A 53,564-nucleotide genomic window follows, 5' to 3' on the forward strand; every position below is an offset into this window, starting at 1 on the left:
CTCGTCCACCAAGACCTTCTGGAAGCGGCGCTCCAGTGCGGCGTCCTTCTCCACATACTTGCGGTATTCGTCCAGCGTGGTCGCGCCAATACAGTGCAGCTCGCCGCGGGCCAGTGCCGGCTTGAGCATATTGCCGGCGTCGATGGCGCCCTCGGCCTTGCCGGCACCGACCATCGTGTGCAGCTCATCGATGAAGAGGATGATGCGGCCCTCATCGGCGGCCACCTCCTTCAGCACCGACTTCAGCCTCTCCTCGAAATCGCCGCGGTACTTGGCACCGGCCAAGAGGCCGGCCATGTCCAGCACCAGAACACGCTTGTTCTTCAGCGATTCCGGCACCTCGCCGTTGACGATGCGCTGAGCCAGGCCTTCGACGATGGCCGTCTTGCCCACGCCCGGCTCGCCGATCAGCACCGGGTTGTTCTTCGAGCGGCGCTGCAGCACCTGGATGGCACGGCGGATCTCGTCATCGCGGCCGATCACCGGATCGAGCTTGCCGGCACGGGCGCGTTCGGTCAGATCCAGCGTGTACTTCTTCAGCGCCTCGCGATTGCCCTCGGCCTCCTGGCTGTCGACCTTCTGGCCGCCACGCACCGCCTCAATGGCCGCCTCCAGCGCCTTGCGGGTCAGACCATGGCCGCGGACGATACCGGCCAGATCGGTCTTGGCGTCGGCCAGCGCGAGCAGGAACATCTCGCTGGCGATGAAATGGTCGCCGCGCTTGGCGGCTTCCTTCTCGGCGTTCTGCAAGAGGCTGATCAGGTCGCGGCTGGGCTGCACCTGCTGGCCCTCGCCCTGCACCTGGGGCAGGCCGTTCAGCGTGGTGTCCAGCGCCGTCTTCAGCGCGGCGATCTTGACGCCGGCCCGCTCCAGCAGCGCCCGCGGGCCGTCCTCCTGGCCCAGCATGGCCGTGAGCAGATGAGCCGGCTCGATATAAGGGTGGTCGCTGGTCACGGCCTGGCTTTGGGCCTCGGCCAGGGCTTCCTGGAAACGGGTGGTGAGTTTGTCGACACGCATGGCTGAAATCCTCCGATGCCGCTGCAGATGGGCCGCTCGGCGTCGATTTCAAGAGCCGGCGCGCAACTCGTCAAGGCCGCCGCTTGATCTGGCGCAAGCGCCGACAATGCGGCGATGAACACCGCTTCCCTCTGGGCCACCACCGTGCCCGTCTTTCAGCGTTATCTGGGCCAGCTGCGTGGCTGGCTGGATCTGGCCGAGGCGCGCCTCGACGGCCCGGCCCTTGCATCACTGCTGCAGTCCCGCCTGGCGCCCGATATGCATCCGCTGGCCAGCCAGATCGAGATCGCCTGCAATTTCGTGCCGCGTGCGCTGGCGCCCTTGCTCGGCCAGGCGCAGCTGCAGTACGGCGACTTCAAGCGCGATCTGCCCGGCTTGCGCGCCCGGCTGCAAGCCCGGCTGGCACTGCTGCAAACGCTGCGTGCTGATGAGCTCGACGCCCGCCCGCTGCCGTCCCTCGTGCACTTCGATGCCGGCCAGGCGCTTGGCCAGTTAGCGCCGGCCGACTACATCCACCAGTTCGCCCTGCCCAACTTCTTCTTTCACCTGAGCCTGGCCTATGCGCTGCTGCGCCAGGCCGGCCTGCCGCTGGGCAAGGCCGATTTCGACGGCCTTCATCGCTACGGGCCGGCAGACCTCAGTCCAGCCACCACTGCATCAGCCTGAGCCCGGCGGCAGCGGCGGCCAGCGAGCCCAGCACGTGGACGCTGGTGTGCGTCAGCGCCATCGCGAACTGACCGCGCTGCAGCAGCGTCAGCGATTCGCCGGAGAAGGATGAGAAGGTCGTCAGCCCGCCGAGGAAACCGGTCACGATCAGCAGGCGCAGCAGCTCGTCCGGCGTGCGGCCGAACCACTCCAGCGCCATCCCTGCCATCAGCCCGCCGGCCACATTCACCAGCAGCGTGCCCAGCGGAAAGCCCGGCCAGCTGGCATTGAACCAGAGGCCTGCGGCCCAGCGCGCCAGCGCGCCGATGCTGGCGCCGGCGGCAATCGCCAGCATCTTCAACGACAGCGCGTTCATGCCTTGGCGGCCACAGCCGCGTTGTTCGCCTGAATGCCCCAGCGCGCCAGCGCCTCGTCGTCGAGGCTGCGCGCATCGACCCAGTGCGCGCCATCGGGCCGGTGCTCCTTCTTCCAGAACGGCGCTTGCGTCTTCAGATAGTCCATCAGGAATTCGCAGGCCTGGAAGGCCTGGCCGCGATGGGCCGAGGCGACCAGCACCAGCACGATCTGTTCGCGCGCGGCCAAGGGCCCGACGCGATGGATCACCCGCGCCGCGCGGATGTCAAAGCGGGCAAACGCCGCGTCAATCATGGCCTCGATCGCCGCCTCGGTCATGCCCGGGTAATGCTCGAGTTCCATCAGGCTGACCGCCCGCCCCTCGCTGGCCTCGCGCACGGTGCCCACGAAGGCGACCACCGCGCCGATGCCACCATCGGCCTCGCGCAGCCGCGCCGTCTCAGTGCTGAGATCGAAGTCCTCGGTCTGGATCGAAACGCTTTTCATGGATCGGATTGTGCACCGTGCATAATCACTCGATGCCTGCCGCTGCCACGCCCAACGCCCTCCCCTCGCCCGCCGTGATGCTGGCGCGTGTCGGTGCGCTTGCCGTGGCCGCTGCTCGCAAATCCAAAAAACCGCAGCCGCTTATCTGACCGGCGCTGCAGCCGTGCTCAGGTAGGCCGCCGAGGCAGCTGAGCACCGCCGTCCGGCCCCTTCCCCACACGGTTCCTCCAGGTCTTTGTCGTACTGATGGAGTGAATGTGATCGTGCAAGACTTCTCCGGCCTCTGGATTCCCCTGGTGACCCCGTTCCACCACGGCGAGATCGACCATACCGCGCTGCAGAAGCTGGTCAAACGGCTGAAGGCCGATGGCGTCAAGGGCTTTGTCGCCTGCGGCAGCACCGGCGAGGCCGCGCTGATGGACGAGCACGAGCAGGACGCGGTGCTGGACACCATCTGTGCCACCGCCGGCGACGCGCCGGTGCTGATGGGAGTGTCCGGGCCGCGGCCGGCCATGGTCGCGGCGCGCATGCAGGACCTGGCCAAGCGCTACCCGCTGGCCGGCTATCTGCTGCCGGCGCCGTCCTATATCCGGCCTTCGCAGCAGGGCCTGCTCGGCTATTTCCAGGCGGTGGCCGACGCCAGCCCCCTGCCCCTGGTCGTCTACGACATCCCCTACCGCACCGGCGTCAAGATCGAGCTGGCCACCCTGCTGCAGCTGGCCGGGCACCCCAACATCCAGGCGCTGAAGGACTGCGGCGGCCAAATGCAGGCCACCCAGGCGCTGATCGAGGATGGTCGGCTGGCCGTGCTGGCCGGTGAGGACCACAACATCTTCAGCACGCTGGCCCTGGGCGGCGCCGGCGCCATTGCCGCCAGCGCCCATCTGGAGACGCGCCGTTTCCTGCAGCTGTTCGCGGCGCTGCAGGCGCAGGACCTGCCGGCTGCTCGGCAACTCTGGCAACAGCTCGGGCGCATCATCGGCCTGAGCTTTGCCGAGCCCAATCCGGCCCCGCTGAAGGCGGTGATGGCGCGGCTGGGCTGGATGCATGACGAGCTGCGCGCGCCCCTGCACAGCGCCTCGCCGGCGCTGGCCGAGCATTTTCTCGAGGCGCTCAAGCAGCTGCAGGACTGAGGCTCAGCCCGGCCGCGCAAGCAGTTCCAGGGCGGCGAGATCGAGCAGCTCGATCTCGCCATAATGCAGCGCCAGCAGTCGCTGCGCCTCCAAGGCCTTCAGGGCCTTGTTGACGGTCTGGCGGCTGACGCCCAGCATCAGCGCCAGCTGCTCCTGCGGCAGCCGCAGCCGGGTCGGCATCAGCTGCTCGGCGCGCTGCGCATAGCCGCTGGCCACCAGCAAGAGGCGCTTGGCCAGGCGCTGCTCCAGGTTCAGATGGGCCATGTCTTCCAGCGCCTCGAAGCTGTTGCGCAGCTTGATGCAGGCCAGCTGGGCGATCGCGCGCCAATGCTGCGGATGGGCGTTCAGCCAGTCTTGCAGCTCGGCGTGCGAGATCAGCCAGACAGAGGTCGGCCCCTCGGCGACCACATCATGGGTGCGTGGCAGCCCATCGATCAGCGAGATCTCGCCAAACCACTGGCCCGGCTCCAGCCAGGCCAGCAGCGCGACGCTGCCGTCAGCATGCAAGGCGCCCACCCGCAGCGCGCCGCTGAGCACACAGCACAGGTCGTGCGCCACGCCGCCGCGCTCGAACAGGGTCTGGCCGCTGCCCAGGAGGCAGCGCCGCCCATGCGCCAGCAGGTAGTCGCGCAGCGCCGGCGCACAGCCGGCCAGCCAGCGGTTGTGCTGCAGCAGGGTCAGTTCTTGCGTTTCCAGCAGATGGGCGGGCAGCATGGCGCTTTCGGACGGACTCAGGGTAAACGGCCAGCACGACTGTCCGGCATTTGACAGTCGCGATCTTCGCGCCGCTCTAAGCTGATCTCCATCAAGACAAGCCCTTGGCCGGCCCGCATCGCGCCGGCCCCGAGCGCCACCTCCAGGAGACCCTCATGGCCGCATCGCCGTTTCGCCCCGCCATTGACCTGATGGCCCAGTACGCCGCCTACCACCGCGACCGGCGCAATATCGCCACCCACTTCGTCGGCATCCCGCTGATCGTTTTCGCCATTGAGGTGCTGCTGGCCCGCGCGCAGTTCGAGCTGGGCGGCATGGCGCTCAGCGCCGCCACCCTGCTCTGGGCGGCCAGCACGCTGTGGTACCTGACCCGTGGCAATCTGGTGCTGGGCCTGGCCGTCTCTGTGGTCAACGGCGCGCTGCTGGCCGCAGCGATGCCGCTGGCGCTGGGCAGCACCAGTAGCTGGCTGGCCTGGGGGGTCGGCGGCTTTGTGATCGGCTGGATCATCCAGTTCATCGGCCATTACTACGAGGGGCGCAAGCCGGCCTTTGTTGACGATCTGGTCGGCCTGCTGGTCGGGCCGATGTTCGTCGTCGGCGAGGCCTTGTTCGCCCTGGGCTGGGGGCGCGAGATGCTGGCCGAGATCGAGCGCCGGGTCGGCCCCACCCATCTGCGTGACCTGGCCCACCCTGCCGCATGAGCGAAGCCGCCGTCGCCGGCTCGGCGCCGGTGCTGGTGATGGGCGCCGGCGCCATCGGCTGCTATCTCGGTGGCTTGCTGCAGGCGGCTGGGTTGGCGGTGGTTTTCGTCGGCCGGCCTCGCGTGCTCGACGCGCTGGCCGCTCACGGCCTCAATCTCAGCGACCGTGATGGCGGCCAACGCCGGCTGCGCCGCGAGGCCCTGCGCCTGGAAACCAGCATTCCCGCCGGCCTGCAACCGGCGCTGACCCTGCTGTGCGTGAAGAGCGGCGCCACGGCCCAGGCCGCCCAGGCCTTGCAAGCCCAGCTACCGGCGGGCAGCCTGGTGCTGTCGATGCAAAACGGCATCGGCAACGCCCAGCGCGCGGCGGCCGTCGCGCCGGATCTGCGTTTTCTGGCCGGCATGGTGCCCTTCAATGTGGCCGAGCTGGGGCCGGGTCATTACCACCGCGGCACCGATGGCGATTTGGTCGCCCAGGCCAACGCGGCGCTGCTGCCCTATGTCGAGCATTTCGGCCGCGCCGGCCTGCGGCTGCGCCTGGTCGAAGACATGCTGGCGGTGCAGTGGGGCAAGCTGCTCTTGAACCTGAACAACCCGGTCAATGCGCTGTCCGGACTGCCCTTGCGCGAGCAACTGCTGCAGCGCGGCTACCGACGCTGCCTGGCCGCTCTGCAGGACGAGGCCCTGGCACTGCTGCACCAGGCCGGCATCAAGCCGGCGCAGCTCACCGCGCTAGCGCCCGAGCGCCTGCCCACCTTGCTGCGCCTGCCCAATCCGCTGTTCCGCCTGCTGGCGGCGCGGATGCTGAAGATCGATGCGGCGGCCCGCTCCAGCATGGCCGACGATCTGGCCTTGCAGCGCGTCACCGAGATCGACATGCTCTGCGGCGAGGTGCAACGGCTGGCCCAGAAGCTGGGCCGCCAGGCGCCCGTCAATGCCCGCATCCAGGCGCTGGTGCAAGCCTGGCCGCAGCGGCCGCAGCCCTACAGCGCCGAGGAGTTGCTGCGCGCGATTGGCTAACTCCTTGAGTTAGCGCCCCCACTCTTGCAATGCCAGCGCCTCGGGCTTGCGTGTCGCACGTGGCGTGCTCTTCGCAGACGATATCTTGGGCGTCCCCAGGGCGATCCAGCCCAGCAGCGTCTCGCCGGGCGCGCAGAAGGCAGCCTGGATGCTTGCATCGCGAACCTTGGCGCCGGACAGCATCTTGCCGCCAAAGCCCAGCAGATGGGCGGCAGTCAGGAAGTTGCTGAGCGCGCCACCGACGGCCGCCCATTGCTCATGGGCCGGCACCAGCGGATGGCCCATATCGATGCGGGCCAGCACGGCGACCGTCAGCGGCGGCCGCAGCGCACGTTCGGCGTCCAGGGCCGCGCCGGCTTCGTCCTTGCCGGCCGCTCGCGCCGCGGCGGCGAACAGCTCCGCCATTCGCTGCCTGGCTGCGCCACGCACCAGCTTCAGGCGCAAGGGCATCAGCTCGGCATGATCGGGCGCACGCAGCGCCGCCTGCACCATCAGCGCCAGCTGCTCATCATTGGGCCCAGGCTCGACCAGATGCTTGGGCCCGACCGAGTAGCGGCCCAGCAAAGCCTGCAAGGCTTGAAGAGCCGGCGCGGAGGCAGCGTCCATTCAGCTGGTCTTGGAGATGGAGATGGTCGGGAACTTGGCCGAATAATCCTTGGCCTGCGCGGCAATTTTGGCCGCCACTTTGCGCGCCAGCTGCTTGTAGATGGCGGCGATCTCGCCTTCGGGCTCGGCGATCACGCTGGGGCGGCCAGCATCGGCCTGCTCGCGGATGGAGAGCGCCAGCGGCAGGCCGGCCAGGTAGTCGAGCCCGAACTGGGCGGCCATCTTCTTGCCGCCGTCGGCGCCAAAGATGTGCTCGGCGTGGCCGCAGTTCGTGCAGACGTGAACCGCCATGTTCTCGACCAGGCCGAGGATGGGCACGCCCACCTTCTCGAACATCTTCAGGCCCTTCTTGGCGTCGATCAGCGCGATGTCCTGCGGCGTGGTGACGATGATGGCGCCGGTCACCGGCACGCGCTGCGACAGCGTCAGCTGGATGTCGCCGGTGCCAGGCGGCATGTCGACGACCAGATAGTCCAGATCCTGCCAGCGGGTCTGGCGCAGCAGTTGCTCCAGCGCCTGGGTGGCCATGGGGCCGCGCCAGATCATCGCCTGGTCTTCATCGACCAGGAAACCGATCGAGTTCAGCTGTACGCCGTGGCTCTGCATCGGCTCCATGGTCTTGCCGTCCAGGCTGTCCGGCCGGCCGGCAATGCCCATCATCATCGGCTGGCTGGGGCCGTAGATATCGGCATCGAGAATGCCAACGCGGGCACCCTCGGAGGCCAGGGCCAGGGCCAGGTTGGCGGCGGTGGTGCTCTTGCCCACACCGCCCTTGCCCGAGGCGACAGCGATGATGTTCTTGACGCCTGGCAGCAACTGCACGCCACGCTGCACCGCATGGGCGACGATCTTGCTGCTGATCGCCACCTCGACCGACTCGACGCCGGCCACCGTCAGCGCCGCCTGGCGCAGCGCCTCGGCAAAGGCCTGGTGCTGGGTGGCCGCCGGATAGCCCAGTTCGAGCTCCAGGCTCAGCTGGCCGCCCTTGATGCGCAACGGCTTCAATTGCTTGCCGGCGGTCAGGGCCTCGCCGGTATGGGGATCGATGACGCTGGACAGCGCCTGCAGCACGCTGGCTTCTTGGATGGCGGACATGGGGGAATGCTTCGCAAAAACGGGATTGGCGCGCAGTCTAGCCCAGCGCCCATGGCCCGCCCCGACGTGGGGGCTCAGGCTCAGTGCGCGGGCAAGTGCTGCGCGAGCTCGTCCAGCTGGTGCTGGCTGAAGACCTCGATGCCATGCTGGCGCAACAAGGCGGTGGTCAGCCCTTCGCCCTCGATCAGCCGGCGGCTGAAGCTGCCGTCGCAGATGTGCGTGGAACCGCAGGACGGGCTGCGCTCGGTCAGCACGGCATAGCGACAGCCATGCCGCTGCGCCAGTGCCAATGCAGCCTGAGCGCCGGCGATGAAGGCCTCGGTCGGATCCGGCCCTTGCTGCACGCGCAAACGAATCTGCCCGCGCAGCACCGCCGCGCCACCGCCTGGGCCGTGGATCTCGGCCGCTGGGCGCGGCACCGGCAGGCCGCCAGCCATCTCGGGGCAGAGGGGCTGCAGCCAGCCGCGTTGCTGCCACCGCAGCAGCAGTTCACTGCCTTCACCGGCGCGGCCGTCGTAGCGCACCGGCTGACCCAGCAAACAGGCGCTGACGAGGATGGGAGGCATCAGCTCAGCGCGGGCAGGCGTTCGGGTTCGCGGGCTCGACGATGGCCCATTCGACAATCAGGCGGGGCCCGCTTTCATGGCGGGTCCAGGGAATGTCGACCATGCCGCTGCGCTTGGCGGCCAGCAGCAAGTCATTGACGCGCGGGTCCAGCGGATCGGCCTGGTTGCGCCGGTCAATCACCAGCAAGGCGCCGCAATCGCGCATCATCTCGGGCCGTATCCACGGCGCCTTGGCCGGATCGGCATCAATGAAAACCATGGGCTGATGGCGCGAGCGCACCGACACATTGCCGGCCAGCCAGGTCTCGCCGACGATGACGCGCAGCGGCTGCTGCATCTGCTCGGCCCAGATCCGGTCCAGCTCCTTGGCCAGCCGTACCGAGGGGAAGTTGGAACGCGCCGGGCGGTTGGTCATATCGACCAGCCAGCCGCTGCCAATGGCCATGCCCGAGGCCAGCACCAGCTCCATCACCAGGCCGACGATCAATACCGCCTTGACCAGCTGCGCCGGCACCACCGCGGGAATCCAGCGCATCGCCATCACACCCAGCATGATGAAAAAGGTCGCCGCCCAGGCCGAACCGAGCTTCACGCCGGCCACGCCGAGCAAGGAAGTCAGCAGCACCGGGCCCAGCGTCATGATGGCGACAAAGCGCCATTCGGGTCGCTGCGGCTCGCCTGTAGCGAGCTGGCGCGGCGCGCGGCGCAGCATCAAGCGCAACAAGCCGACACCAAGCAACAGCGGCAAGGCACGGGCAAGCTGGATCACGAGGAAGTTGCCGAGCCGGCCCCAGTGCCCCATCGTCGAGGCATCGTGCTCGCCGTTGACGGCCTGATTGACGTAGCTCAGGCTGGGCGCGCCCTCGCGAACCAGCCATTCGATATGCGGGCCGACCAAGACGGCGCAGACCAGCAAGGCCATCAGTGGGCCCGCCCACGCCCGCAGAGAGCGCATGCGCTGGTCTTGCAGCAGCCAGGCGCCGATGATGGCCAGCCAGATCAGTGCGCTGTACTTGGTCAGCAGGCACAACGCAGCGGCAGCGCCGACCAAGGCCCAGCGCCACCAGCCACCATCACGCACCGCGTGCAGACTGAGCCACAGCAACAAGGCCACCGGCATCAGCTGCAAGGTGTTGTGATTGGCCATGATGCCGTGCAGGCCGTGGTAGATCAGCAGGCTGCTCAGCACGGTGGCGGCGAAAGCACGGACAGGATCGGTCACGTGCAGGGCAATACGCCACACCAGCACCAGCATCAGCACGACATTCAACTGCGCCGCAAAAAAGGTGACCCAGATTTCGCGGCCAAAGATGCTGGTCCAGAAATGAACCCACCAGGTCGGGAACGGCGGGTGCTTGTAATAGCCCCACTCCAGCGACTGCATCCACACCAGCTGCTCGATATTGTCCCAGGGCGGTGCGCGATGACTGATCGTTGCCAGCACGACCCAGAGCAAGAGGTGGAAGGCAAGAAATGCAATCGTCAAGCGGCCCATCTGGCGCGCATCAGCGAGATCGATTGTCCAGGCGCCCAGGCGCAGGCGATTGCCCACCGGGGCGGCGTTGCTCGCGGCTGGTTCAAAAGGCAGGGACGGATCGATCGCGGGTTTCATCGCTTGGCTCGTGGGCATCGAAGCGCCGCATGAGTCAGATGACAGCGCAAAAAAGCGCCAGAAGCAGTCCAACAGCCGGCGCAGGCGCACCTTTTCCGCCAATGGCGCAGAGTGCGGGCGCAATGGTAGCGAAACAATTCTTTACCGCGAACCCCGTTTGAGGGGATAAGCCCTTGCGTTGGCGGCATTTCGCACAGTAGGCGCGATACAGACGCGCCAAAGGCACGCACTGCGGAATGAGCGTCGCGTCCCTGCCGTCCATTCACGGGCCACAACGAAAAAAGGACTTGCTGTTCAGCAAGTCCTTTTGACGATTCGGGATTTTGGTGGGCCCTGAAGGATTCGAACCTTCGACCAACGGATTAAGAGTCCGCTGCTCTACCAACTGAGCTAAGGACCCGAATTCGGGGTCATGGAGTTTCGTGGTGGGCCCTGAAGGATTCGAACCTTCGACCAACGGATTAAGAGTCCGCTGCTCTACCAACTGAGCTAAGGACCCACGAAACCACTGACTGGTGGGTTGTGCAGGATTCGAACCTGCGACCAACGGATTAAAAGTCCGCTGCTCTACCGACTGAGCTAACAACCCGAGTGAAAAACCCGGACCCTCTTGAATCAAGCACGATCTGTCTTTTAAACCGACCTTCTTGCTTCCGAGGTATTGTCCGCGCCCTTCAGCAGAGCCTCACATTATAGGAGCGGTTTTTATTGCTTTGCAATAGTCGCCGCCGATTTTTTTAAGAATTCTTTCACCAGCTCGGCGGCGGCCGTCATGCCGAAGCCAGCCGTCACCGCCACGCTGGAACCATAGCCGTGGCAGTTCAGGCTGCCATCGACATCACACGACTCCGGCGGCCGCGTCAGCGCTTCGCGCGAGAACACGCAGGCCACGCCCATCTTGCCCTGCCGGGCTCCGCCATGGAATTTGCGCAAGCGCTGGCGCAGGCTGGCCAGCAAGGGGTCGTGGGTGGTGAGGGCCAGGTCTTGCACCTCGACCGCCTGTGGCTGCCGCTTGCCGCCGGCCGCGCCAACGGTGACGAAGGCGCAAGCAGCCTGCTGCGCCCAGGCCGCCTGCACCGCCTTGGCGCGCACCTGATCGCAGGCATCAACCAGGCCATCGATGGCACGGCCTTGCAGCAGTGCCGGCCAGTTCTGTTCGTCGACAAATTCCTCGACCAGGTGCAGACGGCAGGTCGGATGGATGTCCAGGATGCGTCGCCGCAGCGCCTCGACCTTGGCCATACCGACGGTGCTGCCCAGTGCCTGAACCTGGCGATTGATATTCGACTCAGCCACCTGATCCAGATCGATCAGCGTCAGCTCGGCCACGCCCATGCGCGCCAGCGCCTCGGCCACCCAGGAGCCCACGCCCCCCAAGCCAACGATGGCAAAGCGCGCCGAACGCAGCCGGCAGTAATCGGCCTCGCCATAGAGCCGGCGCAGCCCGCCGAAACGGCGCTCGCTGTCGGGATCGGCATTGGCATCAAAGGCCGCGTCGGTGCTTGTTGAGGCTGTAGTCATGGATATTGGTCTGGCCCGCTGACGCTGCGGCGATTCTAGGAGCCGACTCGCTCCGGATGGGCGCCGCAAAGAAAAAGGCCCCGCGCGGCTGCACGGGGCCAGGTCTTGCCTAGGTTTGGGTCTGGTTTACTTCAAAGCCGCCAGGCGTTCCTTGCCGGCCTGCGCCGCCTCGGTGCCGGGATAGGCCTTGATCAGGTCATCCAGGCTGCGTCGGGCCGCCTTGACGTCCTTCAGCTCAATCTGGCAATTGGCCAGCGCCAGCAGTGCCTCGGCCGCCCGCGGATGCTCGGGGTTGGCAACGATCAGGCCCTTGAAGGTCGCAATCGCGTCCTTGTAGTCGCGCTTGCCATACTGCGCGTTGCCCAGCCAGAAGCGCGCCGAATCGGCGTAACCACCGCTGCCATAGCGCTTCAGGAAAGCGTTCAGCGAATTGGCAGCTTCGCCAAACTCACCGCGCCGCACGGCGCCGATGGCGGCTTCGTACTGACGGCGCTCTTCCGGCTCGACCAGGAACTCACGCCCATCCAGCGACACCTTCTGCGGCTCCAGCGTACGCAGCCGGGCTTCCAGGCCCTGGCTCTGATCGCTCAGCTTGCGCTGAGTTTCAGACAGGTCGCGGGCCAGCTGTTCGTTCTGACCGCGCAGCTTGGCGATCTCGGCACGCAGCGATTCGATCTGGCTGTTCAGATCCAACAGGCTGCGGCGCAAGGGGCCGAGCTGCTCCTGCAGCTGGGCCTGCGCCTGTTCGGCGCGGCCGCGCTGGGCCTCGTCGGCCTGCTGCAGCTTGGCGCGCAGATCAAGAATCGCCTTGCGGGCTTCTTCATCCTCGAACAGCGCCGCCCGTGCCGGCAGGCAGGCCAGGCCGGCGGCCAGCGCCAGCAGGCCCAGCGGCTTGCGAAAGCCCAGACCGCTCATCTCACTTGTCCTTCAGTTCGACGCGGCGGTTCTTGGCCCAGGCGGCTTCGTCATGGCCTTGCACGGCCGGACGCTCCTTGCCGAAGCTGACCGGCTCGACCTGGCCGGCTTGCGCGCCCAGCAGGGTCAGCGATTGCACCACGGCTTCGGCACGCTTCTGGCCCAGGGCCAGGTTGTACTCACGGCCACCGCGTTCGTCGGCATGGCCTTCCAGGCTCAGGGCCACCTTGCGATCATTGCCCAGGCGCTTGGCGTGGGCTTCGATCAGACCGCGGTACTCGTCCTTGACGACGAAGCTGTCGAAATCAAAGTAAACGGTGCGGCCCTTTTCGTTGGCGGCCTTGAGCAACTCGGCGCCGAAGTCTACGGTCTGCACCTTGGACTCAGCCGGCTTCACCGGCGGCGGCGTGACAACCTTGGGCTGTTCAGCCGGGCGGGTTTCGACCGGCGCGGGCTCGGTCAACGGGGTCGAGCTGCAGCCGGCCAGCACGGCGGCGGCCAGCAGGGCCAGGGCGAATTGAGTGTGCTTTTGCATTGTTTCTCTCCAAGCGATTATTCGGGTTCGGGCGGGATTCAGAAAAAGAGCCCGGGGCCGGTCCCCAGGCCGGCGCGGCTCGTATTGTCCGTCAAATGTCAGCCGCTTCTGGCTGTGCGACTCAGCGGCCGAAAGGCCCCCAGGTCGGCTCTCGCACATCGGCCAGCGTCGACACCAGCTTGGCCTTGATGCGGCCGTCCAGCGTCGTCGTCACCAAGACATCACGGCCACCGCTGCGGGTGGCATAGACGATCAGCCGGCCATTGGGCGCAAAGCTGGGGCTTTCGTCGTCCGTCGTGTCGCTGATCTTCTGCACCACGCCGCTGGCCAGATCCATCACGCACAGGCGGAAGGTCGAGCCCCCCTCGCGGGTGATGAAGGCCAGCGTACGGCCGTCGGGGCTGATCGTTGGGCTGATGTTGTAGCTGCCGTTGAAAGTCACGCGCTCGGCCTCACCGCCATCGGCAGGCATCCGGTAGATCTGCGGACTGCCACCGCGGTCGCTGACGAAGTAGATTTTCTGACCATCGGGCGTGAACACCGGCTCGGTATCGATCGCACGGGTCTGCGTGAGGCGCTTGACGTTGTCGCCATTGCGGCCCATCACGAAGAGCTGCGAGCCGCCATCACGCGACAAGGTCATCGCCAGCCGCTGACCGTCGGGCGAGAAGGCCGGTGCGCTATTGCTACCGCGGAAATTCGCGACCATGCGCCGCCGGCCGGTAGCCAGTTCCTGCACCCAGACGACGGCCTTGCGGGTTTCGAAGGACACATAGGCCAGTTCCTTGCCATCGGGCGACCAGGCTGGCGAGATGATGGGCTCGGGGCTGGCCAGTGCGATCTGGCCGCCCTCACCGTCGGCATCGGTGATGCGCAGGCTGTAGCGTCCGCCGGCCTTTGTGACATAGGCCATGCGGGTGGCGAAGACACCGCGCTCACCGGTCAGCTTTTGGTAAATGCTGTCGGCGATGCGGTGCGCGGCCAGGCGCACATCGTCGGCCGCGACGGCCTGGCTTTCGCCGCCCTGGTCCTGGCCCTTGACGACGTCCCAAAGCTTGTAGCGCAGATCGTAGCGGCCATCAGCCAGGCGGGTCGCCGAGCCGGCAACCAAGGCATCGACCGCCTTGGCCCGCCATTCGTTGAAAGCCGGCAGACTGGTCTCGCTCATCGGCGCCGTATTGGGCGTAACACGGAACTGCCCGCTGCGCTCAAGATCGGCACGGATGATGGCGGCCACCGGCTGACCGGTCTGGGCTTCATCGCGGAAATCGTTGATCGCAATCGGCGTCTGTGTGCCGCCGACCCCAGAGATCTCGACACGGAACTGTGCCAGCGCCGGGAGGCTCAAACCCAGCCCGGCAGCCGTCAGCAGTTCGCGACGGCGCAGCAGATTCGGCAACGGATTGGGCAGGGAATTGTTCAGCTCAGACATCACTCATTCAGCATTGACGGGCCAGCCGCCCGAGGCCTCGCATTCTGCCTCAGGCCAAAGCCGCCCACCGTTCGCCATGCCGGCAGCGATCGAGGCGACGAGGCCTCAGCGCGCGGCAGGCGCGCTGGGCAGCGGCACGCCCGGCAGCCAGCGCTGGTGGATGGCGGCAAAGCTGCCATCGCGCTTCATCTCGTCCAGGGTCTGCTGCCAGCGCTGCACCACCTCCGCCGGCGTGCCCTTGGAAAAGGCGATGTAGAGCAGCGCCTCGGAGATCTTGACAATGGGCTCGGGCGGGTCGGACACCAGCCCCGCCAGGCGCATGGTCTCGGCGACCGTGCTCTCGTCCATCGCAATCACGACGCTGCGGTTGGCCAGCAGCATGCGCATCGCGTCGGCCGGCGTCGACACCGGCTCCAGATTGGTAAAGCCGCGGCTGCGCAGATCCTGGTGGATGTACCACTCGCGCGGCACCATGATCTGCGGCACCTTGCGGGCGTCGTCCAGGCTGCGGATGCCGGTCTGCTCGCCGCGGCGCGCATACAGGTGGGCACGTGTGGCGCTGATCGGCCCGACCCACTGGAACAGCGGCTCACGTTCGGCCGTGCGTGCGGTGACGAACAGACCCACCCATGGCTCGGTCGACGCCGAGCGGTAGCCGCGCGCCCAGGGCACCACCTCGATGGGAATGTCCAGCCGCATGCGCCGCTGCAGCTCCATCACGATTTCAACGGACAGCCCCGAAGGCTTGCCCTTGATCGTGTAGTTGTAGGGCGCGTATTCCTCGGTGTAGAGCCGCAACGCCGGCTCAGCGGCGCGACTTGAGGTGCCTGCACCCAGCAGTGCCACGGCCATCGCAAACAAGGCCCGGCGGCGCGCCAGAGCCGGGCGGAACAAGGGGCGAAAACCTGTACGGTTCATAAAGCCTCCTAGCTTCGCGCCACCCAGCCCGCGGCGGCGCGCTACAAGAGCACGATATCGTAGTGCTCAGTCTGGTTGGTCGGCTCGGCACTCAGCGAGATCGGCTTGCCGATGAAGTCAGACAGGCCGGCCAGATGCTGGCTTTCCTCATCGAGCAGCATCTCCACCACATTGGCCGCCGCCACGACGCGGAATTCCTTGGGATTGAACTGCCGCGCCTCGCGCAGGATCTCGCGCATGATGTCGTAGCAGACGCTGCGTGTGGTCTTGACCTGGCCGCGGCCCTGACAGGTCGGGCAAGGCTCACACAGCATCCGGGACAGCGATTCGCGGGTGCGCTTGCGTGTCATCTCGACCAGGCCCAGCTGCGTGAAACCACCGACGGTAACCTTGGTGCGGTCCTTGGCCAGCTGCTTCTTGAACTCCGAGAGCACGGCGCTGCGGTGTTCATCGCGCGTCATGTCGATGAAGTCGACAATGATGATGCCGCCCAGATTGCGCAGCCGCAGCTGGCGGGCAATCGCGCCGGCGGCCTCGAGATTGGTCTTGAAAATCGTGTCGTCGAAATTGCGCGCACCGACGAAGCCACCGGTGTTGACGTCGATGGTCGTCATCGCTTCGGTCTGGTCGATGATCAGATAGCCGCCCGATTTCAAATCAACCCGACGGGCCAGCGCGCGGTCCAGCTCGGCATCGATATTGTGCAGATCGAAGATCGGCCGCTCGCCGCGGTAATGCTCGAGCTTGGCGGTGGCCGCCGGCATGAAGTTCTCGCCAAAGGCGCGCAGCACATCGAACTGCATCCGCGAGTCGATGCGGATCGAGCCGGTGCGCTCGCTGACCAGATCGCGCAGCACCCGTTCCACCAGGCTCAGGTCCTGATGCAGCAAGGTGCCCGGCGGCGAACGGAAGCTGCGCTCCTTGATCGTCGCCCAGGTCTTGCGCAGATAGGCGATATCGGCCGCCAGTTCCTCATCGCTGGCATCCTCGGCATTGGTGCGCAGGATGAAGCCGCCACCGCCGCCCTCCTCCGCCTTGCCGACCAGCGCCTGCATCCGCGCGCGCAGCTGCTCGCGCGCCTCGGGCGAGCCGATCTTCTGCGAGATGCCGATGTGCTCGTCCTGCGGCAGATAGACCAGCATGCGGCCGGCAATCGATATCTGCGAGGACAGCCGCGCGCCCTTGGTGCCAATCGGGTCCTTGATCACCTGCACAGTCAAGGCCTGACCCTCAAAGACCAGGCGCTCGATCGGCGTGGGCGGCGCCGACTCGCCGTGATGCGCGCGCGGCGTGCTGCCGTTGACGTGCAGATCGGCCACATGCAGAAACGCGGCGCGTTCCAGGCCGATGTCGATGAAGGCCGACTGCATGCCCGGCAGCACGCGGGCGACGCGGCCGGAATAGACGTTGCCGACCAGGCCGCGCTCCAGCGTGCGCTCCATGTGCAGTTCTTGCACCGCGCCGTTTTCAACGACGGCCACGCGGGTCTCCTGGGGAGACCAATTGATCAAGATATCTTCCATAGCCTTTGGGCTCCATACCGCGCTTGTGGCGGTCAAGCACTGTCGCAAGCGCTGTGGCTGGCCATGGCCCACTCAGCGTTTGCGACAAGGCTGTTGTCGCTACCCGATCTAAAGTTCCCAGCCGGCCTGGCGCAAGAGCTGCGCTGTCTCGAACAGGGGCAGCCCCATGATGCCCGAATATGAGCCCTCGATGTGGGCAATCCAGGCGGCAATCTGACTCTGGATCGCGTAGGACCCGGCCTTGCCCATCGGCTCGCCGCTGGCGACATAGCGGCGAAGCACCGCCTCGGGCACTTCGGCAAAGCGCACGCTGGAGACGCTGAGCGCCTGCGCCCGCTGCCAGAGGCCGCTCTCAGCGCTGATCCAGGCCAGGCTCACGGACGTCAACACCTGGTGCGTACGGCCCGACAGGCGCCGCAGCATGGCCAGCGCCTCATCGGCATCGGCCGGCTTGCCGAGGATGTCGGCGCCCAGGGCCACCGTCGTGTCCGAGCACAGAATCGCTCGGGGCGGCAGGCCGCGCGCAGCCAGGCGCGCCTCGGCCGCGGCCAGCTTGTTGCCGGTGACGCGGCGCACATAGGCCTCGGGCGCTTCGCCGCTGAGCTGCGTTTCCAGGGCCTCGGCATCTTCATCGGCGCCGGGCAGCAGCAGTTCGTGGGGCACACCCAGCTGATCGAGCAACTGGCGGCGACGTGGACTTTGCGAAGCGAGGTAGATCAGCTCGGCAGACACAGGCTCATTCACGGTGATAGGGGTGGTTTTCCATGATGGACCAGGCGCGGTACAGCGCCTCGGCCAGCAGCACGCGAACGAAGGCGTGCGGCAGTGTCAGGTCCGAGAGGCGCAGCATCTCGTCGGCCCGCGCCTTCAGATCGGGATGCAGGCCATCGGGCCCGCCGATGAAGATGGCGACATCGCGGCCATCGCCCTTCCAGCGCTCCAGCCGCTCGGCCAGCTGCTTGCTGGTCTGGCGCTCGCCGCGCTCGTCCAGCACGATGCGTCGCACGCTTTTGGGCAGGGCCGCCTCCAGCCGCTGGGCCTCCGCAGCCATCAGCTGCTCGGCGCTCTTGCCGGCCCGCGGCTCGGCCTTGACGGCCTTCAGCTCCAGCCGCATCTCGGGCGGAAAGCGCTTGGCGAAATCCTCATAGGCCGCATCGGCCCAGGCGGGCTGACGCTGGCCGACCGCGACCAGCAGCAAACGCATCGGCGATCAGGCCTTCTTGGCCGTGGAACGCTTGGCCGCCGGCTTGGCAGCAGCCTTGGCGGCCGGGCGCGCTGCAGGTTTTGCAGCGGACTTGGCGGCCACGGTCTTCTTGGCCGCCGGCTTCTTCGCTGCGCCGACCTTGATGACCTTCTCGGCCGCAGCCTTCACACCGACGGTACGGCTGACGCCGCCCTTGGCGACGGTCTTCTTCACGGCAGGCGTCTTCGTTGCCGCTGTCTTTGTTGCAGCGGTCTTGCCTGCAGCGGCTTTCTTGGCAGCAGGCTTGGCAGCGGGTTTGGCGGCCGTTTTTGCCGCGGCCTTGGCTGCAGGCTTGGCCGCCGTCTTTGCCGGGGCCTTCTTGGCAGCGGTTTTCTTGGCCGGCACGCTGTCGTCTTCAGAGGCCTTGACCAGCTTGGTCTCGCTGCTGCCCAGCTTCAGCTTGACCGGCTTCTCGCCCCAAATTTCTTCGAGGTGGTAGTAGTCGCGAATGGCCGGCTGCATCAGGTGAACGACGGCGGCGCCGCAGTCGACGATGATCCATTCGCCGTTGTCCTCGCCCTCGGTGCGCATGACCTGCATGCCACGTTCCTTGACGGTCTCGCGGACGCTGGACGCAAGCGCCTTGGTCTGACGGTTGCTGGTGCCGGAGGCGATGATCACGCGCTCAAACAGCGGAGACAGATGCTCCGTGTTGAAGACCACGATGTTCTGGGCCTTGACGTCTTCCAGGCCATCGACGATGGCGCGTTGCAGTTTACGAATGTCCATTCAGTACTCACTGTAAAGACGGTGCTGGGCAATATACCCCGCAACCTTCTTGCCCACCATGGGCGTTAAATCCTCGCCGCGCGACGCTGCCGCGCGCACCAAGGTCGATGAAATCGGCACGGCTGGCATGGCCAACCGCTCTATAGGCAGCGCGGGTACATCTGCCAGCACTTCGGCAGATGCGCGCACTTCTTGACCGTCCCGCGCCACCACGGCCAGCCGGACCAGGCCCAGCAAGTCCTGCCAACGCTGCCAGCTGTGCAAGCGGCCCAGCTGATCCTGGCCGATGATCAGCAGCAACTCGGCACCCGGGTGCTGCCGTGCCAGCGCCTCGGCCGTGTCCACCGTGTAGCTCGGCCCCGCGCGAAGCAACTCGCGGGTATCGAGCAGCATGCCGGCTTCGCCGGCTATCGTCAGCGCCACCATGGCCTGCCGATGCACCGCGGCCGTCATGGCCCGCTGCCCCAGTTTCTGCCAAGGCTGGCCGGCCGGCAGCCAAAGCACTTGATCCAGGCCCAGCTGATCACGGGCCACACGGGCCAGCGCCAGATGGCCCAGATGCACCGGATCGAAGCTGCCGCCAAACAGGCCCAGCTTCAAGCGCTGCTGCGGCTGAGCCTGCTCAGCCATGGCGCAGGTTCAGAGCCACAGATGGGTGGCCGTCTCGTGGGCCCAGTCGCGCGGCCGCAGAAAGTCGGTGTACAGCTTGGCCTCCTGCGTACCCGCGTCGGGCTGCCAGTCATAGCGCCATTTGACCACGGGTGGCATGGACATCAGGATGGACTCGGTACGCCCGCCCGATTGCAGGCCGAACAAGGTGCCGCGATCAAAGACCAGATTGAACTCGACATAGCGGCCGCGCCGGTAGGCCTGGAAGTCGCGCTCGCGCTCGCCATAGGCCAGGCCGTGCCGTCGTTCGACGATGGGCAGATAGGCCGGCAGGAAGGCGTCACCGACCGACTGCATCAGCCCGAAGGCAGCGTCAAAGCCGCCCTCGGCATAGTCGTCGAAGAAGATGCCGCCGATGCCACGCGGCTCATTGCGGTGCTTGAGGAAGAAGTACTCGTCGCACCACTGCTTGAAGCGCGGGTAGTGCTGCTCGCCATGTGGCTGCAAGGCGGCTTCACAGCTGCGATGGAAATGCTGGGCGTCGCGCTCGAAGCCGTAGTAGGGCGTCAGATCCATGCCGCCGCCGAACCAGACCACCGGCGCCTGATCGACCGGCAGCGCGGCAAACATGCGCACATTCATGTGCACGGTTGGCACAAAGGGGTTGTGCGGGTGCAGCACCAGCGAGACGCCCATGGCCTCGAAAGGCGCGCCTGCCAGCTCGGGCCGGTGCTGGGTGGCCGAGGGAGGCAAGACCCGACCCCGCACATGCGAGAAATTGCAGCCGCCGCGCTCGAACAGGCCGCCGTTCTCGATCAGCCGCGTCAGGCCATCGCCTTCCAGCCGGCCGCCCGGCTCGCGCTGCCAGCCATCGCTGATGAAGGGCTGGCCGTCCAGCGCCTCCAGGCCGACGATGATGCGCTGCTGCAGGCCGAGCAGGTAGTCGCGCACCATTTGCGTATTCAGATTGCTCATCTCAGGCGTTCCTTGCCATGGCGAACTAGCGAAGGCGCTAGCCGAGGGCTCATTTCAGTTTGATAGGGCTGGCCAGCTCGGGGCGCATGCCACGGCGCGGCGCCAGGTACTCGGCGAACAGCGCAAAGTCTTCGTCCGGCCGGCCGCTCAGGGCGACAAAGCAGCTCGCACCCACCGTGCGGGTGGCGAAGTCGAAGAACACCAGGCCAACCGGCACCTGGGCCTGCACCGCCACCTGGTAGGCGCCGGAGCGCCAGCCCGGCACATAGGAGCGCGTCCCTTCAGGCGCGGCGGCCAGCCAGAACTGCCGGCCCGCGGCCTGGGCCTGGCGCATCTGCGCCACCGTGTCGCCGACCATGCCGCGCTTGCTGCTGCGATCGACCGCCACGCCGCCGATCCAGCGCACCCAGCGGCCGAACAGCGGCAGCTTGAACAGGCTGTCCTTGCCCCAGAAACGCAGTTCCAGGCCCAGCGCCCATTTGGCCAGCACGCCGATGACGAAGTCCCAGTTCGAGGTGTGCGGATAGACCAGGATCACGCCCTGCAGCGCCGGCAGGCCAGTGAACTCCAGCCGCCAGCCGGCCAGGCGCAGCAGGCCACGCGCCAAGGCACTGCCGCGCGGCTGGATCGGCCGCTCACCGGCCAGGTAATGGGCCTGGCGCGGCAGTGCAGTGTCCACCCCAGCGGATTGCACCTCGCTCAACGCTTCACCGCCCGGTAGCCGATGTCGCGGCGGAACTGCTTGCCGTCGAACTGGATATTGCTCAGCGCGTCATAGGCGCGTTGCTGCGCGGTGCGCACCGACTCGCCCAGCGCCGTGACGCACAGCACGCGACCGCCGCTGGTCTGCAGCTGGCTGTCAATGACGGCGGTGCCGGCATGAAAGACCATCGCATCCTCGGCATCGGCAGGCAGGCCGCTGATCGCGTCGCCCTTGCGCGGCTGCAGCGGATAGCCGCTGGCCGCCATCACCACGCCCAGCGCGACGCGGCGGTCCCATTGCAGCTCAACCTGGTCCAGCGTGCCATCGGTGGCATGCATCAGCACCTCGAAGAGATCGCTCTTCAGCCGCATCATGATGGGCTGGGTCTCGGGGTCGCCCATGCGGGTGTTGAACTCGACGGTGCGCGGCTGGCCGTGAGCATCGATCATCAGCCCGGCATACAGGAAGCCGGTGAAGGGAATGCCGTCGCGGGCCATGCCCTGGATCGTCGGCATGATGATCTCGTGCATGGCCTTGGCATGCACATTGGGCGTGACCACCGGCGCCGGCGAGTACGCGCCCATGCCGCCGGTGTTGGGGCCTTCGTCGCCGTCCAGCAGGCGCTTGTGGTCCTGGCTGGTGGCCAGCGAGACGACGTTCTTGCCGTCGCACAGCACGATGAAGCTGGCCTCCTCGCCTTCGAGGAATTGCTCGATGACGACGCGCGCACCGCCCTCGTTGTGGGTGACGCCGAGTTTGTTGTCAGCCAGGATCCAGTCGATCGCCTCATGCGCCTGTTCCAGCGTCATCGCGACGACGACGCCCTTGCCGGCCGCCAGGCCATCGGCCTTGATGACGATGGGCGCGCCTTGTGCGTCAACATAGGCATGGGCCGCGGCCACATCGGTGAAGCTCTCATAGGCCGCGGTCGGAATGCCATGGCGCTTCATGAAGTCCTTGGCAAAGGCCTTGGACGACTCCAACTGCGCGGCCGCCTTGGTGGGGCCGAAGATGCGCAGGCCGCGCGCGCGGAACTCGTCGACGACACCGGCCGCCAAAAAGGCCTCGGGGCCGACCACGGTCAACGCGATCTTCTCTTCGGTCGTGAAGTCAGCCAGGGCCTTCACATCGGTGATGGCGATGTTCTTCAGCCGCGCGTCCAGCGCCGTGCCGCCATTGCCCGGCGCCACGAACACCTGGCTGACCCGCTCGCATTGCGCCAGCTTCCAGGCCAGCGCATGTTCGCGACCACCATTCCCCAGGACCAAGACCTTCATTCGCAACCCTTTGCTCGCCCGGCGCCATGCCGGACTGTCAATTCAATGCAAAAAGCGGCGCCAGCAAGGGCGCCGCCCGCGTGGCCATCACTCGCCCAGGCTGGCGTTGTGATAGACCTCCTGGGTGTCGTCCAGGTCTTCGAGCACGTCCAGCAGCTTCTGCATGCGCTGGGCATCCTCGCCGCTCAACTCGATGGTGTTGTCGGCCCGCATGGTCACTTCGCTCAGCTCGGGCAGCAGACCGGCGGCTTCCAATGCGGCCTTGACCGCCTCGTAGCTGCCCGGCGCGGTGATGACCTCGATCGAGCCGTCTTCGCCGGTGATGACGTCGTCGGCGCCGGCTTCCAGCGCCACTTCCATCAGCTTGTCTTCCGAGGTGCCGGGTGCGAACAGGAACAGGCCGCAATGCTTGAACTGGAAGGACACCGAGCCATCGGTGCCCATATTGCCGCCGTATTTGCTGAAGGCATGGCGAACCTCGGCGACGGTGCGCACGCGGTTGTCGGTCATGGTGTCGACCATGATGGCGGCGCCGCCGATGCCATAGCCTTCGTAGCGGATTTCCTCGTAGGTCACGCCGTCCAGATTGCCGGTGGCCTTGTCGACGTTGCGCTTGATATTGTCGGCCGGCATATTGGCCGCCTTGGCCTTTTCAATCGCCAGACGCAGCCGCGGGTTCATCGCCACGTCGCCACCGCCGGTGCGGGCGGCGACGATGATTTCACGCGTCAGTCGGGTCCAGATCTTGCCGCGCTTCTCGTCCTGACGGCCCTTGCGATGCTGAATATTGGCCCATTTGGAATGACCAGCCATTGCCTGAATTCTCCTGGCGAGCGCGTCGTCCACGGGCGTGGTCCGGCGGCTCCATATTGTTGGATAGACTGCGATTTTAGCTTCCCGCCGCGAAAGAACCGAGCATGGCCGACCCCATCCTGCTGGCGCAACACCAGGACATCGCCTGCCAGCTGCTGCCCGCGCTGGCCAACCGCCATGGCCTGATCACCGGGGCCACCGGCACCGGCAAGACCATCAGCCTGCAAAAGCTGGCCGAATCGTTCAGCCGCATCGGCGTGCCGGTCTTCATGGCCGACGTCAAGGGCGATCTGACCGGCATCTCGCAGCCCGGCCGACCCTCCGAAAAACTGCTGGCCCTGCTCAAGAGCCGCGGCCTGGCCGCCCCCGATCCCTTCGCCTGCCCGACGACGCTGTGGGACGTGTTCGGCGAGCAGGGCCATCCGGTACGCGCCACCGTGTCCGACATGGGCCCGCTGCTGCTGGCGCGGATGCTGGCCCTGAACGAGACCCAGCAGGGCGTGCTGCAGCTGGTGTTCAAGATCGCCGACGATCAGGGCCTGCTGCTGCTGGACCTGAAAGACCTGCGGGCCATGCTCCAGCATGTGGGCGACAACGCCAGGCAGTTCACTACCCAGTACGGCAATGTCAGCGCGGCCAGCATCGGCGCCATCCAGCGCGGCCTGCTGCAGATCGAGGCCCAGGGTGGCGACAAGTTCTTCGGCGAGCCGATGCTCAACATCCTCGACCTGATCCAGTCGGACCAGGGCGCCGGCGTCGTCAACATCCTGGCCGCCGACAAGCTGATGGCCGCGCCGCGGCTCTACGCTAGCTTCCTGCTCTGGCTGCTGTCCGAGCTGTTCGAGGCGCTGCCCGAGGTCGGCGATCTGGACAAGCCCAAGCTGGTGTTCTTCTTTGACGAGGCGCATCTGCTGTTCAAGGATGCGCCGGAGGTGCTGGTCGAGCGCATCGAGCTGGTCGTGCGCCTGGTGCGCTCCAAGGGCGTGGGCGTCTATTTCGTCACCCAAAATCCGCTGGACATCCCCGACGCCGTGCTGGGCCAGCTCGGCAATCGCGTCCAGCATGCGCTGCGCGCCTTCACGCCGCGTGATCAGAAGGCGGTCAAGGCCGCGGCCGAGACGATGCGGGCCAAGCCGGGGCTGGACATTGCCACGGCCATCGGCGAGCTGGCCGTCGGCGAGGCGCTGGTCAGCCTGCTCGACGAACAGGGCCGGCCCAGTGTCACCGAACGCGTCTTCATCATGCCGCCGGGCACGCAGATCGGGCCGATCACGGCGGCGCAGCGCCAGCAGCTGATCCAGGGCTCGCTGGTGGCCGGCGTCTATGAGCAGCAGGTCGATCGCGAATCGGCCTATGAGCGGCTGACCGGCCGTAATACCGACGCGGCGAGGTCAAGCTCAGCGGCAGCTGGCGCGCCGCCGCGCGCCAGCACGAGCGCAGCGATGCCGGCGGCCTCAACACCTCCAGCAGCCGCTGCCCCTGCCGGGCCTGGCATGCTGGACGGGCTCAAGGACGTGCTCTTTGGCAGCACCGGTCCGCGCGGCGGCCACAAGGAGGGGCTGGCCGAGGCGGCGGCACGCTCGGCGATGCGCTCGGTCGGCTCAGCCGTCGGCCGCGAGATCATCCGCGGCGTGCTCGGCAGCATCCTGGGTGGCGGCAACAGCCGGCGGCGCTGAGCGCCAGCTGCCAGCCAGCCGCTGGCGCCTTGCAGAGGCGTTTCGCGCCGGCCCGTTGCCGGCCATCGCAGCGCTGCTGAGCAATCGGCTCGGGATTGGCAAAGTTCAGCCATCGCAACACGCCACCGATGGAGTTCCCAAATGAATGTGCTGACCCCCATCCTCGCCCATGTGCCGGTCTGGGTCTGGGCCCTGCTCGCTGTGCTCATCGCGCTGGGCCTGATGCAGACCCGCGACCAGTCGCTGAGTGAACAGCGCCTGCGCCTGCTGCCGCTGGTCTTTCTTGGCCTTGGCGCCTGGAGCACCGTCTCGGCCTTTGGCTGGCGCGCACCGGTGCTGGCCGCCTTCTTCGTCTCGCTGGTACTGGCGCAGCGGGCCGTGCGCGCCACCGGATGGCCGGGCAAGGCCCGCTTTGACGCCGCCCGCCAGCGCTTTCACGTGCCCGGCAGCTGGTAGCCCATGTTGCTGATTCTGGGCATCTTCGTGCTGAAGTTTGCCGCCGGCATGGCCCTGGGTTTGCATCCGGACTGGGCTGGCGAGCTGCAAGTGGCCGTGCCAGTCGCCGCCATGTACGGCCTGGTCGGCGCCATCTTTCTGGCCCGGGCACGCAATGTGCTGGCGCTGCGCCAGCCCGCTCTGGGCAACTGAATCCGCGCACCCGCGAGGCGCGATATCCTCGCGCCCTGCCCTCGCCACCCCCGCCCGATGACCCCTTCCTTTTTTGTGCCCGGCTCGCCACTCGGATGGCGTCATTGGCTACGCCGCCAACTGCTGATCATCGCCACGATCACAACGGCGATGAGCTTGATCCAGCTGGCCATCAGCGACACGCCCTGGCAGGGCATCCTGCTCTACACCAGCTGCATCACCATCTGCTGCAGCGGCTTTGTCCAGCTGCTCAGCCAGTTCTTCACTTCGCTGCGCAACCGCGGCCGCGCACCCGATCAGCAGCAGAGCTGGCCGGGCCCGGGTTTGATGGCAGTGAGCCTCTTGCTCGGCACGGCGCTGGGTATCGAAGTCGGCGGCCTGATCGGCAACCAGTTCAGCGGCTTTCACAGCGCCCGCCTGCTCGCGCTGGACCGCCAGACGGCCCTGGCAACGCTGATCTTCTCGCTGCTGCCGGGCATCGCGCTGACCAACTATTTCGTCGTCCGTCAGCGCATCGAGCGGGCCCGAACCGAAGCGCAGACCGCCCAGCGGGTGGCGGCAGAGACGCGGCTACGTCTGCTCGAGGCGCAACTGGAGCCGCACATGCTGTTCAACACGCTGGCCAATCTGCGCGTATTGATTGGCATGGACCCGGGCCGAGCGCAGGAGATGCTGGACCACCTGAACGCCTTCCTGCGCGCCACGCTGACTGCCTCGCGTGTCGACGGCCACAGTCTGGCGACCGAATTTGCCCGCCTCGACGACTATCTGGCGCTGATGAAGGTGCGCATGGGTGAACGGCTCCAGACCCGTTTTGAACTGCCCGAGGCACTGGCTGCACTCGAAGTGCCGCCGCTGCTGCTGCAGCCGCTGGTCGAGAACGCGATCAAGCACGGCCTGGAGCCCCAGCTCGATGGCGGCCAGCTGATCGTCAGTGCCTGCGAGGTGATGGGCGCTGAGGGTCAGGTCTTGCTGCTGAGCGTGCGCGACAGCGGCTGCGGGCTGAGTGAATCCCCCTCCAGCAGCGGCACCCGCTTCGGCCTGCAGCAGGTGCGAGATCGCCTGCAGACACGCTTTGGCAGCGCCGCCAACCTGGCCATCAGCGGCCCGCCGGAAGGCGGCTGCCTGGTCGAACTGCGCCTGCCGCTGGCCCAGCTGAGCCACCCCGGCGCTCTTGCCCCGCAACAACCATGAACACAGCCTCCCACCCCACCGCCCTGATCGCCGAAGACGAACAGTTGCTCGCCGAGCACCTGCGTGCCGAGCTGCGCCAGCTCTGGCCCGAGCTGGAGATCGTTGCCATGGCCAGCCATGGCCAGGCCGCCGTCGACGCCGCGTTGGCCAAGCAGCCGCAGATCTGCTTCCTGGACATCCGCATGCCCGGCATGAGCGGCCTGGAGGCCGCCCGCGCGATGGCCGAGGACTGGCCCGATGACCGCCCCTTCCCGCTGCTGGTCTTCGTCACCGCCTACGACCAGTACGCGCTGCAGGCCTTCGAGCAGGCTGCTGTCGACTACGTGCTCAAGCCGCTGCAACGCGAACGCCTGGCGCAAAGCTGCGAACGCCTGCGCCAGCAGCTCGCACTTCGCCATCGCGAGCCCGCCGCCGCCGCGCTTTCGGCCGACACGCTGAGCCAGCTGCGCCAGCTGCTGGGCACGGGCCAGGCAGCGCCCGCCGCAGCGCCGGCCGCGCCGTTGCGGCTCTTGCAGGTCAGCGTGGGCACGGCGATCCAGATGGTGCCCGTCGGTGAGGTGCTGTACTTCGAGGCGGCCGACAAATACGTGCGCGTCATCACCGCCAGCAAGGAGCATCTGATCCGCATCTCGCTGCGTGAACTGCTGCCGCAGCTGGATGCGCAGCTGTTCTGGCAGGTCCATCGCGGCACCGTCGTGCGTGCCGACGCGATCGAACGCGCCGTTCGCGACGAGGCCGGCAAGCTGAGCCTGCAGCTGCGCGGATGCACCGATCGGCTGGGCGTCAGCCGCATGTATGCGCATCTGTTCAAGGCGCTTTGAGCTCAACCTGGCGCCGCCGAAAAGGCGCGCCCGCTGTTGATTCAGCGCCCTGGCTTGCGATTCATCGAATCGGCTGCGCCCTGACAAGGCAGCGCGGCGAACATGCGTCCATCGCAACCGGAGAACGCCATGGAACAGCAAGCCCAGCTCAACGCAGCCTCGATCAGCGGCCCTGACACCGCCGCCTCTGCCAGCACCGCCGAGCTTCAGCGCCGTGCCAAGGCACGCGTCGATCAGCTCGTCGCCCTGATCATCCACGCCGCGGTCTATCTGATCGTCAATACCGCGCTGCAGGCCATGCCCGAGCTGGCCGAGCTGGCGGCATGGTCGCCCTTCCCCGATTTCACGTTGCGCTTCTGGACGCTGTGCCTCTTGGCCCATGGCCTGCTGGTCGTGCCGAGCTTCTTCATGGCGCCTTGGTATGAGCAACTGATTGCGCGGGAAATGCGCCGCCTGGCGCCACGCTCGTGAAGCGTCACTAAAGAAGAAAGGCCGGGTAGCGGCGGCAAGGGGGCCGGGCACCGATAAAATCGCGGCCATTCCTCCAACAAAAAGCCCCGGCCTGCCCTGGCCCGCTGCCCTCGATGTCCCACCCGACCGAAGTCAAAGACGAAGCCCTGAAGCCCAATAACTTCCTGCGCACCATCATCGAGCGCGATCTGGAGCAGCAAGAGGGCCAACCCGCGCGTCATTTCGCAGGGACCCCGGGCGATGCCGCCCACCACGCCGCTGGCCCGCTGGACCCGGCCAAGATCCGCACCCGCTTCCCGCCCGAGCCAAATGGCTATCTGCACATCGGCCATGCCAAGAGCATCTGCCTGAACTTCGGCCTGGCGCGCGACTACGGCGGCATCTGTCATCTGCGCTTCGACGACACCAATCCGGAGAAGGAAGAGCAGGAGTACGTCGACGCCATCAAGGAAATGGTGACGTGGCTGGGCTGGAGCTGGGAGGCCGGTGGCACCTCGCACCTGTTCTCGGCCAGCAACTATTTCGACTTCATGTACCGCGCCGCCGAGTACCTGGTGACGGCCGGCCTGGCCTATGTCGATGAGCAGACGCCGGACGAGATGCGCGCCAACCGTGGCGACTTCTCGACGCCCGGCACCGACAGCCCCTTCCGCGATCGCTCGCCCGAGGCCAACCTGGCGCGCCTGCGCGAGATGCGCGACGGCACGCATCCCGACGGTGCCATGGTGCTGCGCGCCAAGATCGATATGGCCAGCCCCAACATCAATATGCGCGACCCGGCGCTGTACCGGATCCGCCGCGCCCATCACCACAACACCGGCGACAAATGGTGCATCTACCCGATGTACACCTTCGCCCATCCGATCGAGGACGCGCTGGAGCGCATCACCCACTCGATCTGCACGCTGGAGTTCGAAGACCAGCGCCCCTTCTACGACTGGCTGCTGAACCACCTCGCCGACGGCGGCCTGCTGGCCCGCCCGCTGCCGCACCAGTACGAGTTCGGCCGCCTGAACTTGAGCTATGTCGTCACCTCCAAGCGCAAGCTGCGCCAGCTGGTCGACGAAGGTCATGTCGACGGCTGGGATGACCCGCGCATGCCAACCCTGGTGGGCATGCGCCGCCGCGGCTACACACCCGAGGCGGTGCGCGCCATGGTCGAATCGACCGGCGTGACCAAGACCAATGCCTGGCTGGACTATGGCGTGCTGGACGGCTGCCTGCGTGCCGACCTCGAAGGCAAGGCCGCCCGCGCGATGGCCGTGCTGGACCCGGTCAAGCTGAAGCTGACGAACTATGCCGACATCTTTGGCAGCCTGGAGCATCGCGAGCCCTGCAGCGCCCCGGCCCACCCGCACCTGCCCGAGCTGGGCACACGGCAGTTCAGTCTCGGCCCCGAGCTGTGGATTGAGCACGAGGACTTCATGGAAGCGCCGGTCAAGGGCTATCACCGCCTCTACCCGGGCAACAAGGCGCGGCTGAAGGCCGGCTATGTGATCGAGTGCAGCGGCTGCGAGAAGAACGAGGCCGGCGAGATCGCCGCGGTGCTCGCCACCATCGTGCCGGACACCAAGAGCGGCACGCCGGGCGCGGATGCGGTCAAGGTCAAGGGCGTGATCACCTGGGTGGGTGTGCACGAAGGCATTGCCGCCGAACTGCGCCTCTATGACCGCCTGTTCACCGAGGCCCAGCCCGACGCCGGCGGCCGTGATTTCCTGGAAGTGCTGAACCCGGCCAGCAAGAAGGTCGTCACCGGCTATCTGGAGCCTTCCTTGGCCGCTGCGGCTGCCGACCTCAAGGTGCAGTTCGAGCGTCACGGCTACTTTGTGGCCGACCGCATTGACCACCGCGCCGACAAGCCCGTCTTCAACAAGATCACGGGCTTGCGAGACAACTGGGGGAAGTAAGACCCACCCCCTACGCGCTACGCGCGCCCCCTCTGAGGGGGCAAGCCCGAAGGACCGGCAAAGCCGGATCCTCGGGCTTCGCTGGAGCTGCCCGTAGGCCATCGGCCTTGGGCGTTTTTCTGTCGCGCCTGCCGGCGTCGGCACCCACCGCGCAATGACTCAGCTCTTATGGCTTCAGGTGCCTGATGAAGAAGTCGGTCTCGGTGCGGGACAGGTGCAGGCGCGAGGCGCGGCCGGCGATGCCGTGGGCCTTGCCGGGGTAGATCACGGTTTCGAACAGCTTGCCTTCGTTCTGCAAGGCGGTGATCAGGCGCAGCGAGTTTTCGAACAGCACGTTGTCGTCGGCCGTGCCATGCACCAGCATCAGCGGTTTGGCGAGCAGCTTGGCGCGCGGCAGCAGGCTGCCCTGCTGATAGGCAGCCGCCTTGCCGCCATCCGGCAGGCCCAGATAGCGCTCGGTGTAGGCGGTGTCGTACAGCGTCCAATCGGTCGGCGGCGCGATGCCGATGGCCGCGGCAAACGGCGTGTCGGCGTCCAGCATGCTGCGTGCAGCCAGGAAGCCGCCATAGCTCCAGCCGGTGAAGCCAATCCGCGCTGCATCAACGCCGGGCACCAGCGTCGGCAGCTGACGCACCGCAGCGAACAGATCGGCGACCTCGACCTGGCCGAAGGCGCGGTAGTGAGCGCGGGTGAAGCTGCGGTCACGCTGGGCCATGCCGCGCGTGTCGACCAATAACACGCCAAAGCCCTGGCGCTGCCAGTAGGCCAGCAGCGGCGTGTCGCCATCCCAGCGCCAGGCCACCGTGGCCGTGCCCGGGCCGCCGTAGGCCCGCACGATCACCGCATGCTTGCCGTTGGCGGCGCTACTGGCTTTCAGCGGCGGCAGGTAGAAGGCATTGAGCATGGTCTTGCCATCGGCGGCAAGCAGGTCCAGCGCCTGCACGGCCGGCGCGATCTGCGCCAGTAGCGGGTCAGGCCGGTCGGTGTCCAGCCGCAGCGGCGCACGCCCGCCATCGATGGCTCGCAACTCGGTCACCGCCGGCTGCCCCCATTGCGACTGCGTCACCAGCATCTGCTGGCAAGCCTTGTCACCACTGGCGTCGCGCCAGCGCCGCGGCTCGCCTGGCTGCAGCATGCGGGTCTGGCCGGCCAGCGTGGTTTCGAACAGCTCGCGGCCGCGGCCGCGCTCGGTGGCGCCGGCAAAGACGATGCGATCGCCGGCGGCACAAACCAGATGCGCGACCGCCTCGGCCTGCTGCGTCAGCGGCTGCAGCGCGCCGCTGACGCGATCGAGCAGCCAGTACTGCCGCCGCCCGCTGCGCTCGCTGGACCACAGCAGCGCCGGCTGGCCCGACAGCAGCTTGGCCGGCAGCTCGCGCAGGTCGTCGTGCACCTCGACCCAGGCCTCGTCCTGCTCGCTGAGCAGGGTGCGCGGCTTGCCGCTGCGAGCGTCGAACTCGAGCAGATCGAGCCGGCGCTGATCGCGGGTCAGCGTCTGCAGCCAGGGCTTGCCGTCGGCGAACCAGCCGGCGCGGGCAACGTATTCGGCGTCTTTGGGCTGCGGCAGGGCCAGCCGGCCGCGGCCAGAAGCCTCGTAGACCCAGGCCTTGACGATGGCATTGGCCTGGCCCGCGGCCGGGTAGCGCTGCTGCGTCATCTCGGTGCGATCGGCAAAGATCTGCGCCCGCGTCTTCACTGGCACCGGGCCTTCGTCAACCTCCAAAGCCAGCAGGCGCTGCCCATCGGGTGACCACCAGAAGCCCTTGTGCCGGCCCAGTTCCTCTTCGGCGATGAACTCGGCCAGGCCGGTGCTGTGGGTATCGCTGCCACCCTGGCTGAGCTGGCGTGGTTTGCCGCCGGCCAGTGGCTGAACGAACAGATTGCCGCCGCGCACATAGGCCAGCTGGCGACCGGCGGTGTCGCATTGCGGCTCGCGGGCCGGAGCCTTGCCAGCCTCCACCAGACGTCGCGCCTGCGGCTTGTCGCCCTGAACATCGATCAGGTAGAGTGCGCCCGACAAGGGGACGATCAGCCGCTGGTCGCTGTCACCACACCATAGGTAGCTGGTAATGCCGCTGCCGCGCACACGGCGACGCTCCAGCGCCATCTTCTCGGCCTCGCTCAGACGCACCGGCTGATCACCGATCAGATCGCTGACGGCCGCCAGGCGGCGTGGCTCACCCGCGGGCAGCGGCCGTGCCCAGAGTTCGAGCAACTCGCTATCAGCCTGCGAGGGCTGCAAATAGCTGAGCCAACGGCCCGCGGGCGAAAGCTGGGCCGCACGCGGCTGGCGGCCGGCCAGCGGTGGGTCGGCCTGGATGCGTTCGAGTGTCAGAGCGCTCGCAAGGGCCTGGTCTTGAGCCGCATGGGCCATGCCAGCAGCAGCGAGGCAGAGCGTGAGTAGCAACGCACCTTGTCGGCATGCGCGCTGAGAAAAAGCCGGATTGGACTTGATATGCATGCCGCATGCTAGCGAGCATGCGGCGCGCCGCCCATCGGCAATTGCACGGGAGAAACGGCGTTGGCGTGCGCTATGCGCTCAACGCGCCTGCACCACCGGCGTGGCGTACTCGTGGCCGACGACGGCACGAGCGAACAGATAGTTCTCCAAGGCCCGCTCACTCAGCGCATCCAGCCGTACATCGCCGCGCGCATCGCAGGGAAAGGCCAAGGCCTTGCCGGCATGAAACAGCGACTGAAAACGCAACTCGAACGCGACTTCGGTGGCGCTCGGCGCGCCCTGTTCAATCTTTTCCATGGTGTGCTCCAACGACGACCCCATCATTCACGTCCCCATGCCTCAAGACTAGGCCTCAAATGCGGGGGTAACCATGTGAATAGGTCTCGACTTAACGTCAGTCCTGCAGCCGAGGTGGACTAGGAATCAGGCTGACAGGAATTATTCACGGCGAGCACCACCGTGCGGCACCTCAATCAGCGGCGAGATCAACCATGCGCCGCACCTTGACCTTGCGCCCCTTGAGCTTGCCCAGGCTGAGCCGGCGCACGGCCTCGTGGGCGATGCTGCGCTCGACCGCGACATAGGTATGGAAGTCGGTGACGTTGATCTTGCCGATCTGCGTGCCAGCGAAACCAGCCTCGCCGGTCAGCGCCCCCAGCACGTCGCCGGGGCGGATCTTGTCCTTGCGGCCGCCGAGGATCTGCAAGGTGTCCATCGCCGGCAGCAGCGGCGCATCGTCAGCCGCCTGCAGCTCACCGAGCTTCAACCATTGAAATTCACGGCCCTGCATCTGCTCGACACGGCCGAGGCGCCCCATCTCGTCCATGCTGACCAGGCTCAGCGCCAGGCCTTCGGCGCCAGCGCGGCCGGTGCGGCCGACGCGGTGCACATGGACCTCGGCATCGGGCGTCATGTCGACATTGATCACGCACTCCAGCTGCGCGATATCCAGGCCCCGCGCGGCCACATCGGTGGCGACCAGCACCGAGCAGCTGCGGTTGGCAAACTGGATCAGCACCTGGTCGCGTTCGCGCTGCTCCAGATCGCCGTGCAAGGCCATGGCGACAAAGCCCTGCGCCGCCAGCACATCGACCAGATCGCGGCATTGCTGCTTGGTGTTGCAAAAGGCGATGGTGCTGGCCGGCCGGTAGTGGCGCAAGAGCGTCGACACTGCGTGCAGCCGTTCACTCTCGGCCACTTCGATCGCCCATTGGCGGATCTGCGGCGCCGCCGCGGCCGGCTGATTCGCACTGCTCAAGCGCACTTCCTTGGGCTCGCGCAGGAACTTCTGCGCCAGCGCGGCGATGCCGTCCGGATAGGTGGCCGAGAACAACAGCGTCTGGCGCTGCTTGGGCAGCTGGCGGATCAGCTTGGCGATATCGTCGATGAAACCCATGTCCAGCATGCGATCAGCCTCGTCGAGCACCAGGGTTTGAATGGCGCCCAGGGCCAGCGTGCCGCGCTCGACGTGGTCCATCAAGCGCCCCGGCGTGCCGACGACGATATGTGCACCGAACTGTAGGCTCTCGGCCTGCGGCTTGAACGGCGAGCCGCCGCACAGCGAGAGGATCTTGATGTTGTCGGCCGCGCGGGCCAGCCGGCGCAGTTCCTGGCAGACCTGATCGGCCAGCTCACGGGTCGGGCACAGCACCAGGGCCTGCACATCGAAACGCCCCGCGTCGAGCCGCTGCAGCAGCGCCAGGCCGAAGGCGGCCGTCTTGCCGCTGCCGGTCTGGGCCTGCGCAATCAGATCATGGCCTTGCAGCGCCAAGGGCAGACTGGCGGCCTGGATGGGCGTCATGTCGTGGTAGCCGAGCTGGGCCAGATTGGCCTGCATGGCGGCGCTCAGCGGCAGGCTGGTGAAGGAGGTCGTGCGGTCGGCAGTGGGGGAATTCATCGACCGATTATCCCCGACCCCGTAAAAACCCGAATCCTGGTTCAGCCGCCGGCCTGCTTGACGGTCCAGCGGCCCTGCTTCTTCAGCAGCTCGATGACGCGCTCGCGATGATCGCCCTGGATCTCGATCATGCCGTCCTTGACCGTGCCGCCGGAGCCGCAGGCCGTTTTCAGCGTCTTGCCCAGCGCCATCAGCTCGGCCTCATCCAGCGGCACGCCCTTGACCAGGGTGACGCCCTTGCCGGCCCGCCCCTTGGTCTCGCGCGAGACACGAACGATGCCATCACCCTTGGGCAGGCTGGGCTTGCCGCACACACAGGCCGTCAGCGCCTGGCGGCAGGCCGGGCACATGCGGCCGGCCTCGGTGGAATAGACCAGACCGGAGAGGCTGGCCAGGCCCGCCAGCGACTTGCTAGATTTCATGGTGTTCAATCTCCAGGACTGGTGCGGGTGCCGCGCGTGGGCCGAACAGCAGCAGGTCCAGCTCCTCCGGCGAATTGACGGTACGCAGGCGCAGATAGGCTTCTTCGGCCTCGGCGTAGTGGCGGCGCAGATAGTGCAGCCACTGCTTGAGACGACCGGCCTGATGCCGGTGGGCGACCTTGCGGCGCACCTGATCGAAGAAGCCGCGCATCAAGGGCAGCAGCTGCCCCCAAGCCAGCGGCGGCGCCTCGGGCGCGCGCAAGGCCAGCGCCAGCCCGGGATTGGCCACCATGCCGCGGCCCAGCATCAGCGCGTTGCAGCCGCTTTGCAGCCGCGCATTCTCGGCGTCAGCCGGGGTCCAGATCTCGCCATTGGCGACCACCGTCACCGGCACTGCCTCACGCACCGCAGCGATGCGATCCCAGTAGGCCGGCGGCTTGTAGCCATCGGCCTTGGTGCGGGCATGAACGACCAGCTCCTCGGCGCCGCCGGCAACCATGGCCGCAGCACATTCCAGCGTGCGGGAGCTGTCCATATAGCCCAGCCGCATCTTCACCGACAGCGGCATCTCGGCCGGTATCGCGCGGCGCACCGCCGAGACGATGTCGTGAATCAGCTCCGGCTCGTCGAGCAGCACCGCGCCGCCACGATGGCGGTTGACGCATTTGGCCGGGCAGCCGAAGTTCAGATCAATGCCGGCGGGCCCCAGCGCCGCCAGCTTGGCCGCGTTCTCGGCCATGCAGACGGGGTCCGAACCCAGCAGCTGCGCCCGCACCGGCACGCCCGCCGCGGTGCGCCCGCCCTGCAGCAGCTCGGGCACGATGCGGGTGAAGACGCGGTTGGGCATCAGCATGTCGGTGATGCGGATGAACTCGGACACGCAGCGGTCGATGCCGCCCACGCGGGTCAGCACATCGCGCAGCATATGGTCGAGCAGGCCTTCCATGGGGGCGAGAAGCAGGGTGTGTGCCCCTCGTCCAGCGTGGTTGTGAGCCCCTCGGCCAGCGGGTACGCTGGCCGGTCCCCCGAGGGGACGGCCTCCTGAGGAGGCCACGACGGGCCGGCTTGGGGCGGCCCGTCGCTCGGCCCAAACGCACGCCCCACCTTCAGCGGGTACGCTGGACGGTCCCCCGAGGGGACGGCCTCCTGCGGAGGCCACGGCGGGCCGGCTTGGGAGCGGCCCGGCGCTCGGCCCGAACGCAGGCCCCTCGGCCAGCAGGTACGCTGGCCGGTCCCCCGAGGGGACGGCCTCCTGCGAAGGCCACGACGGGCCGGCTTGGGGCGGCCCGGCGCTCGGCCCCGAGGCGCCGGCGCCTCGTTGGTCGACTGGCGGGGGAGCGTTCATGCCTTCGCCTCCTTGCCGTCCAGATCGAGCTGGGTCAGGTAGAGGCGCAGGTCGAATTCGAGCTGGCCGTAGGCCGGTTCCATGTGCTTGCACAGGGCGTAGAAGGCCTTGTTGTGGTCCAACTCCTTCAGGTGGGCCAGCTCATGGACGACGATCATCTTCAGGAATTCGGCCGGCGCGTCGCGAAACAAGGTGGCGACGCGGATTTCGCGGCGGGCCTTCAGGCGGCTGCCTTGCACCTGAGTGGCCCGCGTGTGCGTGCCCAAGGCGTGCTGAATGATGCGCAGCTTGGCGTCGTAGCAGACCTTGTCCAGCGGCGGCGCGTTGCGCAGATGGCGTTGCTTCAAGGCCTGGGTGTAGTCGAATAGCGCGCGGTCGCTGCTGATCTGGTGCGGCTCGCTGTAGCGCTCGGCCAGATAGCCCGCCAAGCGGCCGGCATCAATCATCTGCTGAACTTGCAGCTGCAGGCTTGCCGGGTAGCCGGCCAGGTACTTCAACACCCTGTGGCTCCCGGTTCAAGCGCGCACGCGAGCGGCAGAAATGGCGCTGAACGCGCTGAAGTGGCGGTAATGGAACATGGCGGGAGCTGCGGCGAAGGGGAGGCTTGGAGCGGTGCGCTGCAGCCGCTACGGCCTGCGCGCAAAGCCCTGAAGCATAGCGCTTTCGGTCGGAACAGCCCTGCCCGGCGGCCGATGGGCCGGCGGCAATCAGGCCGCCACGGCCTTGTTCTTCTGGGTTTCGGCGAGGAAGCGATCCTCGATGAAGTCCTTCTCGACCAGGCTGCGCTTGAGCGTGTCCTGCAGGTCTTCGTAGCGTGACTTCAGCTGTTCCAGCTCGCGCTGCAGCTCCTCGGAGGCGGTCTCCGTCGGGCCATGGCTTTCGGGTGGATCGGCCGACAGCACTTCGAGATCGGCACGCAGCTTTTCCAGCTGGCGATCGGCATTGGCGAGGCGATCGCGCAGGTCAGCGTTCTCGGTCTTCAGCTGTTTGAGCTCGGCGCGTGAGGCGCCCTCTTCGCTGCGCTCCATCGCCCCGCCGCCGTGCGGTGCGATGGCCAGCTCTTCCAGATCGCGCTGCAGGCGCGCTGCGGCGCGCTCGGCGGTGGCCGCACGCGATTCGCTCAGCTCCAGCTTGTCGCGCAACTGCTGCAACTGCGCATTGGCGTTTTCCAGCCGCTGCTTGGCCGCCTGCAGGTCTGCCTGGCTGTTCATGTTCTGGCCGGTGCGGGCGCGGAAGGTGTTGAGCAGCCGCGTGTTCTCGTCCAGCCGTTCGCGTGTACGCCCCAGCTCCATCTGCATACGACGGCGCTGTGCCAGCAAACGATCAACCTCGTTGCGGTGGCTGCGCTTGAGCTGTTCCAGCAGCTCCGGGCTCATGCCAGCCGGCGTCTCCGGCCATTCCGGGCGCGACTCCTCATCGGCATCCGGGTCGTCGTCATCGGCATCGATGCCGTAGCTGTCGAGCAGCTTGCGTATCAAGTCAGGCAGCTCTTCCAGGCCCTTGAGGTCGACATCAACCGGGCCGGCATGCCGGCTGATGCCACCACGCTCGGCGACTCGCATCAGCTCGTGGGCGGCAATCTTCATCTCCCGCCCGGAGTCGCGCACCTCACGCAGCGCGTTGACGATGTAGATGTGATTGCTCTGCTCGTAGCGCGTCATGCGCCAGTAGGTGCCCACGGCGACGATCACAACGGCCGCATTGACCACAAACAGCGAGACCGCTGCCAGGCTTTCGAGCGTGAGATCCAGGGCCATGGTGTTGGGCGCTCAGATCCGGAAGAAGGCCATGCGGCCCTCGCCGTAGCCAGGGACCGACAGGCGATAGTCGCTGCGGCCGGAATTCTTGTGCATCAGCGCCTCCAGCTTGTCGAAGGGATGGCCGACCAGGTTCGACAGCTTGAGCTTGATCTCGGGCGCGCCCGCGGTGCGCAGCAACAGGGCGGCGGCGGCGCGCATGAAGCGGTCCGAGTTCTGGATCATCTCTGGCGTCGGCTTGCCCATCTGCATGGCCATGCGCACCGGCGGCGGCTGCAGCTGGGCGTTGCCACCACCGAGGATGCAGCAGGCGTTGACGTCCAAAATGCCCAGCGCATGGGGCGTCTTCTGGCCGTCGGCGCCGTAAATGGCGATGCTGTGCGGCAGCTTCAGATCGGCCATGGTCTGCTCATTGGCCGCGATCAAGCGAAAGGGAATCTGGCCCAGCGTGGTCTTGATCAGGGCAGCCAGCGCATCACGCGACTCCAGGGCGGCCGGCGGTTCCAACGCGGCCATCTGGATGGCGGTGATGCGATCGGTGAGCGCACGCTGCACCTCGCGCAGCAGATCTTCGTCGTTGAAGGGCTTGTTGATGACGAAGACCGCGCCGTTGCTGCGCGCCTCGTTCAGGTGCCGTTCTGCGGTTTCCGTGGTGACGAAGCCCACCTTGACGTCGTTCAGCCCCAGCTGGCGCAGCGCCTGCAGCATCTCGATGCCGCTGACCACCGGCATATGCCAGTCGGAGATGATCAGGTCCGGCTTGAAGCTGGAGACCAGGCGCAGCGCCTGTTCCCCGTTGCCGGCTGTCTCGATCAGCATGGGGCCAAGCTGCGCCATCTCCAGGACGCGGTGGATGATCGCCTGTATCGCCCGACTGTCGTCGACGATCAGAACGCGCAAATGTGCGGGGCTGTTGTCTGGCATGGCGTCGCTCTAGGGCCTGTTAATACGGTGTCTGCCTGTGCGAGAGGGGCTCAAAGGGCCCCAATCCAGGCGGACGACGACGCCCAGGCTGGCTTGCCTGGGCGAGAAGTTCAACACAGAGTGGGGCCCATTGAGCCCCTCTCCCGCAGGGTTGCCACACAAATGGCCGTGCACGTCCTTGCAAAGCCGCACCGGGGGAGTGACCCCGGTTTCGTTTGGCGCCTCGTTCACGGCAATTTGTGTGGCAACGCATCAGGCAGACATCGTGTTAGCAGGCCCTAGCAGGGATGCAAGGGGTCAATCAGCAGCACGGCAATGCGGTGCTGCTGCTCGGATTTGGCACGGAAGACCGGGAAACTCGCGCGCAGGCACAGCGCTTCACTGCGCGCAGCGTCCAGCAATTCGGGCAGGCCCAGTTCGGCATGGCCGCTGTGGTCCAGCGCTGCGATCACGCAGCCGCTAAAGATATTGCACAGCTCGGCGCAGGCGTCACGAACGTCAGCGGCGCTGAGTGCCTCGGGCGCCTGGCCAAACATCGCCGCGGCCAGCTCGTGGGCGTCTTCGGGCCCCAGCAAGACCAGCACGCCGGCAGGCGGCAAGGCCTCGCCCATGCAAATCGGCAGCAGGAAGCAGGCATCGTCGCGCCTGGGCTGAGGCGCCGTCTGGCTGGGCTCGAAATCGCAGGGCCAGCCAGCCAACGCGGTCCAGGCACGAGAGAGTTTGTTCTCGATGTCGTGCGACTGCGATGCTTCCATGAGTAGTGCTTGAGTTTGATCCCGAGCGCGCGAACGTCAAGCGCACAAATGCAGGCAATGGCACGGTCATCTTTGCGCCGCAGGCGCCCTGGCAAGGCTTTGGCATGATGGCAAGCATGCTTGGTCGCCCCTTCCATATCCAGCTGCTCGATGCCGAGGGCCAGCGGCTCGCGTTCACCGCGGCGCCAGAGCAAAGCGTGCTTGAAGCCGCCCTGGCCGCGGGCCTGGCGCCGCGCCGGTCTTGCCGCAACGGCAGTTGCCGCGCCTGTCTCTGCCGGTTAGAGCTGGGTCAGATTGCCTACCGGATTGACTGGCCTGGGCTCAGCGCCGAGGAAAAGGCGGCGGGTTGGATCCTGCCCTGCGTGGCCGAGGCGCGCAGCGATCTGAACTTGCGCTACGAGTGAAAACCGGCCGCCAGCAGCGACAATCGAGCACTTTGCAGTCCCGACTGCGCCACGCTGGCGGTCTCGCCGCCCGGCGACAAGGCCTCCATGCATCGCACCATCTTCACCACCCCCCTCGTCAACACCCTGCTGCGCGGCGTTTCGCTCACCTTCCTGCGCCTGAGCGGCTGGAAGGTCGAGGGCTCCTTGCCCGATGCCCAGCGCCGCTGCGTGTTGATTGCCGCGCCGCACACCAGCAACTGGGACCTGCCTTACACACTGATGGTGTCGTTCGCGCTGCGCCTGAATCCGCACTGGATGGGCAAGCAGCAGATCTTCCGCTTCCCCTTTGGTGCACTGATGCGCTGGCTGGGCGGCATCGCCGTCAATCGATCGCAGGCCAACAATCTGGTTGCCGCCTCGGCCGAGGCCCTGACCACGGCTGACAGCGACTGGCAGTTGATCGTGCCGCCCGAAGGCACACGCAGCAAGACGCGCTATTGGAAGACCGGTTTCTACTGGATCGCCCACACGGCCCAGCTGCCCATCGTGATGGCCTATATGGACTACGAACGCAAGCTGGCCGGCCTCGGGCCGGTGTTCCAGCCCAGCGGCGACATCGAGGCCGATATGGTCAAGATCAAGCAGTTCTATGCCCAGTTCAAGGGCAAGAACGCCCAGCAGTTCGACACCGCCTGAGCCTGAACCGACGCACCGGCGCAAAGAAAAAGCCCGCGGCCGGTAACGGCTGGCGGGCTTTTGCAATCAGGGCGGAACGCGCGTCAGCGTGCCGCCTCCGGCAGCTCGATCTTCACTTCCAGCACCTCCAGATTGTCCTGGCGCTCCATATGCACCTTGATGTCTTCCGGGTTGATGGAGACGTATTTGGAGATCACCGCCACCAGCTCGCGCTGCAGCTGGGGCAGATAGTCCGGGCTGGCGCTGCGACCGCTGCGCTCATGGGCCAGGATCAGTTGCAGACGCTCCTTGGCGACACTGGCCGTGCTCTTCTTCTCACCGAGGAAAAAGGACAGAAATCCCATAGCAGCCGCCCCCTCACTTACCGCCGAACAGGCGTTTGAAGAAGCCGGGCTTGACCGCCTCGATGAAGCGCATCGGCTTGTCCTCGCCGAGGAAGCGGGCCACCACATCGGCATAGGCCTCGGACACGTCCGAGCCCTTCATATGAATGGCCGGCAGACCCTGGTTGGACGCTTGCAGCACGATCTCGCTCTCCGGGATCACGCCGATCAGCGGCGTGCGCAGGATCTCGTGAATATCCTCCAGCGACAGCATCTGGCCGCCCTCGACCCGGTTCGGGTTGTAGCGGGTGATCAGCAGATGCTCCTTGATCGGCTCCTTGCCCTCGATCGCACGCTTGGTCTTGCTGTTGAGCATGCCAAGAATGCGGTCCGAGTCGCGCACCGAGGAGACTTCCGGATTGGTCACCACCAGGGCCTCGTCGGCATAGTGCATGGCCATCAGCGCGCCGGTTTCGATGCCGGCCGGCGAGTCGCAGACGATGAAGTCGAACTCCATGGCCTTCAGCTCTTCCAGCACGCGCTCGACGCCTTCCTGGGTCAGCGCGTCCTTGTCGCGGGTCTGCGAGGCGGCCAGGATGTAGAGCTTGTCGAGCTGCTTGTCCTTGATCAGCGCCTGGCTGAGCTTGATCTCGTCGTTGATGACGTTGATCAAGTCGTAAACAACGCGACGCTCGCAGCCCATGATCAGGTCGAGATTGCGCAAACCGACGTCGAAGTCGATCACCGCGGTCTTGTAGCCGCGAATCGCGAGTCCGGTTGCAAAGCTGGCGCTGGTGGTGGTCTTGCCCACCCCGCCCTTGCCCGAGGTCACCACGACGATCTTGGTCATCGATTGCGTTCCTTTTTCAGTGTTACGAGTCGGCCTGACAGCAGCCGGCTCAGAGTTTCAGTGCTTCCATCACCAGCTTCTCGCCATCCAGCCGGATCTGCGCCGGCTTGCCCAGCACGGTGTCGGGCAGCGGGTTCTCGGTGGTGCGGTAGATGCCGGCAATGGCAATCAGTTCGGCTTCCATGCTGGCGGCAAAAATGCGCGCCTCGGTATTGCCACGCGCGCCGGCGATGGCCTTGCCGCGCAGCGGTGCGTAGACGTGAATATTGCCGTCGGCAATCACCTCGGCACCATGGTTGACCAGGGCCATCACGATCAAATCGGCGCCCTTGGCATAGACCTGCTGGCCGGAGCGCAGCGGCTTGTCGACGATCACGGTCTTGGCCGGCTCGCCGGGCACGCGCACCTCGCGCACCTGCTCGACGATGACCTCCTTGATCACTTCCCGCACCACCTCGGCGGCTGGCGTGGCGGCGGCCGCCACGGCACGCGCCTCGACCCGTTGATCCAGATCGGCCTCGGCCAGACCAGCAGCCTCGGCCGCGGCAAGCTGTTCAGGGCTTGCACCGCTGACGGCAACCGCCTGCAGGCGATGCCGCTTCAACAGTGCCTGCAGCGCCGGGAAATCAAGCTGCGGCGCGGCCACGGCCAAGCTCAGCTGGCCGGCGGCATCGGCACTCGCCTCGGGCGCCGGCAGTTGCGAGAGTTCCAGGACCACGGGCTCGTGGTTGAAGACATCGGGCGTATCACCCAAACGGGCCTGCAAGGCCGCCGCCAGTTGATCAAGATCGCTGCTGCGCAGCACCAGCGTCAGGGCTGCCAGCGAGGTGCTCTTCAACTCGAACAGCTCTGCCGTGCGCGTCGTGCCGGCTGCACGCGGTGTGTCCTGACGTCCCTCGCCTGCCTGGGTCATGGATGGTTTCTATGCTGCAAAGCGGCGGATTTTAGCCCTGTGTCGAAGGCGCTCTCTAGGCATTGCCCCCAGGCCTCCACACCGCCGCTGCCTCAATTGCGGGCAGCGCAAGGGCAGGCCTTTGCAATCAAGCACTTAGCCCGGCTTTGTGCAGCTCACTCACAGACTTGTCCACAAAATGCGGGGACGAAACCGGGCACGATCGCCACGCGGCCAAAACGCTGACAACAAAAAATTTATGTCGCAATGCGTTGCCGCCCCTTGACTTATCCCCACGAGCACGCCCTGCGCTTTTCTGTGTCGAGCATGCTGCATTGCATCTACAGGTTTCCCCGAAAGCACCCGGCGATCTCGCTAAGTTGTTGATTTATATAGCCGTCATCAAACTGCAAAAAATTGAGGCAGGCCAAGGCCAGCGGCGATGAATCAAGGGTTTAGCTGCTGCGGCGACAGCTTCTCCACAAAGTTATCCACAACATCGGTGGATAGCTTTTGCGGCGCAAATGAATCAAGCACTTAGCGTTGTTCCTTCAGCTTCTGATGAGCTTGCTGCGCCAAGTGTCGCCGCCATCGACCGCGAGATCGGGCCATCGTCGATGCGCATGCTGCACACAAAACGGCGCCACTCTCAAACGCTGCATCGGCTCGGCCGCACAGACTGCACCGAAACGACACAACCCTGACACACAGGCCAAAAAAACTCTTGACAACCCAACTTGTCCCCATCAAATCGTGAGCGAACGCGGGCATCAGCCCTGCCCAGCATCACACTCAAGAAGATTTCATCAAGTCATTGATTTCAAATGACAAATAGCCGCAACCAGTGCATGTACAGCCGACTGGCGAGGGACGAAAAATCAAGGACTTAGCGCCGCAGCCCCGTGCTTTCCCACAGACTTGTCCACACCCGAGAACAGCGCCCACAGGCTTGATCCACAAGCACTTAGCGTGCATTTTTTAAGTCGCGCCAAGGGCCTCGACAGCAAGCCCGGGTACATTCGAAGCATCTGCGGCAACCGCCGCCCCATCAGGAGCAAGGCCTTGGCAACACCGAATTACAGCTACGAAAAACGCCAACGCGAACTGGCAAAGAAGCGCAAGGCCGAAGAAAAGCGGATGCGCAAGCTCAGCGGCAAACCGGATTCGCCAGACGACACCCCGGCCGAACAAGACCAGCCCCCCAGCAACGCTTCGGCCGACCCGGCCGCCGGCGCTGACCGCCCGACCTAAGCCAAGCGAACAGCCTGACACCGTTCCAAACGCAGCGCGAGTTCACAGCTGCCTCGGCGCCGGGAGCCTTGCCCTAAAATCGCGCTCCCCATGGCGTTCCGCCATGCATGCCATGCTCTAGCCCGCCCATCGCCATGCCACGCAAGCTCTTTGTCACCACCGCCCTGCCCTACGCAAACGCGAACTTCCACATTGGCCACATCATGGAGTACACCCAGGCCGATATCTGGGTGCGTTTCCAGCGCATGCAGGGCCAGGAGGTGCACTTCGTCTGCGCGGATGACGCTCATGGCGCACCGATCATGATTGCGGCCGAGAAGGCCGGCAAGACGCCGCAGCAATTCGTTGCCGACATCGCCGCCGGCCGCAAGAACTACCTTGACGGCTTTCACATCAGCTTCGACAACTGGCACTCGACCGACGGCGCCGAGAATCACGAGTTGTCCAAGGAGATCTACCGGGCCTTGCGCGCCAACGAGCTGATCTCGGTGAAGACGATCGAGCAGTTCTTCGACCCTCAAAAGTCGATGTTCCTGCCCGATCGCTTCATCAAGGGCGAATGCCCGAAATGCGGCGCCAAGGATCAGTACGGCGACAGCTGCGAAGTCTGCGGCGCCGTCTATGCACCGACCGAGCTGAAGCATCCGTTCTCGGTACTCAGCGGCGCCACGCCGGTGCTGAAGACCTCGGAACACTACTTCTTCAAGCTGTCGGACCCACGCTGCGTCGAATTCCTGGAGCAATGGACACAGGCTCCGGGCCGGCTGCAGTCCGAGGTGCTGAACAAGATCAAAGAGTGGTTCACCAAGGACGAGGCCGGCAACGGCGGCCTGGGTGACTGGGACATCAGCCGCGACGCGCCCTACTTCGGCATCGAGATTCCCGATGCGCCGGGCAAGTACTTCTACGTCTGGCTTGATGCGCCGATCGGCTACCTGGCCTCGCTGAAGAACTACTTCGGCAAGAAGGGCTGGGACTTCGATGCCTTCATGGCCGACGAGACGGTCGAGCAGATCCACTTCATCGGTAAAGACATCACCTACTTCCACACGCTGTTCTGGCCGGCCATGCTGCATTTCAGCGGCCGCAAGACGCCCAACCATGTCTATGTGCATGGCTTCCTGACCGTCAATGGCGGCGAGAAGATGAGCAAGAGCCGCGGCACCGGCCTGGACCCGCTGAAGTACCTGAAGCTCGGCATGAACGCCGAATGGCTGCGCTACTACCTGGCGGCCAAGCTCAATGCGCGCGTCGAGGACCTGGACTTCAACCCGGAAGACTTCGTTGCCCGCGTCAACAGTGATCTGGTCGGCAAGTACATCAATATCGCCAGCCGCGCCGCCGGTTTCCTGGCCAAGCGCTTTGACGGCCGGCTGTCGGCCGATGTCGGCGTCGAGGGCCGTGCGCTGCTGGACGGCCTGCGCGCCCACGCCGGCACCATCGCCGACCTGTACGAGACGCGCGAGTTCGGCAAGGCGCTGCGCGAGGTGATGCTGCTGGCCGATCGCGTCAATGAATACGTCGACCAGAACAAGCCCTGGGAGCTGGCCAAGCAAGAGGGGCAGGATCAGGTGCTGCAGGACGTCTGCAGCGTCTGCATCGAGGCCTTCCGCCTGCTTTCCATCTACCTGAAGCCGGTGCTGCCGGCCCTGGTGGCCAAGGTCGAAACCTTCCTGAAGGTCGAGCCGATGCAATTTGCCGACGCGCAGCGCGCCCTCGGCGCCCACCAGATCGGCGCCTATGAGCATCTGATGCAGCGTGTCGATCCCAAGCTGCTGGACGCGCTGTTCGAGCCCCCGGCGGCGCCCAAGGTCGTGCCCGGTGGTGAAGACCTGGCCCCCGAGATCAAGATCGACGATTTCACCAAGGTCGATCTGCGCATCGCCAAGATCGTCAAGGCCGAGCATGTCGAGGGCTCGGACAAGCTGCTGCGCCTGACGCTGGATGCCGGCGAAGGACGCCTGCGCAACGTCTTCTCCGGCATCAAGAGTGCCTATCAGCCCGAACAGCTGGAAGGCAAGCTGACGGTGATGGTGGCCAATCTGGCGCCGCGCAAGATGAAGTTCGGCATCAGCGAAGGCATGGTGCTGGCCGCCAGCCATGCCGATGAGAAGACCAAGCCCGGCATCTTTGTGCTGGAGCCCTTCCCCGGCGCGACACCCGGCATGCGGGTGCGCTGACGACGACGCCATCCCCCGCCAATGCCCGTCCAGTTCCTGCGTCGACTGACCGGGCGACACCGCACGCTGCAGGGCAATCGTCAGCTCGGTGCCGTGCTTGCCTTCGTCGCCGGCGCCATCAATGCCGGCGGCTTTCTGGCCGTGCAGCGCTACACCTCGCACATGACCGGCATCGTCTCGGCGATCGCCGACGACCTGGTGCTTGGCCAGTTGCTGCTGGCTGCTGCCGGCTTGACCTCACTGGCTTTTTTCGTCGCCGGTGCGATGACGACGGCCGTGCTGACCAACTGGGCGCGTCGCCGGGCGATGCACAGCGAGTACGCCCTCTCGCTGCTGCTTGAGGCGCTTTTGCTGCTGCTGTTCGGCCTGGTCGGCGCCAACCTTCATTTCTGGACCGAATTCCTGCTGCCCAGCACCGTGTTGCTGCTGTGCTTCCTGATGGGTCTGCAGAACGCCGTGGTTACCAAGATCTCGCGCGCCGAGATACGCACGACGCACATGACCGGTGTGATCACCGATCTGGGCATCGAGCTCGGGCGCCTGGTCTACTGGAACCGGGGCGGCGCCGGACTGCATGGCATGGTGAGAGCCGATCGCCAACGCCTGCGCCTGCTGGCCGGCATTCTGAGCCTGTTCTTTGCCGGCGGCATCACCGGCGCGCTGGCCTTCAAGCATTTCGGCTTCAGCGCCACGGTACCGGTCGCACTGGCTTTGATAGTGATGGCCGCCCGGCCCGTGATGGACGATATTTCGGAACATCTACGCTGATCCCTACAAGCCTGCCGCCTGATGAAGCTGCACACCTTCCGACCGCGCCTGTTCGACGCATTGGCTGGCTATTCGAGCCGCAAATTTGCGGCCGATCTGGGGGCGGGGTTGACGGTCGGCATCGTCGCACTGCCGCTGGCCCTGGCCTTTGCCATCGCCTCAGGTGTCAAGCCCGAACAGGGTCTGTTCACGGCCATCATCGCCGGCGCGCTGATTTCGGCACTGGGCGGCTCTAACGTCCAGATTGGCGGGCCGGCGGGTGCCTTCATCGTCATCGTCTACGGCATCGTGCAGCGCTATGGTCTGGCCAATCTGCTGATCGCGACGATGCTGGCCGGCCTGCTGCTGATCGCGATGGGGGCGCTGCGATTGGGCGTGCTGGTGCGCTACATCCCGGTCAGCATCGTCATCGGCTTCACCAACGGCATTGCGGTCCTGATCGGCCTGTCTCAACTGAAGGACTTCCTGGGCCTGCAGATCGCGCAGATGCCGGCCGATTTCTTCAGCCAGCTGGCCACGCTGTGGGCCCATCGCGCCTCGCTGAATCCGGCCGCGCCGCTGATGGGCGGCGCTTGTCTGCTGCTGGTGCTGTTCTGGCCCAAGAGCTATGCGATGCAGCGCCGCCCGCAAGGCTGGCGCCAACATCTGCACCGCTGGATGGCGCAGGTGCCGGGCACGGTGATCGCCCTGGTGGGCGCCGCGCTGCTGACCGAGGCCTTCACGCTGCCGCTGGAGACCATAGGCAGCCGCTTTGGCGGCATTCCGCGCAGCCTGCCGGCCCTGGCCCTGCCCGAACTCAGCTTTGCATCGGCCAAGCAGCTGCTGATCCCGACCATCACCATCGCGATGCTGGGCGCCATCGAGTCGCTGCTGTGCGCCCGGGTGGCCGACAACATGACCGAGCTGCCGCGCCATGACCCCAACCAGGAGCTGATGGCCCAGGGCGTGGCCAACTTCATCGCGCCGCTGTTCGGTGGCATTCCCGCCACCGGCACGATTGCCCGCACCGTCACCAATGTGCGCGCCGGCGCCACCAGTCCGGTGGCCGGCATCATCCACGCCGCGACCTTGCTGTTGATCGTGCTGGTCGCCGCCCCACTGGCCAGCCATGTGCCGCTGGCGGCGCTGGCCGGCATCCTGCTGGTGGTGGCCTGGAACATGGGCGAGTGGCATGAGTTCGCCCGGCTGCGCCGATTCAGCCTGCAGTACCGCACCATCCTGCTCGGCACCTTCGTGCTGACCGTCGTCTTTGACCTGACCGTGGCCGTTGAGGCCGGCCTGGTGCTGGCCTGCCTGTTCTTCATCTATCGGATGAGCACGCTGTTTCGCGTTGAGCCGCTGCAGGACGCCAGCCTGCCCACCGATGCACGGGTGATGCGGGTCTTTGGTTCGCTGTTCTTCGGCGCCGTCGGCAAGGTTGAGGATCTGGCCGAGAGCCAGCCTGCAAACTGCCGCGAGCTGGTGCTGGACCTGCACCAGCTGATCTCGATGGACACCTCGGGGCTGGATGCCCTGGCCCAGCTGCAGCGCAGCCTGGCCCGGCAAGGCCAGCGCCTGGTGCTGTGCAGCCTGAACGAACAGCCGGCCAGTCTCTTGCGCCGCGGTGGCTTGGCGGAGGCGTTGGGTGAATCGGGGCTTTATGCCAATCTTGAGGCCTGGCGGACCGCCCGCGCGACCCAAGCCGCGGCCAGCGCCCTGTAAAATCGCGCATTCTTTGCCTGGAAGCCCTGCACCATGCCTTTGTTCTGGAAGCCCTACAAGTCCGACGTCAGCTCCTTCATCGACGAACTGAAGGCCAAGCGCCCGTCGCTGGAACAGGAACAGCGTGACGGCCGCGCCCTGCTGTGGGACAAGCAACCGGACCGCCAGGCTCAGGCCGAATTCCGTGCCGCCCGTGTGGCCCAGCAGCCCTACGTCTACCAGACCAAGGAACACTGAGGCCTGCCGCGGTGACGCAGAGCGCTGAGCTGCCGCCGCTGCCCGAGCTGACTGAAGACGGCGCGGCAGCCACGGCCGCTGCGCCGCCGCAGGTGGTGGACGGGATTGCGCTGGCGCGCCTGTACGGCGAGCCGCTGTTCGCGCTGCCGACCGATCTCTACATCCCGCCCGATGCGCTGGAGGTCTTTCTTGAGGCCTTCGAGGGCCCGCTGGATCTGCTGCTCTACCTGATCCGGCGCCAGAACTTCAACATCCTGGACATCCCGCTGGCCGATGTGACGCGCCAGTACCTCAGCTACGTCGACCAGATCCGCAAGCAGAATCTGGAGCTGGCCAGCGAGTACCTGCTGATGGCGGCGATGCTGATCGAGATCAAGTCGCGGATGCTCTTGCCGCCGAAGAAGACCGACGACGGCGCCGAGCCCGAGGACCCACGTGCCGAGCTGGTGCGGCGCCTGCTTGAGTACGAGCAGATCAAGCTGGCCGCCGCGCGGCTGGATCGCCTGCCGGTGCTGGGCCGCGATTTCCTGCGTGCCCAGGTGCATATCGAGCAATCTCTGACGCCGCGCTTCCCCGATGTGAATGCCGACGATCTACGCAGCGCCTGGCTGGACCTGCTCAAGCGCGCCAAGCTCAACCAGCATCACAAGATCTCACGCGAGCAGCTGTCGGTGCGCGAGCATATGAGCATCGTGCTGCGCCGGCTGCAGGGCCAGCGCTTTGTGGAATTCGAGGCGCTGTTCGATCCCAGTCGCGGCTCCCAGGTGCTGGTGGTGACCTTCATCGCCATGCTGGAGCTGGCCCGCGAGCGGCTGCTGGAGATCACCCAGGCCGAGGCCTTTGCACCCATCTACGTGCGCCTGGCCTACCAGCCCAGCTGAAGCCGCGCAGGCGCCGATCAGGCGTGAACGCGGAAGGTCGAGAAATGGCTGTCCGGCTGGCGCTGGACGATCTGGCTGACCGCCAGCACCGCCTGCGTACGAGAACTCACGCCCAGGGCCTTGAGCACCGCGGCCACATGGTCCTTGATGGTTTCGACCGACACGCCCAACTCGCGGGCAATGATCTTGTTCGGTTTGCCCTGGAGCAGCAGCGCCAGCACATCCGTTTGCCGCGGCGTCAGCGACAGTGATTCCAGGCCACTGGTTGTCTGGAACTCGGCATTGATGGCCAACTCCTGAATCTGCTGCAGCTTGGCCGATTGGGTGCTGGGGAATGGCGCCGGCGCGGCCTCCTGCCCGAGGCTCATCGGCGGCACATAGATGCCGCCGGACATCACCAGCTTGAGCGCCTGCGCCAGCACCTCGGTGCTGCTGCGCTTGGGCACAAAACCCATCGCGCCCTGGTCGATCGAGCGGATCACGTCGCTGGCGCGGTCAGACGCTGAGATCACCACCACCGGCAGCGCCGGATAGGCAGCACGGAATTCTTCCAGCACATCGAAGCCATTGGCATCACCCAGCTGCAAATCCAGCAGCACCAGATCGAAGTCCTGTGATGCCTGCAGGGTCTGGCGTGCCAGCGCCGCGCTTTCAACACCGGTCACCTGCACATCGTCGCCCAAGCCGGCAATGACGGTCTGCAGCGCCGACAGGATCAGCGGATGATCATCAATCAGCAGCACGCGCATGCCCGGTCCTCCTCTTTTGTTTTTCCAGCAGTGTTCTGTCGTTCACGCCGGGATCATAGGACGGCCGCGTGCGCTTGGGCACACCCCTGAAGGGTGATGCGAAGCGCGAAAAGTTCGCTATACGTATTGCCGCATCAGCGACTCGGCCACGCAGACCGGCTTGGCCGAGCCCTCGCGTTCAATCTGCACCAATACCGTCAGCTGCGCGCCGCCTTCGACCCACTCGAACCCTTGCAGCGTGAAGCGCGCGCGCAGCCGGCTGTTCACCGGCACCGGCGCCGGGAAGCGCACCTTGTTCAGGCCGTAATTCAGCACCATGCGCACATCGGCCACGGCAAAGCCGGTTTCAAAGAACACCGGCAACAGGCTCAGCGTCAGGAAGCCATGGGCCACCGTGCTGCCAAAGGGGCCGCTGGCAGCGCGCTCGGCGTCGCAGTGGATCCATTGGCGGTCGTTGGTGGCCTCGGCAAAGGCATCAATGCGGCTCTGTTCGATGTCCAGCCATTCAGAGCAGCCAATCTCGCTGCCCACCAGCTCGGCGAGCTGCTCCAGTCGTTCAAATCTGCGCATCGTCTTCCCGTCAGTTGCGATCGTCCAGCCAGGGCGTGAGGGCCTGCCATTGCGCCAGATCGCGTTCCACGCGGCCCGACGCCACATCCCACAAGGTCAGGCCGCGGGCCGCCAATTGCACATAGTTCTGCGTGTCGCGCAGCAGACCCAGCACCGGCAGGTCCAGGCCCTGCATGAACTGCTGCAACTGCTGCAGCGCCAGCGTGCCCTCGCGTGCCCGCATGCCAACCAGGGCCAAGGCCGGCGAGCGGCCGCTGTCGCGGCGCAGATCATGCAGGGTTTGCACAAAGGCGTATGTCGCCTGGATGTCAAACAGGCTGGGCTGCAGCGGAATCAGCACCCGATCGGCGATCGCATGCAGAGCCGCCAGGCGCTTGCCATGCAGGCCTGCCGGCGTATCCAGCACCACATGGCTGACCCCCTTGGGCGGCCGGGCCACCTGCTTGCCATCGATATCCAGCGGCAGGATGGCTGGCAGCTCGGCCGGGCGCAGCGCCAGCCACTGGCGCGAGCTCTGCTGCACATCGGCATCGCCGAGCGCGACACCATGGCCCTGCCGGGCCAGATAGCCGGCCACATTGCTGGCCAGCGTGCTCTTGCCCACCCCGCCCTTGGGATTGGCAACCAGGATCACAGGCATGGGCAACTCCTTCACTGCGGCCGGCTAAAACGCGGGCTATGGTAGCCCTGGCGCTGCAGGGCTCGCAATGCAGGCAAGACCTGACCCGGTGCTACCCTTGCGGCCATGAGTGAAATCCTGGTGCTGGCCAGCCATCCCGATCTGGCACGTTCGCGCGTGACGCGCGCACTGCTGCAGCGGCTGCGACCGCTGGCGGCCAGCCGGCCCGAGTTGCTGGCCTTGCGCGAGCTGTACCGGCTCTACCCCGACTTCGTGATTGACAGCACCGCCGAGCGCGAGGCCCTGGCTGCCGCGCGGCTGATCGTCTGGCTGCATCCGCTGCACTGGTACAGCATGCCGGCGCTGATGAAGCTCTGGCTGGATGAGGTGCTGGCGCTGGGCTGGGCCTATGGTCCCGCTGGCACGGCGCTGCAGGGCAAGGATTTGTGGCTGGTCTGCTCGACCGGCGGCACGGCGGAGTCCTACACGGCGGCCGGCCACAACGGCCATGCTATCGAGCACTTTCTGCTGCCACAGCTGCAGACCGCGCGGCTATGCGGCATGCGCTTCCTGCCACCGCTGCTGCTGCACGGGGCCCACCAACTCGGTGAGGTCGATCTGGATCAGCACGCCCTGCTGTTGGAGCAGCGCCTGCTCAGCCACCCGCAATGGTGCGCTGATCTGCCGGCACTGGCCTGCCCGGCCCTGCCTGCCACAGCACGCCCCGATCAGACGCCGCCGGGAGCGTCGCAATGAGCGAACACGGCCATCTGCTGACGCTGCCGCTGGTTTTCCTCGCCGCCGCCGTGCTGGCGGTTCCGCTGGCGCGCTGGCTGCGCCTAGGTGCCATCCTTGGTTACCTGGTCGCCGGCGTGCTGATCGGCCCCAGCGTGCTCGGCCTGGTCAGTGCGCCGCAGACGATTTTGGAACTGGCCGAATTCGGCGTCGTGCTGATGATGTTCTTGGTCGGCATGGAACTGGAGCCGCGCCGGCTCTGGGCCATGCGGCGGCCCATCTTCGTCGGCGGCAGCCTGCAGCTGCTCGGCTGCGCGGCCGCCCTGCTCGGCCTGGCCCTGTGGCTCTTGCCGATGGGCTGGCGGCCGGCCCTGCTGGCCAGCCTGGGGCTGGCGATGTCGTCCACCGCGGTGGCCATGGCCGTGCTGGCCGAGCGCCATATCGGCAACACCAGCGCCGGCCAGGGGGTGCTGAGCGTCGCGCTGTTCCAGGACATCGCGGCCATTCCGGTACTGGCCCTGGTGCCGCTGCTGGCCGCTGAAGGCGCGGCGCCCGGCAGTGGCGGCTGGCAGGCGCTGAAGGCCGTGGCTGCCATCGCCACCATCGTGCTGGGCGGCCGGCTCTTGCTGCGCCCGGCGCTGCGCTGGATCGCCAACAGCGACACCCCGGAAATCTTCACCGCGGCCGCCTTGCTGCTGGTGCTGGCCACGGCGGCGCTGATGCAGGCGGTGGGCCTGTCGATGGCGCTCGGGGCCTTTCTGGCCGGCGTGCTGCTGGCCGAGAGCGAGTTCAGGCATGAGCTGGAAACCGATCTGGCACCGTTCAAGGGCCTGCTGCTGGGCCTGTTTTTCATCGCTGTCGGCATGGGGCTGGACCTGAACGTGCTGCGTGAGCAGCCGCTCTTGGTGCTGGGCCTGCTGGCGGCCTTGCTGCTGGCCAAGACGGCCGTGTTGCTGCCGCTGGCCCGAGGCATGCGGATTGCCCCGGTGGAGCGGCCGGTGTTCGTGATCCTGTTGGCCCAGGGCGGCGAGTTCGGCTTTGTGGTCTTTCAGCAAGGGCAGCAGGCCGGCCTCCTGAGCGCCACACAGGGCTCGGCCCTGGTTGCCGCGGTGGCCTTGTCGCTGGCGACGACGCCAGCCCTGCTGCTGCTGAGCGACCGCTGGCTGGTGCCGCGCCTGGCCCAACGCCGCCGCCTCAAGGCGGGCGCCAGCGCGCCGCTGAGCGAGCCGCAGCAAGCGCCCGTCATCATTGCCGGCTTCGGCCGCTACGGCCAGATCGTCGGGCGC

Annotated in this window: 56 protein-coding genes, 3 tRNA genes and 1 pseudogene (2 of these 60 only partly in view); 20 read left to right on the top strand and 40 right to left on the bottom strand. The window is 66.4% G+C overall.

Features of this window, described 5'->3' with window-relative positions; all coding sequences use genetic code 11:
- On the bottom strand, positions 1-1,017 hold the 5' end (the start) of the coding sequence (gene clpB / locus RQP53_RS08190) for an ATP-dependent chaperone ClpB (protein ID WP_315649735.1). Its footprint begins 1,596 nt before the window's first position; only the first 1,017 of its 2,613 coding nucleotides appear in the window; it begins with the start codon at positions 1,015-1,017; its stop codon lies off the left edge, out of view.
- A gap of 114 nt (positions 1,018-1,131) precedes the next feature.
- Between clpB and RQP53_RS08195 the strand changes: the two genes are divergently transcribed.
- Positions 1,132-1,683, top strand: coding sequence for a DUF1993 domain-containing protein (locus tag RQP53_RS08195; protein WP_315649736.1), 552 nt, complete (start codon positions 1,132-1,134; stop codon positions 1,681-1,683).
- On the opposite strand, the gene crcB is transcribed toward RQP53_RS08195, so the two are convergent.
- Both crcB and RQP53_RS08205 read right to left on the bottom strand, forming a co-directional pair.
- Positions 1,655-2,038, bottom strand: coding sequence for a fluoride efflux transporter CrcB (gene crcB / locus RQP53_RS08200; protein ID WP_315649737.1), 384 nt, complete (start codon positions 2,036-2,038; stop codon positions 1,655-1,657). The genes RQP53_RS08195 and crcB overlap by 29 nt on opposite strands.
- A complete protein-coding gene (locus tag RQP53_RS08205) occupies positions 2,035-2,523 on the bottom strand; it encodes a molybdenum cofactor biosynthesis protein MoaE (protein ID WP_315649738.1) in 489 nt (162 codons plus the stop codon). Before RQP53_RS08205 ends, crcB begins: the two co-directional genes overlap by 4 nt.
- A 263-nt stretch (positions 2,524-2,786) precedes the next feature.
- On the opposite strand from RQP53_RS08205, the gene RQP53_RS08210 reads away from it, so the two are divergent.
- Entirely contained in the window at positions 2,787-3,656 is an 870-nt protein-coding gene (locus RQP53_RS08210) for a 4-hydroxy-tetrahydrodipicolinate synthase family protein (RefSeq protein WP_315649739.1), read from the top strand.
- A gap of 3 nt (positions 3,657-3,659) precedes the next feature.
- Here RQP53_RS08210 and RQP53_RS08215 read toward each other — a convergent pair whose 3' ends face one another.
- Positions 3,660-4,370 (bottom strand): Crp/Fnr family transcriptional regulator, encoded by a 711-nt coding sequence (locus RQP53_RS08215; protein WP_315649740.1) that lies wholly within the window; start codon positions 4,368-4,370, stop codon positions 3,660-3,662.
- Positions 4,371-4,525: 155 nt separating this feature from the next.
- Here RQP53_RS08215 and RQP53_RS08220 point away from each other — a divergent pair, with 155 nt between their 5' ends.
- Positions 4,526-5,071 carry an Mpo1 family 2-hydroxy fatty acid dioxygenase gene (locus tag RQP53_RS08220; RefSeq protein ID WP_315649741.1) on the top strand — a complete coding sequence of 182 codons (546 nt, stop codon included), beginning with the start codon at positions 4,526-4,528 and terminating at the stop codon, positions 5,069-5,071.
- Positions 5,068-6,090, top strand: a complete 1,023-nt coding sequence (locus tag RQP53_RS08225) for a 2-dehydropantoate 2-reductase (protein ID WP_315649742.1) — start codon at positions 5,068-5,070, stop codon at positions 6,088-6,090. The genes RQP53_RS08220 and RQP53_RS08225 overlap by 4 nt, the downstream gene beginning before the upstream one ends.
- A gap of 9 nt (positions 6,091-6,099) precedes the next feature.
- On the opposite strand, the gene RQP53_RS08230 is transcribed toward RQP53_RS08225, so the two are convergent.
- The 21 genes from RQP53_RS08230 to RQP53_RS08330 form a co-directional block, all read right to left on the bottom strand.
- Positions 6,100-6,696 carry a nitroreductase family protein gene (locus tag RQP53_RS08230; protein ID WP_315649743.1) on the bottom strand — a complete coding sequence of 199 codons (597 nt, stop codon included), beginning with the start codon at positions 6,694-6,696 and terminating at the stop codon, positions 6,100-6,102.
- The gene (gene apbC / locus RQP53_RS08235) at positions 6,697-7,791 is read right to left on the bottom strand and encodes an iron-sulfur cluster carrier protein ApbC (protein WP_315649744.1); all 1,095 of its coding nucleotides are present in this window, start codon (positions 7,789-7,791) and stop codon (positions 6,697-6,699) included.
- Between the two features lie 80 nt (positions 7,792-7,871).
- Positions 7,872-8,357 (bottom strand): 2-thiouracil desulfurase family protein, encoded by a 486-nt coding sequence (locus RQP53_RS08240; RefSeq protein WP_315649745.1) that lies wholly within the window; start codon positions 8,355-8,357, stop codon positions 7,872-7,874.
- Between the two features lie 4 nt (positions 8,358-8,361).
- Positions 8,362-9,969: a glycosyltransferase family 39 protein gene (locus tag RQP53_RS08245; protein ID WP_315649746.1), complete on the bottom strand. Its 1,608-nt coding sequence runs from the start codon at positions 9,967-9,969 to the stop codon at positions 8,362-8,364.
- A gap of 324 nt (positions 9,970-10,293) precedes the next feature.
- Positions 10,294-10,369, bottom strand: a tRNA-Lys gene (locus RQP53_RS08250).
- 23 nt (positions 10,370-10,392) lie between these two features.
- Positions 10,393-10,468, bottom strand: a tRNA-Lys gene (locus tag RQP53_RS08255).
- 14 nt (positions 10,469-10,482) lie between these two features.
- Positions 10,483-10,558 (bottom strand) — tRNA-Lys (locus tag RQP53_RS08260).
- 116 nt (positions 10,559-10,674) lie between these two features.
- The gene (locus tag RQP53_RS08265; protein WP_315649747.1) at positions 10,675-11,490 is read right to left on the bottom strand and encodes a tRNA threonylcarbamoyladenosine dehydratase; all 816 of its coding nucleotides are present in this window, start codon (positions 11,488-11,490) and stop codon (positions 10,675-10,677) included.
- A 126-nt stretch (positions 11,491-11,616) separates the two neighbouring features.
- Positions 11,617-12,405, bottom strand: coding sequence for a tol-pal system protein YbgF (ybgF, locus tag RQP53_RS08270; RefSeq protein WP_315649748.1), 789 nt, complete (start codon positions 12,403-12,405; stop codon positions 11,617-11,619).
- A gap of 1 nt (position 12,406) precedes the next feature.
- A complete protein-coding gene (gene pal / locus RQP53_RS08275; RefSeq protein WP_315649749.1) occupies positions 12,407-12,940 on the bottom strand; it encodes a peptidoglycan-associated lipoprotein Pal in 534 nt (177 codons plus the stop codon).
- A 121-nt stretch (positions 12,941-13,061) separates the two neighbouring features.
- The gene (tolB, locus tag RQP53_RS08280; RefSeq protein ID WP_315649750.1) at positions 13,062-14,372 is read right to left on the bottom strand and encodes a Tol-Pal system beta propeller repeat protein TolB; all 1,311 of its coding nucleotides are present in this window, start codon (positions 14,370-14,372) and stop codon (positions 13,062-13,064) included.
- Between the two features lie 105 nt (positions 14,373-14,477).
- Positions 14,478-15,290 carry a substrate-binding periplasmic protein gene (locus tag RQP53_RS08285; protein WP_315649751.1) on the bottom strand — a complete coding sequence of 271 codons (813 nt, stop codon included), beginning with the start codon at positions 15,288-15,290 and terminating at the stop codon, positions 14,478-14,480.
- 41 nt (positions 15,291-15,331) lie between these two features.
- Positions 15,332-16,813: a ribonuclease G gene (gene rng, locus RQP53_RS08290; protein ID WP_315649752.1), complete on the bottom strand. Its 1,482-nt coding sequence runs from the start codon at positions 16,811-16,813 to the stop codon at positions 15,332-15,334.
- A gap of 108 nt (positions 16,814-16,921) precedes the next feature.
- Positions 16,922-17,557 (bottom strand): Maf family protein, encoded by a 636-nt coding sequence (locus RQP53_RS08295; RefSeq protein ID WP_315649753.1) that lies wholly within the window; start codon positions 17,555-17,557, stop codon positions 16,922-16,924.
- A complete protein-coding gene (gene rlmH / locus RQP53_RS08300; RefSeq protein WP_315649754.1) occupies positions 17,550-18,017 on the bottom strand; it encodes a 23S rRNA (pseudouridine(1915)-N(3))-methyltransferase RlmH in 468 nt (155 codons plus the stop codon). The genes RQP53_RS08295 and rlmH overlap by 8 nt, the downstream gene beginning before the upstream one ends.
- 6 nt (positions 18,018-18,023) lie before the next feature.
- On the bottom strand, positions 18,024-18,785 hold the full coding sequence (gene rsfS / locus RQP53_RS08305; RefSeq protein WP_315649755.1) for a ribosome silencing factor: 762 nt from the start codon (positions 18,783-18,785) through the stop codon (positions 18,024-18,026).
- Positions 18,786-19,415 (bottom strand): nicotinate-nucleotide adenylyltransferase, encoded by a 630-nt coding sequence (nadD, locus tag RQP53_RS08310; protein WP_315649756.1) that lies wholly within the window; start codon positions 19,413-19,415, stop codon positions 18,786-18,788.
- Positions 19,416-19,424: 9 nt separating this feature from the next.
- On the bottom strand, positions 19,425-20,369 hold the full coding sequence (gene hemF / locus RQP53_RS08315; protein WP_315649757.1) for an oxygen-dependent coproporphyrinogen oxidase: 945 nt from the start codon (positions 20,367-20,369) through the stop codon (positions 19,425-19,427).
- 49 nt (positions 20,370-20,418) lie between these two features.
- Positions 20,419-21,048 carry a 1-acyl-sn-glycerol-3-phosphate acyltransferase gene (locus tag RQP53_RS08320; protein ID WP_315649758.1) on the bottom strand — a complete coding sequence of 210 codons (630 nt, stop codon included), beginning with the start codon at positions 21,046-21,048 and terminating at the stop codon, positions 20,419-20,421.
- 20 nt (positions 21,049-21,068) lie between these two features.
- Positions 21,069-22,349, bottom strand: a complete 1,281-nt coding sequence (gene purD, locus RQP53_RS08325) for a phosphoribosylamine--glycine ligase (protein ID WP_315649759.1) — start codon at positions 22,347-22,349, stop codon at positions 21,069-21,071.
- A gap of 87 nt (positions 22,350-22,436) precedes the next feature.
- The gene (locus tag RQP53_RS08330) at positions 22,437-23,162 is read right to left on the bottom strand and encodes a YebC/PmpR family DNA-binding transcriptional regulator (RefSeq protein ID WP_315649760.1); all 726 of its coding nucleotides are present in this window, start codon (positions 23,160-23,162) and stop codon (positions 22,437-22,439) included.
- Between the two features lie 104 nt (positions 23,163-23,266).
- Here RQP53_RS08330 and RQP53_RS08335 point away from each other — a divergent pair, with 104 nt between their 5' ends.
- The 6 genes and pseudogenes from RQP53_RS08335 (at position 23,267) to RQP53_RS08360 (ending at position 29,879) form a co-directional block, all read left to right on the top strand.
- Positions 23,267-24,838: a helicase HerA-like domain-containing protein gene (locus RQP53_RS08335; RefSeq protein ID WP_315649761.1), complete on the top strand. Its 1,572-nt coding sequence runs from the start codon at positions 23,267-23,269 to the stop codon at positions 24,836-24,838.
- 141 nt (positions 24,839-24,979) lie between these two features.
- Positions 24,980-25,486: pseudogene (locus tag RQP53_RS08340) on the top strand (DUF6622 family protein).
- Between the two features lie 57 nt (positions 25,487-25,543).
- Positions 25,544-26,680 carry a sensor histidine kinase gene (locus RQP53_RS08345; RefSeq protein ID WP_315649762.1) on the top strand — a complete coding sequence of 379 codons (1,137 nt, stop codon included), beginning with the start codon at positions 25,544-25,546 and terminating at the stop codon, positions 26,678-26,680.
- A complete protein-coding gene (locus RQP53_RS08350; protein ID WP_315649763.1) occupies positions 26,677-27,501 on the top strand; it encodes a LytR/AlgR family response regulator transcription factor in 825 nt (274 codons plus the stop codon). Before RQP53_RS08345 ends, RQP53_RS08350 begins: the two co-directional genes overlap by 4 nt.
- Before the next feature lie 129 nt (positions 27,502-27,630).
- Positions 27,631-27,972 carry a 2TM domain-containing protein gene (locus RQP53_RS08355; protein WP_315649764.1) on the top strand — a complete coding sequence of 114 codons (342 nt, stop codon included), beginning with the start codon at positions 27,631-27,633 and terminating at the stop codon, positions 27,970-27,972.
- 113 nt (positions 27,973-28,085) lie between these two features.
- Positions 28,086-29,879: a glutamine--tRNA ligase/YqeY domain fusion protein gene (locus tag RQP53_RS08360; protein WP_315649765.1), complete on the top strand. Its 1,794-nt coding sequence runs from the start codon at positions 28,086-28,088 to the stop codon at positions 29,877-29,879.
- 166 nt (positions 29,880-30,045) lie between these two features.
- Here the strand turns inward: RQP53_RS08360 and RQP53_RS08365 are convergent, their stop codons facing one another.
- The 9 genes from RQP53_RS08365 to RQP53_RS08405 all read right to left on the bottom strand — a co-directional run bounded on the left by RQP53_RS08365 (position 30,046) and on the right by RQP53_RS08405 (position 39,440).
- Positions 30,046-32,253, bottom strand: coding sequence for a S9 family peptidase (locus tag RQP53_RS08365; RefSeq protein WP_315649766.1), 2,208 nt, complete (start codon positions 32,251-32,253; stop codon positions 30,046-30,048).
- Between the two features lie 165 nt (positions 32,254-32,418).
- On the bottom strand, positions 32,419-32,637 hold the full coding sequence (locus RQP53_RS08370; protein ID WP_315649767.1) for a hypothetical protein: 219 nt from the start codon (positions 32,635-32,637) through the stop codon (positions 32,419-32,421).
- A 172-nt stretch (positions 32,638-32,809) separates the two neighbouring features.
- Positions 32,810-34,237, bottom strand: a complete 1,428-nt coding sequence (gene dbpA / locus RQP53_RS08375; protein ID WP_315649768.1) for an ATP-dependent RNA helicase DbpA — start codon at positions 34,235-34,237, stop codon at positions 32,810-32,812.
- A gap of 41 nt (positions 34,238-34,278) precedes the next feature.
- Positions 34,279-34,659: a translation initiation factor Sui1 gene (locus RQP53_RS08380; RefSeq protein ID WP_315649769.1), complete on the bottom strand. Its 381-nt coding sequence runs from the start codon at positions 34,657-34,659 to the stop codon at positions 34,279-34,281.
- Positions 34,649-35,605 carry a tRNA dihydrouridine synthase gene (locus tag RQP53_RS08385; RefSeq protein WP_315649770.1) on the bottom strand — a complete coding sequence of 319 codons (957 nt, stop codon included), beginning with the start codon at positions 35,603-35,605 and terminating at the stop codon, positions 34,649-34,651. Before RQP53_RS08385 ends, RQP53_RS08380 begins: the two co-directional genes overlap by 11 nt.
- A 395-nt stretch (positions 35,606-36,000) precedes the next feature.
- Complete coding sequence (locus RQP53_RS08390) at positions 36,001-36,450, bottom strand: M48 metallopeptidase family protein (RefSeq protein WP_315649898.1); 450 nt, start codon at positions 36,448-36,450, stop codon at positions 36,001-36,003.
- 261 nt (positions 36,451-36,711) lie between these two features.
- Entirely contained in the window at positions 36,712-37,761 is a 1,050-nt protein-coding gene (locus tag RQP53_RS08395) for a hypothetical protein (protein ID WP_315649771.1), read from the bottom strand.
- 12 nt (positions 37,762-37,773) lie between these two features.
- Positions 37,774-38,685, bottom strand: coding sequence for a response regulator (locus tag RQP53_RS08400; protein ID WP_315649772.1), 912 nt, complete (start codon positions 38,683-38,685; stop codon positions 37,774-37,776).
- Between the two features lie 278 nt (positions 38,686-38,963).
- Positions 38,964-39,440 (bottom strand): chemotaxis protein CheX, encoded by a 477-nt coding sequence (locus RQP53_RS08405; RefSeq protein WP_315649773.1) that lies wholly within the window; start codon positions 39,438-39,440, stop codon positions 38,964-38,966.
- A gap of 107 nt (positions 39,441-39,547) precedes the next feature.
- Here RQP53_RS08405 and RQP53_RS08410 point away from each other — a divergent pair, with 107 nt between their 5' ends.
- Both RQP53_RS08410 and RQP53_RS08415 read left to right on the top strand, forming a co-directional pair.
- Positions 39,548-39,844, top strand: coding sequence for a 2Fe-2S iron-sulfur cluster-binding protein (locus tag RQP53_RS08410; RefSeq protein WP_315649774.1), 297 nt, complete (start codon positions 39,548-39,550; stop codon positions 39,842-39,844).
- An 87-nt stretch (positions 39,845-39,931) separates the two neighbouring features.
- Entirely contained in the window at positions 39,932-40,522 is a 591-nt protein-coding gene (locus RQP53_RS08415) for a lysophospholipid acyltransferase family protein (protein WP_315649775.1), read from the top strand.
- Positions 40,523-40,605: 83 nt separating this feature from the next.
- Here the strand turns inward: RQP53_RS08415 and minE are convergent, their stop codons facing one another.
- The 3 genes from minE to minC are packed head-to-tail and all read right to left on the bottom strand — an operon-like array spanning position 40,606 to position 42,608.
- The gene (minE, locus tag RQP53_RS08420; RefSeq protein WP_315649776.1) at positions 40,606-40,866 is read right to left on the bottom strand and encodes a cell division topological specificity factor MinE; all 261 of its coding nucleotides are present in this window, start codon (positions 40,864-40,866) and stop codon (positions 40,606-40,608) included.
- Between the two features lie 13 nt (positions 40,867-40,879).
- A complete protein-coding gene (gene minD / locus RQP53_RS08425; protein WP_315649777.1) occupies positions 40,880-41,695 on the bottom strand; it encodes a septum site-determining protein MinD in 816 nt (271 codons plus the stop codon).
- Positions 41,696-41,744: 49 nt separating this feature from the next.
- Positions 41,745-42,608, bottom strand: coding sequence for a septum site-determining protein MinC (gene minC, locus RQP53_RS08430; protein WP_315649778.1), 864 nt, complete (start codon positions 42,606-42,608; stop codon positions 41,745-41,747).
- 897 nt (positions 42,609-43,505) lie between these two features.
- On the opposite strand from minC, the gene RQP53_RS24740 reads away from it, so the two are divergent.
- The 6 genes from RQP53_RS24740 (at position 43,506) to RQP53_RS08460 (ending at position 49,605) form a co-directional block, all read left to right on the top strand.
- Positions 43,506-43,838 carry a hypothetical protein gene (locus RQP53_RS24740; RefSeq protein ID WP_434064066.1) on the top strand — a complete coding sequence of 111 codons (333 nt, stop codon included), beginning with the start codon at positions 43,506-43,508 and terminating at the stop codon, positions 43,836-43,838.
- Positions 43,839-43,972: 134 nt separating this feature from the next.
- Entirely contained in the window at positions 43,973-46,018 is a 2,046-nt protein-coding gene (gene metG / locus RQP53_RS08440) for a methionine--tRNA ligase (protein ID WP_315649779.1), read from the top strand.
- 21 nt (positions 46,019-46,039) lie between these two features.
- The gene (locus RQP53_RS08445) at positions 46,040-46,786 is read left to right on the top strand and encodes a YoaK family protein (protein WP_315649780.1); all 747 of its coding nucleotides are present in this window, start codon (positions 46,040-46,042) and stop codon (positions 46,784-46,786) included.
- A gap of 21 nt (positions 46,787-46,807) precedes the next feature.
- Positions 46,808-48,487 (top strand): SulP family inorganic anion transporter, encoded by a 1,680-nt coding sequence (locus RQP53_RS08450; RefSeq protein ID WP_315649781.1) that lies wholly within the window; start codon positions 46,808-46,810, stop codon positions 48,485-48,487.
- A 33-nt stretch (positions 48,488-48,520) separates the two neighbouring features.
- A complete protein-coding gene (locus RQP53_RS08455) occupies positions 48,521-48,724 on the top strand; it encodes a DUF3460 family protein (protein ID WP_315649782.1) in 204 nt (67 codons plus the stop codon).
- Between the two features lie 29 nt (positions 48,725-48,753).
- Positions 48,754-49,605, top strand: a complete 852-nt coding sequence (locus tag RQP53_RS08460; protein WP_434064071.1) for a segregation and condensation protein A — start codon at positions 48,754-48,756, stop codon at positions 49,603-49,605.
- Between the two features lie 17 nt (positions 49,606-49,622).
- On the opposite strand, the gene RQP53_RS08465 is transcribed toward RQP53_RS08460, so the two are convergent.
- The 3 genes from RQP53_RS08465 to RQP53_RS08475 all read right to left on the bottom strand — a co-directional run bounded on the left by RQP53_RS08465 (position 49,623) and on the right by RQP53_RS08475 (position 51,564).
- Positions 49,623-50,354, bottom strand: coding sequence for a response regulator (locus tag RQP53_RS08465; RefSeq protein ID WP_315649783.1), 732 nt, complete (start codon positions 50,352-50,354; stop codon positions 49,623-49,625).
- Between the two features lie 117 nt (positions 50,355-50,471).
- On the bottom strand, positions 50,472-50,924 hold the full coding sequence (locus tag RQP53_RS08470; RefSeq protein WP_315649784.1) for a MaoC family dehydratase: 453 nt from the start codon (positions 50,922-50,924) through the stop codon (positions 50,472-50,474).
- 10 nt (positions 50,925-50,934) lie between these two features.
- The gene (locus tag RQP53_RS08475) at positions 50,935-51,564 is read right to left on the bottom strand and encodes a nucleotide-binding protein (RefSeq protein ID WP_315649785.1); all 630 of its coding nucleotides are present in this window, start codon (positions 51,562-51,564) and stop codon (positions 50,935-50,937) included.
- Between the two features lie 105 nt (positions 51,565-51,669).
- Between RQP53_RS08475 and kefF the strand changes: the two genes are divergently transcribed.
- Together kefF and kefC are read left to right on the top strand one after the other, a co-directional pair.
- Positions 51,670-52,299 (top strand): glutathione-regulated potassium-efflux system oxidoreductase KefF, encoded by a 630-nt coding sequence (gene kefF / locus RQP53_RS08480; RefSeq protein ID WP_315649786.1) that lies wholly within the window; start codon positions 51,670-51,672, stop codon positions 52,297-52,299.
- Positions 52,296-53,564: the 5' portion of a glutathione-regulated potassium-efflux system protein KefC gene (kefC, locus tag RQP53_RS08485; RefSeq protein ID WP_315649787.1), read on the top strand. It continues 570 nt past the right edge of the window; only the first 1,269 of its 1,839 coding nucleotides appear in the window; the start codon lies at positions 52,296-52,298; its stop codon lies beyond the right edge, outside the window. Before kefF ends, kefC begins: the two co-directional genes overlap by 4 nt.

The sequence above is a fragment of the Roseateles aquae genome, assembly GCF_032337115.1.
GTDB lineage: Bacteria > Pseudomonadota > Gammaproteobacteria > Burkholderiales > Burkholderiaceae_C > Roseateles_C > Roseateles_C aquae.

What these genes read in the sequence shown, in the direction of transcription:
- rlmH (WP_315649754.1), bottom strand. Translation starts at nt 18,017, where the DNA reads ATGCGTTTGCTGCTGGTCGCGGTCGGCCAGCGTCAGCCCGCCTGGGCC.
- pal (WP_315649749.1), bottom strand. Translation starts at nt 12,940, where the DNA reads ATGCAAAAGCACACTCAATTCGCCCTGGCCCTGCTGGCCGCCGCCGTG.
- RQP53_RS08395 (WP_315649771.1), bottom strand. Translation starts at nt 37,761, where the DNA reads ATGGCCCTGGATCTCACGCTCGAAAGCCTGGCAGCGGTCTCGCTGTTT.
- RQP53_RS08330 (WP_315649760.1), bottom strand. Translation starts at nt 23,162, where the DNA reads ATGGCTGGTCATTCCAAATGGGCCAATATTCAGCATCGCAAGGGCCGT.
- RQP53_RS08390 (WP_315649898.1), bottom strand. Translation starts at nt 36,450, where the DNA reads ATGATTGATGCCGGCCGCTTGGCGGGCTATCTGGCCGAGCGCTACAGC.
- RQP53_RS08355 (WP_315649764.1), top strand. Translation starts at nt 27,631, where the DNA reads ATGGAACAGCAAGCCCAGCTCAACGCAGCCTCGATCAGCGGCCCTGAC.
- RQP53_RS08205 (WP_315649738.1), bottom strand. Translation starts at nt 2,523, where the DNA reads ATGAAAAGCGTTTCGATCCAGACCGAGGACTTCGATCTCAGCACTGAG.
- rsfS (WP_315649755.1), bottom strand. Translation starts at nt 18,785, where the DNA reads ATGGACATTCGTAAACTGCAACGCGCCATCGTCGATGGCCTGGAAGAC.
- RQP53_RS08285 (WP_315649751.1), bottom strand. Translation starts at nt 15,290, where the DNA reads ATGAACCGTACAGGTTTTCGCCCCTTGTTCCGCCCGGCTCTGGCGCGC.
- RQP53_RS08445 (WP_315649780.1), top strand. Translation starts at nt 46,040, where the DNA reads ATGCCCGTCCAGTTCCTGCGTCGACTGACCGGGCGACACCGCACGCTG.
- apbC (WP_315649744.1), bottom strand. Translation starts at nt 7,791, where the DNA reads ATGTCCGCCATCCAAGAAGCCAGCGTGCTGCAGGCGCTGTCCAGCGTC.
- RQP53_RS08335 (WP_315649761.1), top strand. Translation starts at nt 23,267, where the DNA reads ATGGCCGACCCCATCCTGCTGGCGCAACACCAGGACATCGCCTGCCAG.
- purD (WP_315649759.1), bottom strand. Translation starts at nt 22,349, where the DNA reads ATGAAGGTCTTGGTCCTGGGGAATGGTGGTCGCGAACATGCGCTGGCC.
- RQP53_RS08360 (WP_315649765.1), top strand. Translation starts at nt 28,086, where the DNA reads ATGTCCCACCCGACCGAAGTCAAAGACGAAGCCCTGAAGCCCAATAAC.
- RQP53_RS08225 (WP_315649742.1), top strand. Translation starts at nt 5,068, where the DNA reads ATGAGCGAAGCCGCCGTCGCCGGCTCGGCGCCGGTGCTGGTGATGGGC.
- rng (WP_315649752.1), bottom strand. Translation starts at nt 16,813, where the DNA reads ATGGAAGATATCTTGATCAATTGGTCTCCCCAGGAGACCCGCGTGGCC.
- minC (WP_315649778.1), bottom strand. Translation starts at nt 42,608, where the DNA reads ATGACCCAGGCAGGCGAGGGACGTCAGGACACACCGCGTGCAGCCGGC.
- RQP53_RS08220 (WP_315649741.1), top strand. Translation starts at nt 4,526, where the DNA reads ATGGCCGCATCGCCGTTTCGCCCCGCCATTGACCTGATGGCCCAGTAC.
- hemF (WP_315649757.1), bottom strand. Translation starts at nt 20,369, where the DNA reads ATGAGCAATCTGAATACGCAAATGGTGCGCGACTACCTGCTCGGCCTG.
- RQP53_RS08345 (WP_315649762.1), top strand. Translation starts at nt 25,544, where the DNA reads ATGACCCCTTCCTTTTTTGTGCCCGGCTCGCCACTCGGATGGCGTCAT.
- ybgF (WP_315649748.1), bottom strand. Translation starts at nt 12,405, where the DNA reads ATGAGCGGTCTGGGCTTTCGCAAGCCGCTGGGCCTGCTGGCGCTGGCC.
- RQP53_RS08365 (WP_315649766.1), bottom strand. Translation starts at nt 32,253, where the DNA reads ATGGCCCATGCGGCTCAAGACCAGGCCCTTGCGAGCGCTCTGACACTC.
- minE (WP_315649776.1), bottom strand. Translation starts at nt 40,866, where the DNA reads ATGGGATTTCTGTCCTTTTTCCTCGGTGAGAAGAAGAGCACGGCCAGT.
- dbpA (WP_315649768.1), bottom strand. Translation starts at nt 34,237, where the DNA reads ATGAATTCCCCCACTGCCGACCGCACGACCTCCTTCACCAGCCTGCCG.
- tolB (WP_315649750.1), bottom strand. Translation starts at nt 14,372, where the DNA reads ATGTCTGAGCTGAACAATTCCCTGCCCAATCCGTTGCCGAATCTGCTG.
- RQP53_RS08410 (WP_315649774.1), top strand. Translation starts at nt 39,548, where the DNA reads ATGGCAAGCATGCTTGGTCGCCCCTTCCATATCCAGCTGCTCGATGCC.
- RQP53_RS08215 (WP_315649740.1), bottom strand. Translation starts at nt 4,370, where the DNA reads ATGCTGCCCGCCCATCTGCTGGAAACGCAAGAACTGACCCTGCTGCAG.
- RQP53_RS08465 (WP_315649783.1), bottom strand. Translation starts at nt 50,354, where the DNA reads ATGCGCGTGCTGCTGATTGATGATCATCCGCTGATCCTGTCGGCGCTG.
- RQP53_RS08370 (WP_315649767.1), bottom strand. Translation starts at nt 32,637, where the DNA reads ATGGAAAAGATTGAACAGGGCGCGCCGAGCGCCACCGAAGTCGCGTTC.
- RQP53_RS08380 (WP_315649769.1), bottom strand. Translation starts at nt 34,659, where the DNA reads ATGAAATCTAGCAAGTCGCTGGCGGGCCTGGCCAGCCTCTCCGGTCTG.
- RQP53_RS08455 (WP_315649782.1), top strand. Translation starts at nt 48,521, where the DNA reads ATGCCTTTGTTCTGGAAGCCCTACAAGTCCGACGTCAGCTCCTTCATC.
- RQP53_RS08450 (WP_315649781.1), top strand. Translation starts at nt 46,808, where the DNA reads ATGAAGCTGCACACCTTCCGACCGCGCCTGTTCGACGCATTGGCTGGC.
- RQP53_RS08470 (WP_315649784.1), bottom strand. Translation starts at nt 50,924, where the DNA reads ATGCGCAGATTTGAACGACTGGAGCAGCTCGCCGAGCTGGTGGGCAGC.
- RQP53_RS08245 (WP_315649746.1), bottom strand. Translation starts at nt 9,969, where the DNA reads ATGAAACCCGCGATCGATCCGTCCCTGCCTTTTGAACCAGCCGCGAGC.
- nadD (WP_315649756.1), bottom strand. Translation starts at nt 19,415, where the DNA reads ATGGCTGAGCAGGCTCAGCCGCAGCAGCGCTTGAAGCTGGGCCTGTTT.
- RQP53_RS08415 (WP_315649775.1), top strand. Translation starts at nt 39,932, where the DNA reads ATGCATCGCACCATCTTCACCACCCCCCTCGTCAACACCCTGCTGCGC.
- RQP53_RS08385 (WP_315649770.1), bottom strand. Translation starts at nt 35,605, where the DNA reads ATGGAAGGCCTGCTCGACCATATGCTGCGCGATGTGCTGACCCGCGTG.
- metG (WP_315649779.1), top strand. Translation starts at nt 43,973, where the DNA reads ATGCCACGCAAGCTCTTTGTCACCACCGCCCTGCCCTACGCAAACGCG.
- kefF (WP_315649786.1), top strand. Translation starts at nt 51,670, where the DNA reads ATGAGTGAAATCCTGGTGCTGGCCAGCCATCCCGATCTGGCACGTTCG.
- RQP53_RS08240 (WP_315649745.1), bottom strand. Translation starts at nt 8,357, where the DNA reads ATGCCTCCCATCCTCGTCAGCGCCTGTTTGCTGGGTCAGCCGGTGCGC.
- RQP53_RS08405 (WP_315649773.1), bottom strand. Translation starts at nt 39,440, where the DNA reads ATGGAAGCATCGCAGTCGCACGACATCGAGAACAAACTCTCTCGTGCC.
- RQP53_RS08195 (WP_315649736.1), top strand. Translation starts at nt 1,132, where the DNA reads ATGAACACCGCTTCCCTCTGGGCCACCACCGTGCCCGTCTTTCAGCGT.
- RQP53_RS08400 (WP_315649772.1), bottom strand. Translation starts at nt 38,685, where the DNA reads ATGCCAGACAACAGCCCCGCACATTTGCGCGTTCTGATCGTCGACGAC.
- RQP53_RS08475 (WP_315649785.1), bottom strand. Translation starts at nt 51,564, where the DNA reads ATGCCTGTGATCCTGGTTGCCAATCCCAAGGGCGGGGTGGGCAAGAGC.
- crcB (WP_315649737.1), bottom strand. Translation starts at nt 2,038, where the DNA reads ATGAACGCGCTGTCGTTGAAGATGCTGGCGATTGCCGCCGGCGCCAGC.
- RQP53_RS08265 (WP_315649747.1), bottom strand. Translation starts at nt 11,490, where the DNA reads ATGACTACAGCCTCAACAAGCACCGACGCGGCCTTTGATGCCAATGCC.
- RQP53_RS08230 (WP_315649743.1), bottom strand. Translation starts at nt 6,696, where the DNA reads ATGGACGCTGCCTCCGCGCCGGCTCTTCAAGCCTTGCAGGCTTTGCTG.
- minD (WP_315649777.1), bottom strand. Translation starts at nt 41,695, where the DNA reads ATGACCAAGATCGTCGTGGTGACCTCGGGCAAGGGCGGGGTGGGCAAG.
- RQP53_RS08350 (WP_315649763.1), top strand. Translation starts at nt 26,677, where the DNA reads ATGAACACAGCCTCCCACCCCACCGCCCTGATCGCCGAAGACGAACAG.